The sequence below is a fragment of the Streptococcus mitis genome, from assembly GCA_001560895.1.
GTDB lineage: Bacteria > Bacillota > Bacilli > Lactobacillales > Streptococcaceae > Streptococcus > Streptococcus mitis_Q.
In genome coordinates, this window is record CP014326.1 from 115,343 (window position 1) to 173,013 (window position 57,671).

Annotated in this window: 53 protein-coding genes (1 of these 53 cut by a window edge); 34 read left to right on the forward strand and 19 right to left on the reverse strand. The window is 41.0% G+C overall.

Annotation, left to right across the window (positions count from 1 at the left end; all coding sequences use genetic code 11):
• Together AXK38_00630 and AXK38_00635 are read right to left on the reverse strand one after the other, a co-directional pair.
• Window positions 1-1,228: the 5' portion of a CoA-disulfide reductase gene (locus AXK38_00630; GenBank protein AMH87900.1), read on the reverse strand. It extends 428 nt beyond the left edge of the window; 1,228 of the gene's 1,656 nt are visible here — the first part of the coding sequence; its start codon is at window positions 1,226-1,228; the stop codon falls past the left edge of the window.
• 20 nt (window positions 1,229-1,248) lie between these two features.
• Window positions 1,249-1,554: a sulfurtransferase gene (locus AXK38_00635; GenBank protein AMH87901.1), complete on the reverse strand. Its 306-nt coding sequence runs from the start codon at window positions 1,552-1,554 to the stop codon at window positions 1,249-1,251.
• 164 nt (window positions 1,555-1,718) lie between these two features.
• Here AXK38_00635 and AXK38_00640 point away from each other — a divergent pair, with 164 nt between their 5' ends.
• Window positions 1,719-2,276 carry an acetyltransferase gene (locus AXK38_00640; GenBank protein AMH87902.1) on the forward strand — a complete coding sequence of 186 codons (558 nt, stop codon included), beginning with the start codon at window positions 1,719-1,721 and terminating at the stop codon, window positions 2,274-2,276.
• A gap of 45 nt (window positions 2,277-2,321) precedes the next feature.
• Here the strand turns inward: AXK38_00640 and AXK38_00645 are convergent, their stop codons facing one another.
• Window positions 2,322-2,507 (reverse strand): hypothetical protein, encoded by a 186-nt coding sequence (locus tag AXK38_00645; GenBank protein AMH87903.1) that lies wholly within the window; start codon window positions 2,505-2,507, stop codon window positions 2,322-2,324.
• Between AXK38_00645 and AXK38_00650 the strand changes: the two genes are divergently transcribed.
• The 3 genes from AXK38_00650 to AXK38_00660 are packed head-to-tail and all read left to right on the forward strand — an operon-like array spanning window position 2,493 to window position 5,349.
• Window positions 2,493-3,257: a phosphorylase gene (locus AXK38_00650; GenBank protein ID AMH87904.1), complete on the forward strand. Its 765-nt coding sequence runs from the start codon at window positions 2,493-2,495 to the stop codon at window positions 3,255-3,257. The two genes, AXK38_00645 and AXK38_00650, sit on opposite strands and share 15 nt — an antisense overlap.
• Before the next feature lie 33 nt (window positions 3,258-3,290).
• Window positions 3,291-4,670, forward strand: coding sequence for a potassium transporter Trk (locus AXK38_00655; protein AMH87905.1), 1,380 nt, complete (start codon window positions 3,291-3,293; stop codon window positions 4,668-4,670).
• 13 nt (window positions 4,671-4,683) lie between these two features.
• Window positions 4,684-5,349 (forward strand): potassium transporter Trk, encoded by a 666-nt coding sequence (locus AXK38_00660; protein ID AMH87906.1) that lies wholly within the window; start codon window positions 4,684-4,686, stop codon window positions 5,347-5,349.
• Between the two features lie 91 nt (window positions 5,350-5,440).
• Here AXK38_00660 and AXK38_00665 read toward each other — a convergent pair whose 3' ends face one another.
• Window positions 5,441-5,665: a hypothetical protein gene (locus tag AXK38_00665; protein AMH87907.1), complete on the reverse strand. Its 225-nt coding sequence runs from the start codon at window positions 5,663-5,665 to the stop codon at window positions 5,441-5,443.
• A gap of 39 nt (window positions 5,666-5,704) precedes the next feature.
• Between AXK38_00665 and AXK38_00670 the strand changes: the two genes are divergently transcribed.
• The 8 genes from AXK38_00670 to AXK38_00705 all read left to right on the forward strand — a co-directional run bounded on the left by AXK38_00670 (window position 5,705) and on the right by AXK38_00705 (window position 19,029).
• Window positions 5,705-6,721, forward strand: a complete 1,017-nt coding sequence (locus AXK38_00670) for a glycosyl transferase (protein ID AMH87908.1) — start codon at window positions 5,705-5,707, stop codon at window positions 6,719-6,721.
• A gap of 115 nt (window positions 6,722-6,836) precedes the next feature.
• The gene (locus AXK38_00675; GenBank protein AMH87909.1) at window positions 6,837-9,995 is read left to right on the forward strand and encodes a YSIRK signal domain/LPXTG anchor domain surface protein; all 3,159 of its coding nucleotides are present in this window, start codon (window positions 6,837-6,839) and stop codon (window positions 9,993-9,995) included.
• Between the two features lie 123 nt (window positions 9,996-10,118).
• A complete protein-coding gene (locus AXK38_00680) occupies window positions 10,119-10,817 on the forward strand; it encodes a two-component system response regulator (GenBank protein AMH87910.1) in 699 nt (232 codons plus the stop codon).
• Window positions 10,814-11,866 carry a histidine kinase gene (locus AXK38_00685; protein AMH87911.1) on the forward strand — a complete coding sequence of 351 codons (1,053 nt, stop codon included), beginning with the start codon at window positions 10,814-10,816 and terminating at the stop codon, window positions 11,864-11,866. The genes AXK38_00680 and AXK38_00685 overlap by 4 nt, the downstream gene beginning before the upstream one ends.
• Before the next feature lie 194 nt (window positions 11,867-12,060).
• Window positions 12,061-12,672: a 30S ribosomal protein S4 gene (locus AXK38_00690; protein AMH87912.1), complete on the forward strand. Its 612-nt coding sequence runs from the start codon at window positions 12,061-12,063 to the stop codon at window positions 12,670-12,672.
• Window positions 12,673-13,274: 602 nt separating this feature from the next.
• Window positions 13,275-14,081: a hypothetical protein gene (locus AXK38_00695; protein AMH87913.1), complete on the forward strand. Its 807-nt coding sequence runs from the start codon at window positions 13,275-13,277 to the stop codon at window positions 14,079-14,081.
• Window positions 14,082-14,102: 21 nt separating this feature from the next.
• Window positions 14,103-15,350: a toxic anion resistance protein gene (locus tag AXK38_00700; protein AMH87914.1), complete on the forward strand. Its 1,248-nt coding sequence runs from the start codon at window positions 14,103-14,105 to the stop codon at window positions 15,348-15,350.
• Window positions 15,351-16,038: 688 nt separating this feature from the next.
• Complete coding sequence (locus AXK38_00705) at window positions 16,039-19,029, forward strand: DEAD/DEAH box helicase (protein AMH89587.1); 2,991 nt, start codon at window positions 16,039-16,041, stop codon at window positions 19,027-19,029.
• 153 nt (window positions 19,030-19,182) lie between these two features.
• Here AXK38_00705 and AXK38_00710 read toward each other — a convergent pair whose 3' ends face one another.
• The gene (locus tag AXK38_00710) at window positions 19,183-20,424 is read right to left on the reverse strand and encodes a cell filamentation protein Fic (protein AMH87915.1); all 1,242 of its coding nucleotides are present in this window, start codon (window positions 20,422-20,424) and stop codon (window positions 19,183-19,185) included.
• A gap of 260 nt (window positions 20,425-20,684) precedes the next feature.
• Here AXK38_00710 and AXK38_00715 point away from each other — a divergent pair, with 260 nt between their 5' ends.
• The 3 genes from AXK38_00715 to AXK38_00725 all read left to right on the forward strand — a co-directional run bounded on the left by AXK38_00715 (window position 20,685) and on the right by AXK38_00725 (window position 24,570).
• Window positions 20,685-21,740, forward strand: coding sequence for a hypothetical protein (locus AXK38_00715; protein AMH87916.1), 1,056 nt, complete (start codon window positions 20,685-20,687; stop codon window positions 21,738-21,740).
• 533 nt (window positions 21,741-22,273) lie between these two features.
• A complete protein-coding gene (locus AXK38_00720) occupies window positions 22,274-22,873 on the forward strand; it encodes a restriction endonuclease subunit S (GenBank protein AMH89588.1) in 600 nt (199 codons plus the stop codon).
• A 95-nt stretch (window positions 22,874-22,968) separates the two neighbouring features.
• Window positions 22,969-24,570 (forward strand): restriction endonuclease subunit M, encoded by a 1,602-nt coding sequence (locus tag AXK38_00725; protein ID AMH87917.1) that lies wholly within the window; start codon window positions 22,969-22,971, stop codon window positions 24,568-24,570.
• Window positions 24,571-25,080: 510 nt separating this feature from the next.
• Here the strand turns inward: AXK38_00725 and AXK38_00730 are convergent.
• From AXK38_00730 to AXK38_00750, 5 genes are all read right to left on the reverse strand, one after another.
• On the reverse strand, window positions 25,081-25,893 hold the full coding sequence (locus AXK38_00730) for a hypothetical protein (GenBank protein ID AMH87918.1): 813 nt from the start codon (window positions 25,891-25,893) through the stop codon (window positions 25,081-25,083).
• Window positions 25,894-26,705: 812 nt separating this feature from the next.
• Window positions 26,706-27,545 carry an integrase gene (locus AXK38_00735; protein ID AMH87919.1) on the reverse strand — a complete coding sequence of 280 codons (840 nt, stop codon included), beginning with the start codon at window positions 27,543-27,545 and terminating at the stop codon, window positions 26,706-26,708.
• Window positions 27,521-28,057: a transposase gene (locus tag AXK38_00740; GenBank protein AMH87920.1), complete on the reverse strand. Its 537-nt coding sequence runs from the start codon at window positions 28,055-28,057 to the stop codon at window positions 27,521-27,523. The genes AXK38_00735 and AXK38_00740 overlap by 25 nt, the downstream gene beginning before the upstream one ends.
• 96 nt (window positions 28,058-28,153) lie before the next feature.
• The gene (locus AXK38_00745) at window positions 28,154-28,303 is read right to left on the reverse strand and encodes a 50S ribosomal protein L33 (protein ID AMH87921.1); all 150 of its coding nucleotides are present in this window, start codon (window positions 28,301-28,303) and stop codon (window positions 28,154-28,156) included.
• Between the two features lie 15 nt (window positions 28,304-28,318).
• A complete protein-coding gene (locus AXK38_00750) occupies window positions 28,319-28,501 on the reverse strand; it encodes a 50S ribosomal protein L32 (GenBank protein ID AMH87922.1) in 183 nt (60 codons plus the stop codon).
• 230 nt (window positions 28,502-28,731) lie between these two features.
• On the opposite strand from AXK38_00750, the gene AXK38_00755 reads away from it, so the two are divergent.
• The gene (locus AXK38_00755) at window positions 28,732-30,435 is read left to right on the forward strand and encodes a dihydroxy-acid dehydratase (protein ID AMH87923.1); all 1,704 of its coding nucleotides are present in this window, start codon (window positions 28,732-28,734) and stop codon (window positions 30,433-30,435) included.
• Between the two features lie 60 nt (window positions 30,436-30,495).
• On the opposite strand, the gene AXK38_00760 is transcribed toward AXK38_00755, so the two are convergent.
• Window positions 30,496-30,837 carry an aromatic ring hydroxylase gene (locus tag AXK38_00760; protein ID AMH87924.1) on the reverse strand — a complete coding sequence of 114 codons (342 nt, stop codon included), beginning with the start codon at window positions 30,835-30,837 and terminating at the stop codon, window positions 30,496-30,498.
• A gap of 123 nt (window positions 30,838-30,960) precedes the next feature.
• Here AXK38_00760 and AXK38_00765 point away from each other — a divergent pair, with 123 nt between their 5' ends.
• Both AXK38_00765 and AXK38_00770 read left to right on the forward strand, forming a co-directional pair.
• Window positions 30,961-31,812: a MutR family transcriptional regulator gene (locus AXK38_00765; protein AMH87925.1), complete on the forward strand. Its 852-nt coding sequence runs from the start codon at window positions 30,961-30,963 to the stop codon at window positions 31,810-31,812.
• A 199-nt stretch (window positions 31,813-32,011) separates the two neighbouring features.
• Window positions 32,012-33,259, forward strand: coding sequence for a transporter (locus AXK38_00770; GenBank protein AMH87926.1), 1,248 nt, complete (start codon window positions 32,012-32,014; stop codon window positions 33,257-33,259).
• Here AXK38_00770 and AXK38_00775 read toward each other — a convergent pair.
• Window positions 33,256-33,402: a hypothetical protein gene (locus tag AXK38_00775; protein ID AMH87927.1), complete on the reverse strand. Its 147-nt coding sequence runs from the start codon at window positions 33,400-33,402 to the stop codon at window positions 33,256-33,258. The two genes, AXK38_00770 and AXK38_00775, sit on opposite strands and share 4 nt — an antisense overlap.
• An 86-nt stretch (window positions 33,403-33,488) precedes the next feature.
• Here AXK38_00775 and AXK38_00780 point away from each other — a divergent pair, with 86 nt between their 5' ends.
• The 12 genes from AXK38_00780 to AXK38_00835 all read left to right on the forward strand — a co-directional run bounded on the left by AXK38_00780 (window position 33,489) and on the right by AXK38_00835 (window position 42,050).
• Window positions 33,489-34,805 carry a histidine--tRNA ligase gene (locus AXK38_00780; protein ID AMH87928.1) on the forward strand — a complete coding sequence of 439 codons (1,317 nt, stop codon included), beginning with the start codon at window positions 33,489-33,491 and terminating at the stop codon, window positions 34,803-34,805.
• Window positions 34,806-34,954: 149 nt separating this feature from the next.
• Entirely contained in the window at window positions 34,955-35,269 is a 315-nt protein-coding gene (locus AXK38_00785) for a hypothetical protein (GenBank protein AMH89589.1), read from the forward strand.
• Window positions 35,270-35,278: 9 nt separating this feature from the next.
• Window positions 35,279-35,485, forward strand: coding sequence for an XRE family transcriptional regulator (locus AXK38_00790; protein ID AMH87929.1), 207 nt, complete (start codon window positions 35,279-35,281; stop codon window positions 35,483-35,485).
• On the forward strand, window positions 35,485-35,682 hold the full coding sequence (locus AXK38_00795; GenBank protein ID AMH87930.1) for a hypothetical protein: 198 nt from the start codon (window positions 35,485-35,487) through the stop codon (window positions 35,680-35,682). The genes AXK38_00790 and AXK38_00795 overlap by 1 nt, the downstream gene beginning before the upstream one ends.
• A 2-nt stretch (window positions 35,683-35,684) precedes the next feature.
• The gene (locus tag AXK38_00800) at window positions 35,685-36,035 is read left to right on the forward strand and encodes a PspC family transcriptional regulator (GenBank protein AMH87931.1); all 351 of its coding nucleotides are present in this window, start codon (window positions 35,685-35,687) and stop codon (window positions 36,033-36,035) included.
• A gap of 18 nt (window positions 36,036-36,053) precedes the next feature.
• Window positions 36,054-36,788, forward strand: coding sequence for a hypothetical protein (locus AXK38_00805; GenBank protein AMH87932.1), 735 nt, complete (start codon window positions 36,054-36,056; stop codon window positions 36,786-36,788).
• A gap of 10 nt (window positions 36,789-36,798) precedes the next feature.
• The gene (locus AXK38_00810; GenBank protein ID AMH87933.1) at window positions 36,799-37,623 is read left to right on the forward strand and encodes an ABC transporter ATP-binding protein; all 825 of its coding nucleotides are present in this window, start codon (window positions 36,799-36,801) and stop codon (window positions 37,621-37,623) included.
• Entirely contained in the window at window positions 37,616-38,314 is a 699-nt protein-coding gene (locus AXK38_00815; GenBank protein ID AMH87934.1) for an ABC transporter ATP-binding protein, read from the forward strand. Before AXK38_00810 ends, AXK38_00815 begins: the two co-directional genes overlap by 8 nt.
• 9 nt (window positions 38,315-38,323) lie before the next feature.
• Entirely contained in the window at window positions 38,324-38,965 is a 642-nt protein-coding gene (locus tag AXK38_00820; protein ID AMH87935.1) for a CAAX protease, read from the forward strand.
• 17 nt (window positions 38,966-38,982) lie between these two features.
• On the forward strand, window positions 38,983-39,213 hold the full coding sequence (locus tag AXK38_00825) for a hypothetical protein (protein AMH87936.1): 231 nt from the start codon (window positions 38,983-38,985) through the stop codon (window positions 39,211-39,213).
• A gap of 154 nt (window positions 39,214-39,367) precedes the next feature.
• Window positions 39,368-41,131, forward strand: coding sequence for an aspartate--tRNA ligase (aspS, locus tag AXK38_00830; GenBank protein ID AMH87937.1), 1,764 nt, complete (start codon window positions 39,368-39,370; stop codon window positions 41,129-41,131).
• Entirely contained in the window at window positions 41,109-42,050 is a 942-nt protein-coding gene (locus AXK38_00835) for a hypothetical protein (GenBank protein AMH87938.1), read from the forward strand. The genes aspS and AXK38_00835 overlap by 23 nt, the downstream gene beginning before the upstream one ends.
• A 29-nt stretch (window positions 42,051-42,079) precedes the next feature.
• Here the strand turns inward: AXK38_00835 and AXK38_00840 are convergent, their stop codons facing one another.
• The 5 genes from AXK38_00840 to AXK38_00860 form a co-directional block, all read right to left on the reverse strand.
• Window positions 42,080-43,066 carry a LacI family transcriptional regulator gene (locus AXK38_00840; GenBank protein AMH87939.1) on the reverse strand — a complete coding sequence of 329 codons (987 nt, stop codon included), beginning with the start codon at window positions 43,064-43,066 and terminating at the stop codon, window positions 42,080-42,082.
• Between the two features lie 9 nt (window positions 43,067-43,075).
• The gene (locus AXK38_00845; GenBank protein ID AMH87940.1) at window positions 43,076-43,876 is read right to left on the reverse strand and encodes a maltodextrose utilization protein MalA; all 801 of its coding nucleotides are present in this window, start codon (window positions 43,874-43,876) and stop codon (window positions 43,076-43,078) included.
• 146 nt (window positions 43,877-44,022) lie between these two features.
• A complete protein-coding gene (locus AXK38_00850) occupies window positions 44,023-44,865 on the reverse strand; it encodes a sugar ABC transporter permease (GenBank protein AMH87941.1) in 843 nt (280 codons plus the stop codon).
• 1 nt (window position 44,866) lies between these two features.
• Window positions 44,867-46,159, reverse strand: a complete 1,293-nt coding sequence (locus tag AXK38_00855; protein AMH87942.1) for a sugar ABC transporter permease — start codon at window positions 46,157-46,159, stop codon at window positions 44,867-44,869.
• 110 nt (window positions 46,160-46,269) lie between these two features.
• Window positions 46,270-47,541 (reverse strand): sugar ABC transporter substrate-binding protein, encoded by a 1,272-nt coding sequence (locus tag AXK38_00860; protein AMH87943.1) that lies wholly within the window; start codon window positions 47,539-47,541, stop codon window positions 46,270-46,272.
• 476 nt (window positions 47,542-48,017) lie between these two features.
• Here AXK38_00860 and AXK38_00865 point away from each other — a divergent pair, with 476 nt between their 5' ends.
• Window positions 48,018-49,535 carry a 4-alpha-glucanotransferase gene (locus AXK38_00865; GenBank protein AMH87944.1) on the forward strand — a complete coding sequence of 506 codons (1,518 nt, stop codon included), beginning with the start codon at window positions 48,018-48,020 and terminating at the stop codon, window positions 49,533-49,535.
• Window positions 49,536-49,560: 25 nt separating this feature from the next.
• Window positions 49,561-51,819 (forward strand): maltose phosphorylase, encoded by a 2,259-nt coding sequence (locus tag AXK38_00870; GenBank protein ID AMH87945.1) that lies wholly within the window; start codon window positions 49,561-49,563, stop codon window positions 51,817-51,819.
• A 62-nt stretch (window positions 51,820-51,881) separates the two neighbouring features.
• Here AXK38_00870 and AXK38_00875 read toward each other — a convergent pair whose 3' ends face one another.
• On the reverse strand, window positions 51,882-52,730 hold the full coding sequence (locus AXK38_00875; protein ID AMH87946.1) for an rRNA (guanine-N1)-methyltransferase: 849 nt from the start codon (window positions 52,728-52,730) through the stop codon (window positions 51,882-51,884).
• Between the two features lie 53 nt (window positions 52,731-52,783).
• The gene (locus tag AXK38_00880; protein AMH87947.1) at window positions 52,784-54,040 is read right to left on the reverse strand and encodes a tyrosine--tRNA ligase; all 1,257 of its coding nucleotides are present in this window, start codon (window positions 54,038-54,040) and stop codon (window positions 52,784-52,786) included.
• A 140-nt stretch (window positions 54,041-54,180) separates the two neighbouring features.
• Here AXK38_00880 and AXK38_00885 point away from each other — a divergent pair, with 140 nt between their 5' ends.
• Together AXK38_00885 and AXK38_00890 are read left to right on the forward strand one after the other, a co-directional pair.
• Entirely contained in the window at window positions 54,181-56,637 is a 2,457-nt protein-coding gene (locus AXK38_00885; protein ID AMH87948.1) for a transglycosylase, read from the forward strand.
• Between the two features lie 82 nt (window positions 56,638-56,719).
• Entirely contained in the window at window positions 56,720-57,631 is a 912-nt protein-coding gene (locus AXK38_00890) for a hypothetical protein (GenBank protein ID AMH89590.1), read from the forward strand.
• Window positions 57,632-57,671: the final 40 nt, after the last annotated feature.

Sequence of the window (57,671 nt, forward strand, 5' to 3'; positions counted from 1 at the left end):
GATTTCCCTTAATAGCAGTTGCTAGGATATCGATTCGCTTGTCAACACCTTTCTTCCCAACTCCTTGGGCACCGTAGATTTTTCCAGTGGTCGGGTCAAAGAGGAGCTTTAAGGTCATATCAGTAGCGCCTGGATAATAACCAGCGTGGTCTTTCCCACTGACATGAAGTGCCTTGTAAGGAAGTTGATTCATGCTAAGGATACGCTCGCTGAGACCAGTCGAAGCAGCTGTCATATCAAAGGCACGAACGATAGCAGTGCCGATACTTCCCTTGTTTGTACGTTCTAGTCCTGCGATGACGTCTGCCACTTGGCGTCCCTGACGATTGGCAGGAGAAGCGAGAGAGATGAGAGCATCTTGGCCTGTAATCTCTTGCTTGACGACGATGGCATCCCCAACTGCAAAAATATCTTTTTGACTGGTTTCATAATGTTCATCGACCAGGATTCCACCACGAAGTCCCAGTTCAATCCCCGCAACTTTGGCCAGTCCGTTTTCAGGTTCAACACCGACAGAAAGAATGGTGAGGTCAGAAGCAATCTTTTGACCATTTTCTAGAACGATGATATTTCCTTGGTCTTCAAATCGAACCGCAGACTGAGAAGTGATGACGCGAACGCTATTTTTGACCAATTCTGCTTGGACAAAGGCTGCCATTTCCTGATCTAATGGCGGCAAGACATGGGGTGCTTTCTCCACGATAGTAACTTGCAATCCACGTTTCGCTAGGTTTTCAGCCATTTCAAGTCCGATAAAGCCTGCACCGATAACGACAGCTTCTTTTGGATGATTGTCCAAGGCTGCCATAATTTCATCGAGATCGGGAACGTTGCGGAGCGTGTAGGCATTCTTAGCTTCTGCCAAGCCTTCAATGGTAGGAACAAATGGTTTAGCTCCTGGGGAGAGGATCAGCTTGTCGTAGCTTTCTATGAATTCCTGTCCATCGTGTCGCACCGTCACAGTGTGTTCTGCTGGGGAAATACTGATGACCTCTTGAAATGGTCGCACATCTAGATTAAAACGTGCTTTGAGACTTTCAGGAGTTTGGACCAATAAACTATCACGGTTTGCAATTTCTCCTGAAACATAGTAAGGAAGTCCGCAGTTTGCAAAGGAAACAAAGGGACCTTTCTCAAAAATAGTGATTTCAGCGTCTTCCATGAGACGTCTGAGACGGGTTGCTGCTGACATTCCGCCTGCAACTCCTCCGACAATGATAATTTTCATTGATTTTCTCCTTTATGCTTCTAGATGATTTTTCCTGTCCAAGCGCTCATACCACCTCGGACATTGATGACATCGTAGCCTTTTTTCTTTAGCTTTTTAGCAGCCATCTTACTACGCACACCAGAATGACAAATGACATAGAGTGTTTCTTTTGTTGTTGGTGTGTAGGAACCAATTTCGGTCAGAGGAACATTTTTGGCATTTTTGATATGACCTCTACGAAATTCCATCGGCGTTCGAACATCCAGTAGCTGAATTGGTTCCTTGAGTTTAGCTTCTAACTCGCTGGTAGAAATACTGTCAATTTTTGTAAATAAGTGAAACATAGGCACCTCCAAATATACCCTTATGGGGTATATTAAACCATGAAGTCAAGCTTTTGTCAAGCAAGTTGTTTTGAGAGACTGGAAAGAAGTCCTAGACCAGCTTATTCTTGACCTTTCAAAGCCTTTTTGATATGATGGCGTCAAAGTAAGTGTGAGGTGATAAGATGACCAGTGAATACCAGAAAATGATTGCAGGAGATTTTTACCGTCCATCGGACCCAGAACTGAGAGCCTTGGCTCAGGCTTCTCGCCAAAAACAGGCTGCCTTTAACAAGGAAGAAGACCCCTTGAAGGGAGCGGAGATTATCAAGACTTGGTTTGGGTCAACTGGGCAAAATCTCTATGTCAATCCACGACTGGTAGTCGATTATGGAGTCAATATCCATCTAGGGGAAAATTTCTACTCCAATTGGAACTTGGCCATGCTGGATGTTTGTCCGATTCGTATCGGTGACAATGCCATGATTGGTCCTAATTGTCAGTTTTTAACTCCACTCCATCCATTGGATCCGCATGAACGTAATTCAGGTGTGGAATATGGCAAGCCCATCACCATTGGAGACAATTTCTGGGCTGGAGGAGGTGTCATTGTCCTTCCTGGAGTGATACTGGGAGATAACGTTGTTGCAGGAGCTGGGGCTGTGATCACTAAATCTTTCGGAGACAATGTTGTCCTAGCTGGCAATCCTGCGCGTGTGATTAAGGAGATACCTGTGAAATAGAAGTAGAAAGAAACAGCAGATGTTGTTTCTTTTTTGTAAGTTTCATCATTTTTTACCCAACCCACATTTATTTGCTCTATATTTTGGCAAGTCTGTTTCACTAAGCAAGTTCAAAGCATCTCGTAAGTGGGATGTTTTTCTCCTCGGTTCCTCAGCTTCCTCCTTGACATTCGGTCCGCTTTTGATACAATAGTACAAAATTAGAGGAGGTGGGTTATGATTCAGAAACATGCGATTCCCATTTTAGAGTTTGACGACAATCCTCAGGCGGTTATCATGCCTAATCACGAGGGGTTGAATTTGCACTTGCCCAAGAAGTGTGTCTATGCTTTTTTGGGTGAGGAGATTGACCGCTATGCGAGGGAAGTAGGGGCGGATTGTGTCGGCGAATTCGTTTCTGCTACCAAGACCTATCCAGTCTATGTCGTGAACTACAAAGGTGAGGAAATTTGTCTGGCTCAGGCTCCTGTGGGTTCCGCTCCAGCGGCCCAGTTTATGGATTGGTTGATTGGATATGGTGTGGAGCAGATTATTTCAACCGGTACCTGTGGTGTGCTGGCTGATATAGAAGAAAATGCCTTTCTAGTCCCTGTTCGGGCTTTACGAGATGAGGGTGCCAGTTACCACTATGTGGCCCCTTCTCGTTATATGGAAATTCAGCCTGAGGCTATTGCTGCCATTGAGCGAGTTTTGGAAGCCAGAGAGATTCCCTATGAAGAAGTCATGACCTGGACGACAGACGGTTTTTACCGAGAAACGGCTGAAAAGGTGGCTTATCGCAAGGAAGAAGGTTGTGCTGTTGTGGAGATGGAGTGTTCTGCACTTGCGGCAGTAGCTCAATTGCGTGGGGTCCTCTGGGGAGAGTTGTTGTTTACAGCTGATTCCTTAGCAGACTTGGACCAGTACGACAGTCGTGAATGGGGTTCAGAAGCTTTCGAAAAGGCCTTGGAACTCTGCCTTGAGATTGCCTTTCAGTTCTAGCTCCTCTTCTACTTTTTATGGTACAATGGATGTATGTTATTCAAATTATTTGTGAAAAAACTTGAAAGAGTCTTTGGCGGACTTTCGCCAGCTCGTCGGATTTTTTTAAGCTTCGCTGGAGTTATTTTTATAGGCTCTCTCCTTTTGAGTTTGCCTTTTGTTCAGGTAAGTGGTTCTCAAGCCACTTATTTTGACCATCTCTTTACGACGGTGTCCATGGTCTGTGTGACCGGCCTCTTTACGCAACCGGTGGCTACGACCTATAATGTCTGGGGCCAGCTGATTTGTATGCTCTTGATACAGATTGGTGGCTTGGGGCTCATGACCTTTATCGGGGTCTTTTATATTCAGGGGAAGCAGAAGCTTAGTCTTCGCAGTCGTGAAACCATTCAGGAGAGCTTCGGTTACGGGGAGACTCGGTCGTTGAGGGCTTTTATACGGTCCATCTTTTTGACGACTTTTCTGGTGGAGGGCTTGGGTGCCTTTCTGTTAAGTTTCCGTTTTATTCCTGAGTTCGGCTGGGGACGAGGCATTTTTACCTCTATCTTCTTAGCTATTTCAGCCTTTTGTAATGCTGGCTTTGATAATTTCGGCAGTAGCAGTTTAGTGAATTATCAGACGGATCCTTTAATCAATCTGGTCATTGCTGGTTTGATTATCACGGGTGGTCTCGGTTTTATGGTCTGGTTTGACTTGGCCACCCAGCTAGGCAAGAAGAAAAAACGTCGACTACGTTTCCACACCAAGTTGGTCCTCTTCTTGACTGCAGGGATTTTGCTGTTTGGGACAGTATCCACACTCTTTACAGAGTGGCATAACCCAGGAACGATTGGCAATCTCAGTGTCCCAGAGAAAGTTTTGGTTAGCTTTTTCCAAACCGTCAGCATGAGAACGGCTGGCTTTGCCTCTATTGACTACACCCAAGCTCGGCCTGTGACCTTGTTTATATACATCCTACAGATGTTTCTCGGAGGGGCTCCTGGAGGGACGGCTGGAGGGCTCAAGATTACGACTTTCTTTGTCTTGTTGGTTTTTGCGCGTAGTGAATTGCTGGGCTTGCCTCATGCCAATGTTGCGCAGAGAACCATTGAGGCTCGAACAGTCCAAAAATCCTTTAGTGTCTTCATTATCTTTTTGATGACCTTCTTGTTGGGTCTGATGTTGCTGGGAATTACGGCAGAAGGAACACCGAGATTTATCTATCTCATGTTTGAGACCATTTCAGCCCTTGCGACAGTTGGGGTAACGGCAAATCTGACACCAGAATTGGGCAAGCTAGCCCTCAGCATTGTCATGGTGCTCATGTTTATCGGCCGTATCGGTCCCTTGACCTTGCTGGTTAGTCTAGCGGATTACCAGCCTGATAAGAAAGATTTGATTCAGTATATGAAAGCAGATATTAGTATTGGATAAGAAAGGAAGAACGATGTCAGATCGTACGATTGGAATTTTAGGCTTGGGGATTTTCGGGAGTAGTGTCCTGACGGCCCTCGCCAAGCAAGATATGAATATCATTGCCATTGATGACCATGCTGAGCACATCAATCAATTTGAGCCAGTTTTGGCGCGTGGAGTTGTTGGCGATATCACAGATGAGGAACTCCTCAGAACTGCGGGAATTGATACCTGTGATACGGTTGTGGTGGCGACAGGGGAAAATCTGGAATCGAGTGTGCTTGCAGTGATGCATTGTAAGAGTTTGGGTGTACCAAGGGTTATTGCCAAGGTCAAAAGCCAGACAGCTAAGAAGGTGCTAGAAAAAATCGGTGCTGACTCGGTGATTTCACCAGAGTATGAAATGGGGCAGTCTCTAGCGCAGACCATTCTCTTTCATAACAATGTTGATGTCTTTCAGCTGGATAAAAATGTGTCTATCGTGGAGATGAAGATTCCGAGTGTTTGGGCAGGTCAAAGCCTGAGCCAGCTGGATCTACGTGGTAAATACAACCTCAATGTCCTAGGATTTCGTGAACAGGAAAATTCACCACTGGACGTCCAGTTTGGTCCCAATGACCTCTTGAAAGAAGATTCCTATATCTTGGCAGTCATTAACAACCAGTATCTAGATGACTTAGCAGAGTTAAATTCGTAAGGAGGGGAATCCCTTCTTTTTTGATGTCCAAGATAGGAAATAGAGACCGGAAACCCTTGTATTCCAGTAAAAATCCTTCAGAAGCTGGACTTTATGGTAGAATAGAAAGAAATGACAAGAGAGAGTAATACTCTTCGAAAATCTCTTCAAACCACGTCAACGTCGCCTTGCCGTGCGTATAGTTACTGACTTCGTCAGTTCTATCCACAACCTCAAAACAGTGTTTTGAGCTGACTTCGTCAGTTCTATCTGCAACCTCAAAGCAGTGCTTTGAGCAACCTGCGGTTAGTTTCCTAGTTTGCTCTTTGATTTTCATTGAGTATAAGAAAAAATCAGTCCCCTAAAGGAGTAGATTATGAAGTTATTGTCTATCGCCATTCCTAGCTATAATGCCGCAGCCTATCTTCATTACTGTGTGGAGTCGCTAGTGATTGGTGGTGAGCAAGTTGAGATTTTGATTATCAATGATGGGTCTCAGGACCAGACTCAGGAAATCGCTGAGCGTTTAGCCAGCAAGTATCCTAGCATCGTTAGAGCCATTTATCAGGGAAATAAGGGCCATGGTGGTGCTGTCAATCGTGGCTTGGCAGAGGCCTCTGGGCGCTATTTTAAAGTGGTTGATAGTGATGACTGGGTTGATCCTCGTGCCTATCTGAAAATTTTGGAAACCTTGCAGGAACTAGAGAGTGAAGGTCAAGAGGTGGATGCCTTTGTGACTAATTTTGTTTATGAAAAGGAAGGTCAGTCTCGCAAGAAGAGTATGAGTTATGAGTCAGTCTTGCCTGTCCAGCAGATTTTTGGCTGGGATCAGGTCGGAAATTTTTCAAAAGGCCAGTATATCATGATGCACTCGCTGATTTACCGGACAGATTTGTTGCGAGCGAGCCAGTTCCAACTGCCTGAGCATACTTTTTATGTCGATAATCTCTTTGTCTTTACACCTCTTCAGCAGGTCAAGACCATGTACTATCTGCCAGTCGATTTCTATCGTTATTTGATTGGGCGTGAGGACCAGTCTGTCAATGAGCAGGTGATGATTAAACGTATCGATCAGCAACTCAAGGTTAATCGTCTTTTAATAGACCAGCTTGATTTATCTAAAGTAAGTCATCCCAAAATGAGAGAATATTTGCTGAATCATATTGAAATCACGACGGTTATTTCTAGTGCCCTGCTCAATCGAGCTGGAACAGCGGAGCATCTGGCCAAAAAACGAGAGCTGTGGACCTATATTCAGCAGGAAAATCCAGAGGTCTTTCAAGCCATTCGCAAGACCATGCTCAGCCGTTTGACCAAACATTCCGTCTTGCCAGCTCGCAAACTGTCCAATGTCGTCTATCAAATCACCAAATCTGTTTATGGATTTAATTAATATAAGTATTTTATAAGAGGGATTTAAGAAAAATTTTAACTTTTTCTTAATCCTTTTTAATTTTAGGAGATTATACTAGAGTCATCAAATAAAGAAAAACTCTAAGGAGAATCCTATGAAATTCAATCCAAATCAAAGATATACTCGTTGGTCTATTCGCCGTCTTAGTGTCGGTGTTGCCTCAGTTGTTGTGGCTAGTGGCTTCTTTGTCCTAGTTGGTCAACCAAGTTCTGTACGTGCCGATGCGATCAATCCAACCCCTGCTCAAGTTGGGCCAGATGCTGCTTCGGTGAGTAAAAAGAGCGACTTACCAGTAGGAGTTCTCAAAGAAGCAGTCGATACAGCTCTTCCTTCAGAACAGGTAGACTCAGCCCCTAAAGCAAGCTTGGATGCTACAAGCTCTCCAGAAAAAGTGAATGTAGCTGATAAAGACCAAGTGGTAGCGCCAAAAGAAGAAGTGCAAGCAAAACCAGAATCTAAGAAAGAAACAGAAGATGCGGTTAAACCTGCGACAAATCCTGCTCCTGCAGTCTCTGGACAAGACCGTGAAGCAAGTGAGGCTCAACCAGCAACTACCCCAGCTGAAGTACAAAAAGGTGTAGCTGACAACACTAAAGATACAGTGGATGTTCCAGCTACATACTTGGACAAAGCCAACTTCCCTGGTCCATTCACAGCTGGTGTCAATCAAGTTATTCCATACGAACTCTTCGCAGGTGACGGTATGTTGACTCGCCTTATCTTGAAAGCTTCTGATAAAGCTCCATGGTCAGACAACGGTTCAGCCAAAAATCCAGCCCTTCCACCAGTAGAGAAATTGGGCAAAGGCCTTTACTTCTATGAAGTAGACTTGGCAGGTACTCAAGGTAAGTCAGATAAAGATTTATTAGACCTCTTGAAACAAAATGGTACGCAAAGCTATAAAGCTACTATCAAGGTGTACGGTGCTAAAGACGGCAAGGCAGATTTGAGCAATCTCGTAGCGACTAAGGATCTGGATGTCAACTTGAACGGCTTGACCACTCCAGCTGAAGTTCAAAAAGGTGTGGCTGACAACACCAAAGATACAGTGGATGTTCCAGCTACTTACTTGGACAAGGCCAACTTCCCTGGTCCATTCACAGCTGGTGTCAACCAAGTTATTCCATACGAATTCTTCGCCGGAGATGGTATGTTGACTCGCCTTATCTTGAAAGCTTCTGATAAAGCTCCATGGTCAGACAACGGTTCAGCCAAAAATCCAGCCCTTCCACCAGTAGAGAAATTGGGCAAAGGCCTTTACTTCTATGAAGTAGACTTGGCAGGTACTCAAGGTAAGTCAGATAAAGATTTATTAGACCTCTTGAAACAAAATGGTACGCAAAGCTATAAAGCTACTATCAAGGTGTACGGTGCTAAAGACGGCAAGGCAGATTTGAGCAATCTCGTAGCGACTAAGGATCTGGATGTCAACTTGAACGGCTTGACCACTCCAGCTGAAGTTCAAAAAGGTGTGGCTGACAACACCAAAGATACAGTGGATGTTCCAGCTATTTACTTGGACAAGGCCAACTTCCCTGGTCCATTCACAGCTGGTGTCAACCAAGTTATTCCATACGAATTCTTCGCCGGAGATGGTATGTTGACTCGCCTTATCTTGAAAGCTTCTGATAAAGCTCCATGGTCAGACAACGGCTCAGCTAAAAATCCAGCCCTTCCACCAGTAGAAAAATTGGGCAAAGGCCTTTACTTCTATGAAGTGGACTTGGCAGGTACTCAAGGAAAATCTGACAAAGAGCTACTTGATTTGTTAAAACAAAACGGTACGCAAAGCTATAAAGCTACTATCAAGGTGTACGGTGCTAAAGATGGTAAGGCAGACTTGAGCAACCTCGTAGCGACTAAGGATTTGACAGTAAACTTGAATGGCTTGACTACTCCAGCTGAAGTTCAAAAAGGTGTGGCTGACAATACTAAAGACACAGTAGATGTTCCAGCTACTTACCTAGATAAAGCTAACTTCCCTGGCCCATTCACAGCCGGTGTCAACCAAGTTATTCCATACGAATTCTTCGCCGGAGATGGTATGTTGACTCGCCTTATCTTGAAAGCTTCTGATAAAGCTCCATGGTCAGACAACGGCTCAGCTAAAAATCCTGCCCTTCCACCAGTAGAAAAATTGGGCAAAGGCCTTTACTTCTATGAAGTGGACTTGGCAGGTACTCAAGGCAAATTTGACAAAGATTTGTTAGACTTGTTGAAACAAAACGGCACTCAAAGCTATAAAGCAACTATCAAAGTGTACGGTGCGAAAGACGGCAAGGCAGACTTGAGCAATCTTGTAGCGACTAAGGATTTGACAGTGAACTTGAACGGCTTAACTACCCCAGCTGAAGTTCAAAAAGGTGTAGCTGACAACACTAAAGATACAGTGGATGTTCCAGCCTCTTATCTGGATAAGGCCAACTTCCCTGGTCCATTCACAGCTGGTGTCAACCAAGTCATCCCATACGAACTCTTCGCTGGTGACGGTATGTTGACTCGCCTTATCTTGAAAGCTTCAGACAAGGCTCCATGGTCAGACAACGGCTCAGCTAAAAATCCAGCTCTTCCACCAGTAGAAAAATTAGGCAAAGGTCTTTACTTCTATGAAGTGGACTTGGCTGGCACTCAAGGCAAATCTGATAAAGACTTGTTAGACTTGTTGAAACAAAACGGCACTCAAAGCTATAAAGCTACTATCAAAGTGTACGGTGCGAAAGATGGCAAGGCAGACTTGAGCAACCTTGTAGCGACTAAGGACTTGACAGTGAACTTGAATGGACATCAGTCTCTTACTCCGATGCAATCAGGCTTCGTCCCATCTTCTAATGGTTCAGCTATGCCGGCTCCAATGATGAATAGTCATCAAGATGCGTCTAAGATGAACGCTCAAATGCCAAGTGCCAATCAAGATGAGATGAAATCTAAAATGCCAGCTGCTAGCCAGGATAAGATGGTGCATAGCAAAGAGCAGGACAAAACTATGAATGCTAGTCAGCCAATGGCAACACCAAGCATGAAACAAGATCAAGCTCCAGCAACATCAAGCAAAATGTCTGATGAAGGCAAGATGGCATCTAATAACAAGGTATCAAGTCCAATGATGGCTGATCAAAAGAAAGAGCAAAAAGACATGCTTCCATATACTGGTGAAGCCCAAACATCAATGGCTACTCTTGGATTCTTTGGACTCGCCTTGGCAGGACTATTAGGTGGCCTCGGTTTGAAAGCTAAAAAAGAGGAAAATGACTAGTCTAGCTACAGATTTTCTATCTAGGATTTGAAAAATCCAGATAGCGATTAGAATGTTCGTAAAGAGATTAAAATAGTGTTATACTATTGTGGTATAGCACTGTTTTTTTCAAAGGAGAGACAGATGGGAAAGACAATTTTACTCGTTGACGACGAGGTAGAAATCACAGATATTCATCAACGTTATCTGGTTCAGGCAGGATATCAGGTTTTGGTGGCCCATGATGGGGTAGAGGCCTTAGAAATCTTCAAGCGAAAACCGATTGATTTGATTATTACAGATATCATGATGCCTCGGATGGATGGTTATGATTTGATTAGCGAAGTCCAGTATCAATCTCCAGATCAGCCTTTTCTCTTTATCACGGCTAAGACTAGCGAGCAGGACAAGATTTATGGCCTGAGCTTAGGGGCAGATGACTTTATTGCCAAGCCTTTTAGCCCTCGTGAGCTGGTTTTGCGTGTCCACAATATCTTGCGTCGCCTTCATCGTGGAGGTGAGACAGAAGTCGTCAGTCTCGGAGATTTACGGATGAATCACAGTAGTCATGAGGTCCAAGTCGGAGATGTGGCGCTCGATTTGACAGTAAAATCCTTCGAACTTCTATGGCTTTTAGCCAGCAATCCAGAGCGAGTTTTCTCTAAGACAGACCTCTATGAGAAGGTATGGCAGGAAGACTATGTGGATGACACCAATACCTTGAATGTTCATATCCATGCTCTGCGACAGGAGTTGGCTAAACATGCTAGTGCAGAAACACCTACCATCAAAACCGTCTGGGGCTTGGGCTACAAAATTGAGAAAGCACGAGGTAGTCAATGAAATTAAAAAGTTATATTTTAGTGGGGTATATCATTTCAACACTCCTAACGATTATCGCGGTTTTTTGGGCTGTTCAAAAAATGCTGATTGAGAAAAGCGAGATTTACTTTTTGCTTGGAATGACCATCGTTGCCAGCCTTGTCGGTGCTGGGATTAGTCTCTTTCTCCTGTCGCCGGTATTTACGTCATTGAGCAAACTTAAGGAACATGCTAAGCGGGTAGCGGACAAGGACTTTCCATCAAATCTGGAGGTTCAAGGACCTGTAGAATTTCAACAATTAGGCCAAGCTTTTAATGAAATGTCCCATGATTTGCAGGCCACCTTCGATTCCTTGGAAGAAAGCGAACGAGAAAAGGGCTTGATGATTGCTCAACTTTCGCATGATATCAAGACCCCCATCACTTCGATCCAAGCGACGGTAGAAGGGATTTTGGATGGGGTTATCAAGGAAGGAGAACAGGACCATTATCTAGCAACCATTGGGCGCCAGACTGAAAGACTCAATAAACTGGTTGAGGAGTTGAATTTTTTGACTCTAAACACAGCTAGAAATCAGGCAGAGACAACTAGTAAAGACAGCATTTTTCTGGATCAGCTCTTGATTGAGTGTATGAGTGAGTTTCAGTTCTTGATTGAGCAGGAGGAGCGAGATGTCCATTTGCAGGTAATCCCAGAGTCTGCCCGGATTGAGGGAGATTATGCTAAACTTTCTCGTATCTTGGTGAATCTGGTCAATAACGCTTTTAAATACTCGTCTCCAGGAACCAAGCTGGAAGTGGTGGCTAAGCTGGAGAAGAACCAGCTTTCAATCAGTGTGACGGATGAGGGACAGGGGATTGCCCCAGAGGACTTGGAGAATATTTTCAAACGCCTTTATCGTGTAGAAGCTTCGCGTAATATGAAAACAGGTGGTCATGGCTTAGGGCTTGCGATTGCGCGTGAATTGGCCCATCAATTGGGTGGGGAAATCACAGTCAGCAGCCAGTACGGCCTCGGAAGCACCTTTACCCTCCTTCTCAATCTCTCTGGCAATGAAAATAAAGCTTAAAACCCCTTTACAAATCTAGCCATTCATGGTAGAATGGATTTTGTGTGAAATATCAGCAGGAAAGCATGAAGCTCGTCAACAGGTGTCTTATGATAAGTAACCTTGGCTGTTTAGGCGAAGGGCATCTGCACGAATCAGGGCTTTCTAAGTGACTATTTCCACCGAAATATTATTTATATCAGGAGGACATTCACATGTCACGTTATACAGGACCATCTTGGAAACAAGCTCGTCGCCTTGGCCTTTCACTTACAGGTACAGGTAAAGAATTGGCACGTCGTAACTACGTACCAGGACAACACGGACCAAACAACCGTTCTAAATTGTCAGAATACGGTTTGCAATTGGCTGAAAAACAAAAACTTCGTTTCACTTACGGTGTAGGTGAAAAACAATTCCGTAACTTGTTCGTACAAGCTACAAAAATCAAAGGCGGAATCCTAGGTTTCAACTTCATGCTTCTTTTGGAACGTCGTTTGGATAACGTTGTTTACCGTCTTGGTCTTGCGACTACTCGTCGTCAAGCTCGTCAATTCGTAAACCACGGTCACATCCTTGTTGACGGAAAACGCGTTGATATCCCATCATACCGCGTAACTCCAGGTCAAGTGATCTCAGTTCGTGAAAAATCATTGAAAGTTCCAGCTATCCTTGAAGCAGTAGAAGCTACTCTTGGACGTCCAGCATTCGTATCATTCGACGCTGAAAAATTGGAAGGTTCATTGACTCGCTTGCCAGAACGCGACGAAATCAACCCAGAAATCAACGAAGCACTTGTCGTTGAATTCTACAACAAGATGCTTTAATTTTAAGATATATCTTACAGAAAGCCTACAACAGTGGGCTTTTTGCTTTGTCTTAAAATGTTGATTTCTGGGTTTGTTTAGAGATTTGCTAGTAAGGTTATTGGTGTATCTGAGTCTATCTATGCTAAGAATTACGCGATGTTGATGATATAAATCTGGTATGATATAATATTTTGGCCCCCTCACTTTAATGAAGGGAGGTGTTATATATGCTAGAGTTATTTTCCCTTTTTACTTGTTAACTTACTATCTGAGCTTTTCAAGCTATGGATAAAGAGACGTAGTAAGTAGCATTTAACCCTTTTAGAGGGTAGCAAAAAACCCCATCGGTGGCACGGTGGGGCTTTTTTAGTTATATATGCTAGAAGCATTATTTTCCCTTTATGCTCTCATTCTAACACACCTCCTCCGATTTTTCAAGCTTTTGTTTTGATATTTCCTCAGAGTGTGTTTGTGGTTTGAGTCCGCTCAACTGAAATTAGAACACGCGCTTCTAGCCTCCATTCTACAGCAAAGAAATCAACTCTTTTCTAGGGGATTTCCGCCCTCATTTTTATCTTTTGTGCTAAAATAGACTTATAAATTGAAAATAAGGAATGTTTATGAAATCGGGTAATGGTTTTTGGAAAGGCTGTCTCTATTTTTGGGGCTTTTTGTTCTTATTGGGCCTTTTGGTTCAATATGCTCTACCGCTTGCGGCTTGTGTCCTGCTAGGCTATGGTGGTTATCGTCTCTATAAACGTTGGCGCTATCCACTTTTGCAGGATGCCTCTCTAGACGATCGGATTGAGCTTTTAAAAGCTCGGATTCGCCAGGCGGACAAAGATATTCAGCAGTTAGAGGGAGTCTTGGTAGAGAAAGGCTTAGATTCCTATAAGAGTTTGGCTAATCAAGTATTGATCGAACTGCGAGAAATCCATCAGGAGGCAGATCGTCTCAAGTCCTATATCGATGATGATGTCTATAATCGTATTGATAAAAAGGTTCGTACAGTAAGGGCAAACATCGATGTTCAGCTAGAACGTTTGGATAGGGAAAGTCAGGTAGACCTTGAAAATGCGGAGCCAGAGGAACTAGCTCCAGAATTATCCCAGACCTTGGCCAATATTGCTATTGACCATCAGGCTATTTTAGACAAGATTGCTACCTCTGCCGAGGGGGATAAGGAAGAATTGACGGCCATTCATAGTTTGAAGATGGAGAAATTCCAAACGATTTTAGAAGGCTATTTAAAGATTAAGGCCAATCCGAAGAACTATAATCGAGCAGAAGAACGTTTGCAACAAGCTAAAGCAGCTATCGAACAATTTGACCTTGAGCTGGACCAAGTCTTGAGAGAATTCAATGAAACAGATATGCGTGATTTTGATATCAGTCTGCGTATCCTAGAAAAAGATCGTAAAGAATAGGTTAGAAATAAAGGAGTAACCATGACAGAATTTAATTTCGATATTGACCAGATTGCCAATAATACGGTAGCTAAGGTGGATAAAACAACCCAAATCATCGAGACCAATACTGGCTCAGACAAAACCTTGACCTTCCTTGAGAAGCTGAGCCCTGAGCAGCAAGAAGGAATCAAGGCGCACGTGCCTCAGTTGGTAGACCAGTTTGTTACCAATCAAAATGCTCTCTTAGATTTTGGACAATCTGCTGTCGAAGGTGTGAACAATACGGTCAATCGTATCTTGTCAGAACAAAAGAAACTACAAATTCCCCAAGTGGATGATCTTCTCAAGAATACAAACCGTGAGTTGCAAGGCTTTGTCGTCAAATACAAGAACGCTGAAATTGCTGAGTTAGAAGAAAAGCCAAACTTTTTGCAACGCTTGTTTAACAAGAGCAAGAATACCCTACAAGAATTTTACTTTGACTCAAAAACAGTGGAGCAAAAGCTCGATAGCATGGCTGCCGCAGTGGTCAAGCAAGAAGATGTGCTAGCTCGAAATATCGTTTCAGCTGAGATGTTGATTGAGGACAATACTAAATCCATTGAAAATCTAGTGGGAGTGATTTCCTTTATCGAAGCTAGCCAGACAGAAGCTGGCAAGCGCGCTGCCGAACTGAAAGCTCAAGCTGACCAACTCGATACCAGTACGGTAGAATACCAAACCAAATCACAAGAATTGGCTCGTATGGCAGAAGTGGTCAATACCCTCGAACAACAGCACACTGAGTATGTCAGCCGTCTCTATGTTGCTTGGGCAACAACACCTCAGATGCGCAATCTTGTGAAGGTGTCATCTGATATGCGTCAAAAATTGGGCATGCTTCGTCGCAATACGATTCCGACAATGAAGCTTTCTATTGCCCAATTGGGTATTTTGCAACAATCAATGAAATCAGGTGTCGTGGCGGATGCCATTGTCAATGCCAATAATGCTGCCCTTCAGATGCTAGCTGAAACCAGCAAAGAAGTGATTCCGCAGATGGAACGAATTGCCCAAAGCCCGACAGTCGCTGTCGAATCGGTTACAAAACTGGCTGAAAGTCTGGTCGCTCAAAACCAAGGTATCGTCGCAGCTATTGAATTGGGACGCCAGAAACGTGCCCAACTAGAAACAACCATCGTCAAGTCCGCAGAAATGATCAACGATTCTGTCAAGCTACGCGATGAGAAAATCGTCCAAGCTCTTCTAGATCAAGGAAAGGCCGCTCAGAAAGAAGTACAAGAATAACACATAAGTCCCCTGTAATGTAGATTTGCAGGGGATTTTGCTTGTTTTAGTAGAAGTTTGAAGGTCAGGGAATTATTGCTAGATTTAGAGAGAATACCCTAGAAAACCTTTTCACTATTAGGCTTTTATGATACAATGGAAGGAAGTAAAGGCGCTGTTTTTTCGATGTCGCAACGCCTTGGATGAATGAAAAGGAAGAGTCCCTATGGTTAAGCAAACAAGTCCCATGCAGAGAGTTGCATTCGAGTCTTCGTACCCATTTTTAAAACCTGCCAATTTCTTTGGTGGGCTTTTTGCGTTGTAGAAATGGGGTATGAACATGATGTATACTTTATCAAAAGAATTAGAACAAGAGCTCATCGTTTCAGCACCTGAGTTGCAGGCTAGTTATACTGCCATCGTAGAATACCTAGAAGCTATCAGCCAGAAAGAAGCATCTGGAAATTCTCAGGAACTTCAGAACCAGCTTGCTATTCAGCTGAGACGTTTAGAAGATTTGGTGCAAGGTTATATCCAAATAAAGAAGAACCCGCATCACTACCTAGATGCAGATAAAGATCTGACGGCAGCCTATCAAGCCATTAAAGGGACGGAGCAAGATCTTCTCAAAAAATTGCAACATCTCAATCAAGCAGCCTTGCAGGATTTCCATATCAGCCAGAGACTCTCTCCTAAAGACGAGACTGCTATCCCTGTAGCAGGTAAAGCCAAAACCAAACAGGAATTGGCTATCGAGCGGGATTTAATCAACCAGCTGACAAAGGGAGAAAGTCAATGGGTGTATCGACCTGAGTTAAATACAGAAGACCTCCTATGGGGAAACTTTTTTGCCAAGCTGGAAGCTAATAATGTCCGCATTTTGCAAGACCATCCCCTTACAAATTCAGAGAAAAATCAAATCAAAAACCAGCTCAATTTCGTTAACTTCTATGAAGCAGCCAAGTGGATAGCAGGAGAAAATGGCATTGCCAAGGTGCAGGTTCAACGTGAAGATGCCAGTCTAGGCACTATTCGCTTGGAAGTCTTGTGGAGAAACAATGTCGCTGGTGGCAAATCTAGCTATGAGGTTGTCAACCAAGTCATCACAGGCGGAGAAGGGATTCGCCAGCGCCGTGGGGATGTGACTTTGTTAATCAATGGTCTGCCCATGATTCAAATCGAACTAAAAAGCCGTTCTCATCCTTACATGGATGCCTTCCGTCAGATTAAGAAATACGACCAAGAAGGACAGTTCAGAGGCATTTTTTCAAGTCTTCAGATGTTTGTCGTCTCTAATGTCACAGACACCCGCTACATCGCAGCTGCCAAAGCCAATAAGCTAAATGAACGCTTCTTGACCAAGTGGGTGGATAGTGAAAATAGACCTCAACCTCAACTATTTGACTTTGCAGAGTCTGTCTTGTCCATACCGAGAGCCCACGAGATGGTCATGCAGTATTCTGTCATCGATGATGACAAGAAGGCCTTGATTTTATTGCGCCCCTATCAGGTTCATGCTATTGAGGCTATCCGTGAAGCCAGTCGCAAGCGCCAGTCAGGCTATATTTGGCATACGACTGGTTCAGGAAAAACCCTGACCTCTTATAAGGTTTCGCGCAATCTGCTCCAGATTCCATCTATCGAAAAGACAATCTTTGTGATTGATAGGACAGACCTTGACCAGCAGACGACCAGTTCTTTTCAATCTTACGCAGAGAACGACATGATCGATATCGACGAGACCGATGATACACAGGAATTGGTTAAAAATCTAGCTTCTGATGACCGCCGTGTCGTTGTGACGACCATCCAGAAAATCAATGCCATGATTCGTCAGTTTGATGAAGGTCGTCACCAAAAGGTCTACAATCGTATCAAGCAACTCAAACTAGCCTTTGTCGTTGATGAATGCCATCGTGCAGTGACTCCTGAACGCCAACGCCACCTAGAGCACTTCTTTACAAATTCTCTCTGGTATGGGTTTACAGGAACTCCTATCTTTACAGAAAATAAACGTGAACAAAAAGGAGACCTTGCTCAGACGACCGAAGAGCAGTACGGTGACTGCCTCCACCAATATACCGTCAAAGAAGCCATCCATGACAAGGCAGTTCTTGGCTTTAATGTGGAGTATCAGACGACCATGCCTGGTTGGGCAGAAGATGAGATTGATGAGGAGCGTTATGATGACGAAGGCCATATGCTTGCTGTTTTAGATGCCATTCTCAATCGCTCAAGACGCAAACTCGGTTTCCAAAATGGAGTAGGAAAAACCTATGAAGCCATTTTGACCGTCAAAAGCATTGCCCGTGCGCAGGCCTATTATAACCTGATTAAGCAAGTCAAAAATGGAGAGAAGTCTCTAAGCATCTCGGAAAATGTTAAAAAGGTTTTACCAGACTTTCCTAAGGTTGCCATTACCTACTCTGTGACAGAAAATGAAGCAGACTCCTATGTCAACCAAGCCTATATGGAGGAGAGTTTAAAAGACTACAATGCCATGTTTGGCACCCACTTTAGCCTAGCAACCATTGCTTCCTACAATAGTGACCTCAATGACCGTCTGGCCCGTAAGAAAGAACGCTTTGCCTTCCGTGAGGAACAGTTGGACCTGGTTATCGTTGTGGACCGCTTGTTGACAGGCTTTGATGCCCCTTGCCTATCGACCCTATTCATGGACCGTCAGCCCATGAAGCCCCAGCATATCATTCAGGCCTTTTCACGAACCAATCGCCTCTTTGATGAAGGCAAGAAATTCGGCCAAATCGTCACCTTCCAAACGCCCGACCACTTTAAAGAAAAAGTGGATGAAGCTCTGAGTCTCTACTCAAATGGTGGTGAAACCAGTGTCTTAGCCCCAGAATGGCAGGAGGAGAAGGCCAAGTTTCTTGAGAAGGTTCATCAACTATTAGCCATCGCTCCAAGTCCAGAGCAGGTGCCAGATTTGGATACAGCGACAGATGCAGAATTAAAACGCTTTGCCAAGGCTTTCCAAGAATTTGACAAGCTCCTATCTTCTATACAGGTCTATTCGGACTATGATGAGAAAGTCATCCTCAGAGAGATTTGCCTTAGCCTAGAAGACATTGAGAACTTTGCCGGCCAATATCAAAATGTCATCGAAGAACTCCGCAGACGCAGAAAAGAAGACCAAGAAGAGGAAGGGGTTCTCCTAGATATCGAGTATGAGCTCGAATCCATCCGCACCGACGAGATAAACTATCACTATATCCTCTCTCTCATCCAAGCCCTGATTGAAAATCGGGAAAACCTCATTGGTAAAAAGGAAAAGAGCCTGGTAGATAACTATATAGAAGATTTGAACAAATCCAATCCCAAGTTATCCAGCCTCATCTCCAAACTCTGGCAGAATGTCCAAGCAGATGCCAAGAGCTATCAGGATCAGTCTATCATCCATAAGTTGGATGAGATGATTGAGTTAACAACCCAGAAAAAGATTCGTGAAACGGCAGATTATTGGCAGATAGGAGAGGATGAACTCCAGTTCGTAGTGGACAACTACCGCATCGGACGCGACAAGCAAAATGGCGAAAAAGCCATCACCGAGTCTCAGGACTATCTGGCCTATAAGGAAGCCCATGGAGACAAGGCACTGCCAAAACTCAAATACAAAAAAGCCCTCAAAGAGGACTATATGCGCATGATCTCAGAGGATATCCTACCGCTAAGGGGGAGATAGGTTTATACTCTTCGAAAATCTCTTCAAACCACGTCAACGTCGCCTTGCCGTATATATGTGACTGACTTCGTCAGTCTTATCTGCAACCTCAAAACAGTGTTTTGAGCAGCCTGCAGCTAGTTTCCTAGTTTGCTCTTTGATTTTCATTGAGTATTAAAAATAGTCAGAAAGATAATGTTGGGAAGGTTTTCGACCAATTAGGGTCAAAATTCCCCTCTCTTCAAGATGCAAGAAAGCATCCTTGATCTTTTTCTTAGAGTAATGATGGTTGGACTGATTGGCCAGTTGGATGATGCTTCTATCTTCTATGCCATCTCTCTTATCATCGACAAAGAGCTTGGACTGAGCGAGGAGAAACAAGATGTATTTCTCGACTTCCTCCAGCCCTTCTGTTTGCTCTATCTTAACTTTATAGCGATGCAGTTGCTCTTGTTTTTCAAGGAGGGTTTGGATAATATTTTCCTGTCCTTCCTTGATAAAAGTCAACAAGGTTTCAACGAAGAAGGTAGCATCGGCACGGTTGAGATGATCGCCAGTATTCCTAAAAGCCTTATAATAGTCTTGTTTATGGTGATTGATTTGTTGGGACAAAACTAACCCTGAAAATTTATCGAGTTTTCTAGACAAGTACTTGGCAAGGATATAGCGTCCTGTCCGACCGTTACCGTCATAGAAGGGATGTATATTTTCAAAAAAATAGTGTCCAGCACAAGCCTTGACAAGGTTTGGGATAGAATGGTCGTTGATAAAACGAATCCACTCTGTCAGCATGACCTGAATCTGTTCCTCCTTTTGAGGTGGGATATAGATGACTTTGCCAGTCTTGTCGTCTTGGATAAAGACCGATTTCTGTCTAAAAAACTCTCCATCGAGTTCATCCTCTGGCGAGATTTCTCCTTGTGTTAATTGGTCATAAATCCCTCTGATATCTTCAAGAGATTGGATTTGGAGAAATTCATCCTTAAGGATTTGTTGGTACATTCGCAAGGTGGAAAGATGTTTGATTTGTTCGGTCTTATAGGGGTCTTCCTCTAGGAGTTTCTCCACATCGACCAACTCTTTACGAGTTGTATGGATACCTTCGATTTCATTTGTGGAAATAATCGATTGGTAGAGCTGTTCTTTATAAAACTGATCGTGGGCAATCTTAGGGAGGGTATCAGCTATTTCACTAATTCGTTGAGACTGCTGTGAGATAGTTTCCATCAGTTGGGAAATCCCTAGATGTAGGGTTACAAATAAAGGGTATTGACTTGTTTTGACAGTATCGCGTTGCATTAAATGAGGATAAAGAGATGTTCTAATGGAACTGTATCCTTGTAAGCGTAGTTGATACTCTTCCTCATACTGGTCACGATGACTGTAGTAGATTTTTCTAAGTTCTCTATAGTTCATATGTAGTCATCCTCGCATTTCAACGTTTTTTAACATTATATCACAAAATAAGCCTATCTATTGTTTCAAAATAGGCAAAATTGAAGAATAGAATAGCATAGTTTCCTATCTAAAGTGCAAAAATGGCCAAAATTGAACAATAGAAATGATAGATGGCAATCCTAAAGTGTAAAAATAGGTAAAATTGAAGAATAGAAATCAAAAAGAGAAAACCTAAAGTGTAGAAATAAGAAAATTGAGTAATAGAAAGGGGGGATATAGTGGAGAAATTATTTATTATCGGAAATGGTTTTGATATAGCACATGATTTAAAGACGGATTATTTATATTTCAAGAAGTTTGTTTATCAGCAGGCTTATGGGAAAGATGATTTGTTAGAGTCGTTGCAAAATTTTGATTCTATCAAAGATTTTCTAAAAGACAGTGATAACAGAATATATAAGAGTGAAATATATGCTGAAGAAGTGATGGAAATATTGAATGGTACTGATAGTCAGGAAAAGTTGAAATTACTTTATCAAATTTTTTTACATATTACAGCTACAGAAAGGCTTTGGGGAGATTTTGAAGAAAAACTAGTCTGCTTCCCTTTTATGAATACTAGCACTTCTTACTATGTGACAAACGATAGTAAAGAGGATACTGAGTCTAGAAAAGGATTTGCCGAAAAGGTAGCGGATAAACTCAGTCAATATGTCCATCATCGATTGAACAAGTTATTTAAACAATGGATTAAAGAAACCTATGAACAATGGGAAAGTCAATTGAGCATGAGAAAATTTACCTCTCATTTCCCGATTGCAAAAGAAATGATTTTAACTAATAGAGATGCAAGATTTTTAAATTTCAATTATACTCGTACTCTAGAGGATTTTTATGGCATTCCATCTTCTAACATCATTCACATTCATGGTGATTTAAATGATGGAGTTCTCATATTTGGTCATGGAGAAGATTCGATAGTCATACCAGAAGGAGCGGACGTTTTATCTCAGGCTATGTACAGATTGTCTGCTGCTAATAGAAAACCAGTCCGTCAGCAACTTAGAAAACACGAATACTTTTTCAAAAGTTTAAGCTCTATCAAAGAAATCTATTTCATTGGTTTTGGTATTCGGGATGAGAATGGAGTAGACGCTCCGTATTTCAAAGAAATTTTTAAACAGGCACCGGATGTGAGCGTTTATGTAGACCAGTTTGATAAGGATAACGAATATACTATTAAGAAAATACTTAAGGCATGGGGTGCTCATAAAGCTTATCAATTGCAATTTATAGATACAAATAAAGATGAAATAGTTGGAGGAGATATATGACAAAACAACCAAGTTATCGCTTTGCGGGCTATACTGAACCTTGGGAGCAGAAAAAGTTGGGAGAAGTTGCAGAAGTCAACCCTAAATCAGTAGTTCCTGATGAGTTTAAATATGTTGATTTGGGAGCAGTGGTAGGGACAGAGATGGTTTCGTATAGAAATGAAACTATTTCTACATCGCCATCTAGAGCACAACGATTGGCCGTTAAAGGAGATGTGTTTTACCAAACGGTGAGACCCTATCAGAAAAATAACTATTTATTTAAAAAAGATGATAATGATTATGTGTTTTCTACGGGTTATGCACAATTAAGACCCAATGGTGATGGATGTTTCTTATTGTCTTATTTGCAGACTAATAAATTTGTAAATGTTGTCTTAGATAATTGTACAGGAACAAGTTATCCAGCAATAAACTCAAAAGATTTATCTGATATTTTCATTTCAATCCCCTCCCTCCCCGAGCAAACTGCCATTGGTTCTTTCTTCCAAGATATTGACCAGCTTATTAGCCTTCAACAGGGTAAGTTAGAGGTGCTCAAAGAGCAGAAGAGAACCTACCTCAAGCTCCTCTTCCCAGCCAAAGGACAAACCAAGCCAGCCCTTCGCTTCGCAGGATTTGAAGATGAGTGGACTAGTGTTTTGCTAGGAGATATATCGGAATTATATCAACCGAAAACAATATCTAGTGAAGATTTACTGACAGAAGGATTTCCAGTATTTGGTGCGAATGGTTATATTGGATATTATAGGGATTACAATCATAAAGAAAATCAAGTTACTATCTCTGCAAGGGGAGAGGGAACAGGTACACCAAGCTTTGTTGAAGGACCTGTTTGGATTACAGGTAATTCTATGGTTGTTAATGTTGAGAAGCAAGATAATATTACTAAGCCATTTTTGTATGCTTTTTGCCTATCGTTTGATTTTAAACCTTTTGTTACAGGTGGGGCACAGCCTCAATTAACAAGGGAAGTTTTAAAAAAAGTAAAGATTATGTTACCTTCTCTCCCTGAACAAGAATCCATCGGTTCTTTCTTCCAAGACCTAGACAAGGCCATTGCCAAGCAAGAGGAAAGAGTCAACCAGCTCAAAGAAAGCAAACAAACCCTACTCAGAAAAATGTTTATCTAAGATACCCAGCTTTTAGGTCGTGTTCAATTCATAAGATACCAAGACCATAAAAAGCTACACTAAACGAATGAAAGTAGAAATTGATAGGAGACCCTATGTCACAAACAGATTTATCAAGACAACTCTACCAATCCCTCTGGAATGCGGCAGATATCCTGCGTGGCCAGATGGAAGCCAATGAATACAAGTCCTACCTCTTGGGCTTGATTTTCTACAAGTACCTATCCGACAACATCCTCCAAGCCGTCTGTGATAACTTGGACGAGACCTTTGAGTCCTTCCAGCAAGCGCAGCTTCTCTATGAGGAAAACTTTGCGGATGCAGATGTCCGTGAAGACCTTATCGAGGTCTTAAATGACGAGCTAGGCTATGTGATTGAGCCTTCTCTAACCTTTACCAAGTTGGTTCAGTCTATCCATGAAGGAACCTTCCAGCTAGAATCCCTAGCCCAAAGTTTCCGTGATATCGAGCAGGCCAATGAAAAATTTGAAAATCTCTTCGAAGATATCGACCTCTATGCGAAAAAGCTAGGCAACACCCCACAAAAGCAAAACAAGACCATCTCTGAGGTTATGAAACAGCTCAACGACCTCAATGTATCTGGTCATGCTGGTGATATCTTGGGTGATGCTTATGAGTACCTGATTGGCCAGTTTGCCAGTGATTCTGGAAAAAAGGCTGGAGAGTTCTATACACCTCAAGCAGTCTCTCACCTCATGACTCAGATTGTCTTTGCAGGGCGTGAGCATCAAAAGGGGATGTCAGTTTACGACCCGACCATGGGTTCTGGTTCCCTCTTGCTCAATGCCAAGCGCTATAGTAAGGAAGCTTCGACGATTTCTTACTACGGTCAAGAGTTGATTACTTCGACTTTCAACCTTGCTCGCATGAATATGATGCTTCACGGAGTTGCGATTGAGAACTATCACCTCAGCAACCACGACACACTAGACGAAGATTGGCCGACTACGGAGCCAACGGATTTCGATGGGGTTTTGATGAACCCACCCTATTCACTGAAGTGGTCAGCAGATAGTGGCTTCCTGCAAGATCCTCGCTTTTCAAGCTATGGAGTTCTTGCACCTAAGTCCAAAGCAGATTTTGCCTTCCTCCTTCACGGTTTTTACCACCTCAAGCATAATGGTGTCATGGCTATCGTTCTTCCTCACGGAGTCCTTTTCCGAGGAGCAGCCGAGCAGAAGATTCGCCAGCACCTGCTAGAAGAAGGCGCTATTGATACAGTTATCGGCTTGCCAGCAAATATCTTCTACAACACCTCTATCCCGACAACTATTATCATCCTTAAAAAGAATCGTACCAACAAGGATGTCTTCTTTATCGATGCCTCAAAAGAGTTTGAAAAAGGGAAAAATCAAAACAATATGACCGAAGACCATATTGCCAAGATTTTGGAGACCTATCAAAAACGCGAGAATGTCGAGAAGTTTGCCCATCTAGCCAGCTTTGAAGAGATTGTCGAAAATGACTACAACCTCAACATTCCACGCTATGTCGATACCTTTGAGGAAGAACCCGTTGTTCCCCTAGCCGACCTCGCAGACCAGCTCGCAGAGATTGATAAAGAGATTGGAGAGGTAGAAGCCAGACTCGCCCACATGCGCAGCCAACTAGTAGGCACAACACCAGAAGCCCAAGCAGAATTAACCGCCTATCTCGAAAAATTGAAAGAGATTTAGGGAGTTGCGAGAATACTCTGCTAAAAAGTTAGAAAAATAAAAATGACAGTAGAAAATCTATTGTCATTTTGGTTATTTATTGCTTAAGTAGAAATCGAATTAAAACTATGCTAAAAGAATTGAGTCCTGCACAACACAGAATTTAATCCTTAACATAAAGATAATAACTAACTTTTTGAGAAGTGATGTTATTTTACTAAAACAAAATAAGTAAAGTGTGTATTATTTTCGTGAAGTAAAATGAGGATGAACTTCAATATAAAATTATTGATGAAAAATTACTATTATTACTAGATAGAATTGATAGTGAACACCCGAAGTAAAAGAGTGTTGTACTATAATTGGAATTTAAAAGTTTTATAAATATTAAATACAGATTGGACATAAATTTTAATATTTACCCATATAATTCAATGTAGCTATAAATAGTAATTTTGCTTATAATAATTTTAATTTCTTTTAAACTATATCTTTTACTCATATTTCTAGTTGAGAAGTTATTTTCTTATATTATTTTATTTTTTTATAATCGTTAATTATTTGATCAATGAATTTTGAATAGTAAGTGTTTATTATATCTTTATCATTCCAAAATCTATCATAATCTTCTCTATTGTAGTATTTAGCATAATCATATTCATATTTATCCTCAAATTGTTTAAAATATATATTAGTTGGTATTAATTTTGTTCGTGATTTACCTGTATTATAATCTGAAGAATAATCTGTTGCATAAACTTGAATATTAGAGAGATTATTTTGTGTTTTACTTGTATTATTGATGAAAATTGTGAAAATAACAAGATTCATTTTATCGTATCCAGAGTCAATATCATTAGTATTGATTTGTAAATTATTTTCATTTATTCTATTAGAAATATCAATATTTAAATTTGGTCCAAATTCAACATGATTATTTGAAAAGTAATTACTAAAAGGATTTTGATCTGTGTTAAATTTAATATGTCCAATTTTTCCTTTTGATTTTCCTGTTAGTTGAAATCTCATATCTAATCCTTCCATAGGTATAGATAGACTATGTGTAGATATATAATCATCGAAATAGTCCGAATGAGAATTTGAAGAGAGAATCATATATGACCGTATATATACAGTTGTATCTTTCATATCATCGCTACCATAATTATATATGGAGAAGATGTCGTCATCTTTAGTCCATCCAACTGGATTATTTAGTACAAAGGAGTATGACGGTCTTCTTGTTACATATTGATAAAACGGAACAATAGCAGTAGTGAGAAGACTGACTATAATCGGCACAATTACAGTACTTTGTTTATAAAATTTTAATATTCTGCTCATTTTTATACCTCATATAATAATTTGGAGACTAGTAGATTTCTTATTTTGTGAAATATTCTAATACAGATTAGTATAAATTATAATATATAGTATCTTCCATAAAATATATTACTTGATATTGTTTTGTGATTAAAAATCTAATCTGTATGTTTACTAAAAGTAAATATAATTACTTTATCTTTTATGATTTTTTTCAAAAGTTTGAATGATAGTTTGTTTGTATTAAAAATATCGAGCTATTTATTCGAAATATAGTTCCTGATAACTTTATGTTTCAGTAAGTTCATCAATCTGATACATTAACTTATAAATATTTTTTATTGCTTCAATTACCTATCAAATATAAAATAGTGCATGGGAAAAGTTTGTATAAAAAATTCTTTATCATCATTATACCACGATTCGACACTATTTTATTTTTATTAAAAACGGAGATTAGGTATAATGGTTTTAAAATTATAAAAACGTATCAGTTATTTTATCAACAAACTTGATATACTGCGTTTTATAAAATATTTGGTCATCTTTTTTAAAATTCCAAAATTGAGAAATTTTTAGATTCTTTATGTTAAACAATCTTCAAAATATAGAATAGTCTTACTTTACAATTAACTTTAAACTGTTTATCAATAGTTGAGTGAAAATTATCAGTTTTAATTTTAAATCCTCTAAATGGATAGCTATGTAAAACGAAAATCTAATTTATCTAACAAAAAATGTAGTCATTCGAATGATTTTTATTGCAATGTACTGAAATTAACAAAAAGAAAAAACGCTTGAATGTACTGACCCCCAAAAGTTAGACAATTAATTTAAGCAAAGGATTTAGTTCTGTATTGGACAGGACTAAGTCCTTTTAGTTTTACCTTAATTCGTTTGTTGTTGTAGTAATCGATATAGTCTATAATGGCTTGTTCCAATTGATTAAGTGATTTAAAGTTTTTCTCATGGCCATAAAACATTTCGGATTTTAAAATGCCAAAGAAAGATTCCATCATACCGTTGTCTGGGCTGTTGCCCTTACGTGACATGGATGCTTGAATTCCCTTACTCTCTAGGAACCGATGATAAGAATCGTGTTGGTATTGCCAACCTTGATCACTATGGAGAATCGTATTCTCGTAGTATTTCTCTGTGAAGGCCTGTTCCAACATCGTTTTTACTTGTTCTAAATTAGGAGAACAAGAAAGATTAAAAGCAATAATTTCGCTGTTAAAGCCATCTAAAACAGGCGATAAATACAATTTCTGCGTGCTATTTGGAATGGCAAACTCTGTCACATCCGTATAACACTTTTCCATTGGTCTCGATGCTTCAAACTGGCGTTGAATGAGATTCTCTGCTTTCTTGCCAATCTCTCCTTGGTAGGAAGAATACTTTCGTTTACGGCGAATTCGAGCACTTAAACCAAGGATTTTCATCAGACGTTGGACCTTCTTATGGTTTACTATATGACCACGATTCCTCAATTCAAGAGTTATTCGGCGATAGCCATAATTTCCTTTGTGCTCAGTAAAAATAGCTTGAATTTCAGCTTTAAGATCTTTATCTTTGTCAAGCCCATCTAGTTCCTTCAACTGATAATAGTAAGTTGAGCGAGGTAAACGAGCCACTTCAAGAAGTAAATCTAGTCGAAATCCTCCTGAAGCCATTTCTCTAATTGTCTCTGCCTTTCTCGCTGTATGGTTTCGTCCCTGTCTTCCAGCTCTTTTAACTTTTTTAAGTAAGCCACCTCAGTACGTAAGCGTTCATTCTCCTCTTGGAGTCGCTCTAGTTCTGTCATTTCATCCCAAGTTTTCTTCCGTTTACGTCCCATTTTAGTTGATCTCCCTCTTGTTTTCTCAACAATAGTATACCCGTTTTTCTTGTATTGTGCTAGCCAATTAAGAAGTATCGTACGACTTGGGAGGCCGTATTCAAGAGAAACTCTATCTTTAGTCCAGCCTTCATGTAAGACTTTATGAATCATTTCTTGCTTTAAATCAGGAGAATAGTAACGATTTTTTCCTTTTTTGACGAACTCTATTCCGTAACGATCAATCAATTTAATCATGTACCTAATATTAGAATTGTTTATCCCAAATTTATTTGAAAGCTTCTCTATGCTATATCCTTGTTTTCTAAGTTCATAGATCTGAACTTTATCATCATAAGTTAATTTCATAATAAAAACACCCCAAAAGTTAGATTTTTTCTGTCTAACTTTTGGGGTGCAGTTCAGAATTAGCGTTTTTCTTCTGTATTGATTCGTATTGAATGCTTACTTAACTTCTGTAAACACAACGTGTTTGCGAAGTTTTGGTGAGTATTTCTTCAATTGAAGACGGTCTGGAGTGTTACGTTTGTTTTTAGAAGTAAGGTACAAGCGTTCACCAGATTCTTTGTGTTCAAGTGTAATATTTACGCGCATGGTATCTCCCTTCTATTATTCAGCTGATGCAGCTTTAGCGATTTTACGTCCTTTGTAGTATCCTTTAAGTGATACACGGTGAGAACGTGAGTAATCTCCAGTAGTTTCGTCAAAGTTTACAGATGGAGCTGTTACTTTGTAGTGTGTACGACGTTTGTTTTTCTTCGCTTTTGAAGTGCGACGTGCAGGTACTGCCATTTTGATTTCTCCTTTAGGTATTTATATTCGATTCAATCTACTGATTTTCATCAACCATACTAGGATAACACATTTTTTTTGTAAAGTAAAGTTACTTGACAAAAAAAGATGAAAAAATTAAAAGGTCATCAACCGGATTAATCTAAATTTTCTGAAAATTCAAGAATTTTCTTCTGTTCATTGCTTTTAAAATGTGCTATAATAGTAAAAACTGAAATGGGAGGGAACAAATGACTGAATTAGCTAAACGTCATCGCAGTAGCATTTATGATAGTATGGTTAAATCACCAAACCGTGCTATGCTTCGTGCGACTGGTATGACAGATAAGGACTTTGAAACACCGATTGTGGGAGTGATTTCGACTTGGGCGGAAAATACACCATGTAACATCCACTTGCATGATTTTGGGAAATTGGCTAAAGAGGGTGTCAAATCTGCAGGCGCTTGGCCTGTGCAGTTTGGGACTATCACTGTAGCGGACGGGATTGCCATGGGAACGCCTGGTATGCGTTTCTCTTTGACATCTCGTGATATCATCGCGGACTCCATCGAAGCGGCTATGGGTGGTCACAACGTGGATGCCTTCGTCGCTATCGGTGGCTGTGACAAGAACATGCCTGGATCTATGATTGCTATTGCAAATATGGATATTCCAGCTATTTTCGCTTATGGTGGAACCATTGCACCGGGAAATCTTGATGGCAAAGACATCGACTTGGTTTCTGTTTTTGAGGGTATCGGAAAATGGAACCACGGTGACATGACAGCTGAGGACGTGAAACGTCTTGAGTGTAATGCTTGCCCTGGCCCTGGTGGCTGTGGTGGTATGTACACTGCTAATACCATGGCGACTGCTATCGAAGTTCTCGGTATGAGTTTGCCAGGCTCTTCATCTCACCCAGCTGAATCAGCTGACAAGAAAGAAGACATCGAAGCAGCAGGACGTGCTGTTGTTAAGATGTTGGAGCTCGGTCTCAAACCATCAGATATCTTGACTCGTGAAGCCTTTGAAGATGCTATCACTGTAACTATGGCTCTCGGTGGTTCTACAAATGCCACTCTTCACTTGCTTGCCATTGCCCATGCTGCCAATGTTGACTTGTCACTTGAGGACTTTAATACAATCCAAGAACGTGTGCCTCACTTGGCTGACTTGAAACCATCTGGTCAGTATGTCTTCCAAGACCTCTACGAAGTCGGTGGTGTGCCTGCGGTTATGAGATATCTCTTGGCAAATGGTTTCCTTCATGGAGACCGCATTACATGTACTGGTAAGACTGTTGCTGAGAACTTAGCTGACTTTGCAGATCTTACACCAGGTCAAAAAGTCATCATGCCACTTGAAAATCCAAAACGTGCAGATGGTCCGCTTATCATCTTGAACGGGAACCTTGCTCCTGACGGTGCGGTTGCCAAGGTATCAGGTGTTAAGGTCCGTCGTCACGTTGGTCCAGCTAAGGTCTTTGACTCAGAAGAAGATGCTATTCAGGCTGTTCTGACAGATGAAATCGTTGATGGCGATGTAGTCGTTGTTCGTTTCGTTGGACCTAAGGGTGGTCCTGGTATGCCTGAGATGCTCTCACTTTCATCAATGATTGTTGGTAAAGGTCAAGGAGACAAGGTTGCCCTCTTGACGGATGGGCGTTTCTCTGGTGGTACTTATGGTCTGGTTGTTGGACATATCGCCCCTGAAGCTCAGGATGGTGGACCAATTGCCTACCTTCGTACAGGTGATATCGTTACGGTTGACCAAGATACCAAAGAAATTTCCATGGCCGTATCCGAAGAAGAACTTGAAAAACGCAAGGCAGAAACAACCTTGCCACCACTTTACAGCCGTGGTGTCCTCGGTAAATATGCCCACATCGTATCATCCGCTTCACGCGGAGCCGTGACAGACTTCTGGAATATGGACAAGTCAGGTAAAAAATAAACTTAAAAAGCAAGCCAATCTCGGCTTGCTTCTTTTCATCTTCAAAAGTAATTTGCCTGTTTAACGAGGTGGCAGTCCAAGGGCAATACGACCGTAGCGACTGATTCGTGTGATCTTCCAGGCAGGCGACCAGGTAACTTCAACCTTGACATCTTCGATACCCTCGATTTGTTTCAGACCTGCCACGATTTCGATAGGTAGGCTTTCGGCGCAATCACAGGCGGTGTCGGTGAAGGTCATGACAATCTTGCAGAGACCCGTTTCATCCAGATTGATTTCATAAATCAGCCCTAGATTGTACACATCCAATTCCACATCTGTATCAAAAACCTTCTCTAGTTTTTCGATAATTTGGTCTTGCAAGGCCAAAGCACGGTCATTGATTTTGATATCATCTCTCATTACAGTCCCTCCACGTGATAAATATCCTCTATTTTCTCATAATTCTGACAATTTGGCAAGTTTTTGATGAATTTTCTGAAAAATATGATAAAATGAAGAAAATACTGAATCAAGGGGAAGCCTATGGAGCAGATTGGAAAAGTCTTTAGACAATTACGAGAGTCAAGAAATATCTCGCTGAGACAGGCGACTGGGGGACAATTTTCGCCGTCCATGTTATCCCGATTTGAAACTGGTCAGAGTGAGCTTTCGGTAGAAAAGTTTCTATTTGCCCTAGAAAATATATCTGCCAGTGTGGAGGAAATCCTCTTTCTGGCGAGAGGTTTTCAGTATGATACAGATTCTGAGTTGAGAAAAGAAATCACAGATGTCTTGGATTTAAAGAATATAGCACCTCTCGAAGACTTGTATCGCAAGGAGTATCAAAAGCATGCCCATTCTCAAAACAAACAGAAACATATTCTAAATGCCATTATTATCAAGTCTTATATGAAGGGCATGGATGAAACGGTAGAGTTAACGGCAGAGGAAGGGAAAGTCCTTCATGACTACTTGTTTTCTACCGAGATTTGGGGAATCTATGAACTCAATTTATTTTCAGTCAGTTCTGCTTTTTTATCTGTTTCTCTTTTTACTAGATATGTACGAGAAATGGTACGTAAATCTGATTTTCTAATGGAAATGTCTGGCAATCGAAACCTTTTTCACACTATACTATTGAATGGTTTTTTAGCCAGCATTGAGTGTGAAGAATTTACCAATGCCTCTTATTTTAAACGTGTTATCGAAGAGCATTTCTACAATGAAAATGAGACCTATTTCCGAATTGTCTATTTGTGGGCTGAAGGCCTCCTTGATAGCAAGCAAGGTAGAGTCAAGGAAGGCCAGAAAAAGATGGAGGATGCTGTCCGTATTTTTGAGATGCTTGGCTGTAATAAATCTGCCGAATACTATAGAAATACGACCGATTGTTGAATATCTGCAAACTAAGAAAATCATTTGAAATTTTAAGCGATAGAATTGTTGACCTCTCTCGTGTCACTGGAGAAATTCTATCGTCTCTTTTCACTTATTTTTTTGTTGCATATATTCAAAAGTTTTTCCTCTAAAATTTCTAAGTGCTATACTATAGTCATACTTCACATAAAACTTCGAACAAGAAGGGAGATTACCTATGAAACTATTGTTCAGAAATCAAGCTTATCGACTCTTGACTTTGTCACGTTTCTTCAATGCTTTTGGTGCTTCGATTTTCAACCTGGTATTTATCGTCTATGCATCGACTTTGCCACAAGCTTCTTTTGCGGTTGCTATGGCGAATATTGTCATGATTATTCCGACTCTCTTTACAGTTTTTGTAGGGATTCGGGCAGATTACACGAGGAACAAGGTCAAATGGATGACCTATAGCGGTTTGTTTCAGGCGGTTTTATTTTTTCTGGCAGCCCTAGTTGTTCAGCAAGCTAGTCTCTTTGCCTTTTCTAGCCTGTGTTTAATCAATGTCATTAGTGATGTCATCAGTGATTTTGCAGGTGGCCTGCGTATGCCTCTTATTAAGGAAAAAGTAGTTGAAGATGATCTGATGGAGGCTTATTCTTTTTCCCAGTTCATCACCTATATTTCAGCTATTGGTGGTCAAGCTTTTGGAGTCTGGCTCTTAGGTCTATCGGTCAACAATTTTTCCCTCGTTGCGGGAATCAATGCCTGCTTTTTCCTAGTATCAGCCTCTATTCTCTTTTTAGGAAAAAGCAAATTAAGCCTGTCAATGTCATCTGCTGATGGTGAAATTCTAAAAAATGAGAAGCTTTCTATCAAAGACCAATTCCTAACGATTTATCGAAATTTACGTCTCGTTTTTCTTAAAGGTGGGCAGAAAAACTTTGGATTCATGATCTTTGCTGTCTTGCTTATCAATGCCTTGGGTGGTTCCTTAGGAGGCATCTACAATATCTTCTTTTTGAGCCATTCTCTTTTGGACTTTTCTTACACAGAGGCATTATTTATCAGTCAAGTCTGTGCTTTAGTAGCAGTCATCATCAGTAGCCTTACGGGTAATGATTATTTTGGGAAGCAGTCCCTGCCTAGATTGATGATGTGGGCGACCGTAGGACTCAGTCTAGTTGGTCTAGCTAACGTATTCAATCAAGTCGTGCTTGGTTTACTATTTCTCTGTTCAACTCTGTATGTGTCTGGTAAAGTTCAACCAAAGATTAGTACCATGCTCCTGAAAAATCTAACTCCAGAGGTTCTAGCTCGTACCAGTAATTTTTTAGGTCTCTTGTTTACCTTATCCATACCTGTGGGAACAGCTTGTTTTTCACTTATAGCTGTATGGAATATACAGTTGACTTGGATGCTATTTGTTGGTCTTTCCTTGCTAGCTATTCTTTTGACAGGTCTTAATCTCAAAAATGATATCTAATACTCTTCGAAAATCTCTTCAAACCACGTCAACGTCGCCTTACCGTAGATATGGTTACTGACTTCGTCAGTTCTATCCACAACCTCAAAACACTGTTTTGAGCAACCTGCGGCTAGTTTCCTAGTTTGCTCTTTGATTTTCATTGAGTATAAATCCTAATTTTATTCATACTGTTTTAATCCCTCTATTTATGGTAAAATAAGACTATTAAGTTTAAAGAGGATTCCCTATGAAATTACAAAAACCAAAAGGAACGCAGGATATTTTACCTGCTGAATCTGCCAAGTGGCAGTACGTTGAGGGCTTTGCCCGTGAAATTTTCAAGCGCTATAACTACGCAGAAGTGCGCACGCCTATTTTTGAGCATTACGAGGTTATCAGTCGCTCTGTCGGAGATACAACGGATATCGTAACCAAGGAAATGTACGACTTCTATGATAAGGGTGACCGTCATATCACCCTCCGTCCAGAAGGAACTGCGCCCGTTGTCCGTTCTTATGTGGAAAATAAACTCTTTGCCCCAGAAGTGCAAAAGCCAAGTAAGTTCTACTACATGGGCCCTATGTTCCGTTATGAGCGTCCACAGGCAGGGCGTTTGCGCCAGTTCCACCAGATTGGTGTTGAATGTTTTGGCTCTAGCAATCCAGCTACCGATGTGGAAACAATCGCTATGGCAGCCCATTTCTTGAAAGAAATCGGTATCCAAGGTGTCAAATTACACCTCAACACTCTTGGAAATCCTGAGAGCCGTGCGGCCTACCGTCAAGCCTTGATTGACTATTTGACACCGCTCAAGGAGACCTTGTCTAAGGATAGCCAACGTCGTTTGGAGGAAAATCCTCTCCGTGTCTTGGACTCTAAGGAAAAAGAAGACAAGGTGGCAGTGGAGAATGCGCCGTCTATCTTGGACTTCCTTGATGAAGAAAGCCAAGCTCATTTTGATGCTGTGCGTCAGATGTTGGAAAATCTTGGAGTAGACTATATCATCGATACCAATATGGTGCGTGGTCTGGACTACTACAACCACACCATTTTTGAGTTTATCACTGAGATTGAGGGCAATGACCTGACAGTCTGTGCGGGTGGTCGTTACGATGGTTTGGTTGCTTACTTTGGAGGCCCTGAAACTGCTGGCTTTGGTTTTGGACTTGGTGTAGAGCGCCTGCTTCTCATTCTTGAAAAGCAAGGTGTGGCCCTCCCTATCGAAAACTCTCTAGATGTCTATATCGCAGTCTTGGGTCAAGGAGCAAATGTCAAGGCTTTGGAATTGGTACAGGCTCTTCGCCAACAAGGTTTCAAAGCAGAGCGTGATTACCTCAACCGTAAACTCAAAGCTCAGTTCAAGTCAGCCGATGTCTTTGCGGCTAAGACCCTCATCACTCTAGGAGAGAGTGAAGTCGAAAGCGGACAAGTGACAGTCAAGAACAACCAAATTAGAGAAGATTCAAACAGCTCCATTTACAGCAATTTACGAAAAGAAGTACAAATCTCAATTAAAGAAATTAGCAAAAATTTCTCAGAAATCTTTGAAAAACTAGGATTTTAATAGTAGAAAAACTGGTCAGGAACCTACTCCTGACCTTTTTCTTTTGCAAAATGACAAAAATCATAAACTTTTTGACAAATATACTTGTCAAAAAGAAAAAGATGTGTTACAATGTAAGCAAGTTAAGAGAAAAGAAGAAAGGAGCTATGATGTGGGTACTAGTATTTATACTATTTATGATTTTCTTTTATTCTAATAATTCTAAAAAAATCAAGAAACTAGAGAATAAAATCAAAAAGCTTGAGCGAAAAGAGAAAGGAAATATAGAAATGTCAAGATTATTGCAAGAAATGATTGGAAAGAAACCAATTATAACGGGAGTGTATATTGGGCCAGATAACTGGGAAGTTGTGGATGTTGACGAGGAATGGGTCAAACTACGTAGCGTTGATAAAAAGGGGAAAGAAAAATTCAAGTTGCAACGTATTGAGAATATCCAAACCGTTGAATTTGACGGAGAGTAGGTGTGTAACATGCAACTCAAAAATCGTCTAAAAGAGCTTCGGGCTCGCGATGGTCTCAATCAAACCAACCTAGCCAAACTGGCAGGGGTTTCCAGACAGACCATTAGTCTACTAGAACGGGATGAGTACACCCCATCCATTATCATTGCCCTCAAAATATCTCAAATTTTCAACGAAACAGTCGAATCGGTATTTCGTTTGGAGGAGGACGAGTGATGAACAAGTATAAAGTGATCTATTATGTAGTGGGCATAGCTTTATTAGTCAGCGTATTTCTACTGATTGGGATGGACCTAGGCTGGTTTAATCCGTATCAGAGTGACCAATTTATTTGGGCCTACTTTGCTCTTATCCCAGTCGTTGACTGGATTGAAAAGAAAGTAAACAATTTAGCAAGTGAAAAAGGAGAATGAATATGAAAGAGTTTTTAGCAGGATTTCAAGTAGATACAGAACAAAAAGAACTTGCAGGTGTCTGTGCAGGTTTAGGAAATTATTTTAATATCAAGACTAACGTCGTCCGTTTGGTAGCCATTTTGCTGTTTCTTTGGTCAACAGAGTTTGGGATTTTAACAGTCATCCTATATGCTTATCTAGCAGGCTGGCTTGGGAGAGACCCTTTAGGAGAAGGGACGAAAAAAGCAAGAAATCAAGCTATTCTCTTGTTTGCTGTTTGTTTGATTTTAGTATCACTTGGAACAGAGGGCTTGACAGCAATTTATGAATCAGGTAAAGTCTTTGGTCAGTGGTTAGTTGGATTGGTTTAGTTTAGAAAGAGGTTGTATATGAAAAATAAACGTGTCTTGTTATTTTTAATTCCTGTTGTCTTGGGAGCTTTCTTGTACATGTTTGTAGATATGTTGAAGGCTGGTGCCGAATTCCACGGAATTATGTTAGATGTAAAAATCTTGATACCATGGCTATCAGCCATTTGTTTACTATTAGGTTTCGTTGGCATTGTTTTGACGTTCAATTTCTCAAAGAAAAGCAGAAAATTTCACTCCTTGTATCAAGAGGAAATGGATGATGATCTGAATGAAACCTATTATGTGCAGATGTATCGGAATCTCGAGTTTGGGACCATTACTTTTAATATTACAGGCGTAGCGATTGTATTGGCTCTCTTCATTTCAGGAAGCGAAGTAATTGTACTCGATGTAAGTCGTATAACATTTTCCCTTTCCTTTTTGGAATTAGTGCTGTATTCACACAGCCAAAAATATCTTTTTAAAACCATTTCGATTGTTCGTCAGCTTGATTTGGCATTTTTCTATACACCAAAGGATATCTTAGAACATTTCGATTCTTACGATGAAGGGGAGCGCAAGGCTAATTTGGAACAGAGTTTTCGGATTTTATTCCAATTAAATCAGTATGTCTTACCAGCCTTATATATTTTTCTTTTTATCATTTCTTTCTTGATAGGAGAGATTCAGTTACTAGCCTTCTTGCTTGTCGGAGCCATCCATGTTTATATCAATGTGATGCAGTTACCTATGGTGAAACGTTATTTCAAATAAAGGAGTTTCTATGATTCGTGTTGAAAATGTAAGTAAAAGTTTTGGGAGCAAGAAAGCTCTTCATCAGATTTCTTTTGAGATTAAGGAAGGTGAAATCTTTGGTTTTCTTGGCCCTTCTGGCTCAGGTAAAACAACCATGATCAATGTCTTGACAGGTCAGTTGGCTGCAGATCAAGGTAAAACAGTTTTGTTAGGCAAGAATTCTCAAGATTTAACCTCAAATGATTTGGAACAAATTGGTATTGTTAGTGATAGCAGCGGTTTTTATGAAAAGATGAGTCTTTACAAAAATCTGCTCATTTACGCTAAGTTATATGGTCTCAAGTCAGATAGAGTAAATCAGGTACTCCAACAGGTTGGATTGGCAGATGCTAAAGATATTATCGCAGAAAAACTATCTACAGGAATGAAACAACGAATGTTCTTGGCTCGTGCCCTTCTGAATGCTCCTAAGATTCTCTTTCTAGATGAGCCAACCAGTGGCTTAGACCCTACAACATCCAAGATGATTCATACCCTACTTCAAGAATTAAAGCAGGCGGGGACAACGATCTTTCTGACCACGCACGATATGAATGAAGCAACTCTGCTTTGTGATCGCCTATCTCTTTTGAATAAGGGAAACTTAATAGAGTATGGAAGTCCACAAGATATTATCCAGAAGTACCATGTGGATAAGAAAGTACGTGTAGCTTATAAAGATGGACGAGAACAGATAGTTCCATTTGAAGAATTGCCACATTTAGACACGACAGATTTGATGGTGGTTCACTCTTGTGAGCCGACTTTAGAAGAGATCTTTATCAGATTAACAGGAGAAAAGTTAGATGTTTAGAAAATTAAATGCCCTACTATGGTTAAGAGTGCAAGTTATTATTAGCAATTCAACTTTGTTAGCAACTTTATTGATGCCTTTTGGTATTGCTGTTTTATATAATGAATTTTTAAATAAGAATGGACAATTGAGCCTATTTTTACTATCTGCTAGCTTGACGATGGTCTTGAGTATGGGAAGTGGTTATATGGTATCGATTATGATGGCAGAAGATAAGGAAAAACGAAATCTCAAATCACTCATTCTAAGTGGTGTGACAGCAATAGAATATACTTTTAGTATGCTCGTTCTCCCTATTCTGATAATGTTACTTGCTATGATTGTGCTTCCCATCTATCTTAAAGTAGATCTATCAGGTTATTTATTTGCCTATGCTATCTATTTGCTCCTGGCAACTATTTGTATTATTTTTCTCAACCTTCTAATCGGTGCGGTATCAGATACTCAGTCTAAAGCGCAAGTCTATAGTATCTTTCCTATGCTAATCGTATCTTTTTTACCTATGATTGCTCTTCAAAATGATACGGCTCAGAAAGTGTTAGATTACTCGTTCGTCGGTCCTATTGTAAATCTTTTAAATCAAAAAGGTGGAGAAATATCTTTTTCTAACATCGGTATGTTACTTGCCTGGGTACTTGTGTTAGGAATAGCAAACCTCTTTGTATTGAAAAACAGCTATAAAGCAAGATAGGAGAACTTTATGAAATTACTTAAAAACCTTGGCTGGTTTCTTCTAGCCATTTTATCCTTTTTATTCATCTATGGCTTCATTCAGGGGCTCGCGACTACGTCGCTTGCCTTAGGCGCTTCACCCTATGCTGTTACCCTACTCTATGTGGCCTTGGCTGGAGTTTATGTGTACGGTATTTACAAATGGTATCAGAAAGCTCCTGTTCATATTGAGAAGAGTGCCTTTAACCGATTTATTTGGCTTCCTGCCTTGGTTTGGTTCTTATCTCTTGTTGTCCAGTTTTTCTTGCCAAATGATCCTTCAGTAAATCAGCAAATAGCGACAGACTTGACCTTGTCTCAACCACTCTTCTCCTTCTTTGCGGTCGTTATTTTTGCTCCTTTGACGGAAGAACTTATCTTTAGAGGGATGTTAGCACGCTACCTCTTTCCTAAGCAGGACAATAGTAAACAAACTCTGATTTTTCTTCTGGTATCCAGTGTTCTGTTTACCTTGATTCATTTCCCAGGCGATGTGCAACAATTTTTTGTCTATTTTAGCCTTGGTTTTAGTTTGGGCTTGGCTTATATTAGCAGAAAAGGTCTGGTCTACAGTATTTCTCTCCACGCTTTGAATAATTTAGTCGGCTTTTTGATGATTCTCATGCTATAATAGAGTCAGGAGGTCACATGAAACGAGTAATTTTATTAGCAGTGATTCAAGCAGTCGTTCTATTTTTCATCATTGGGGGACTAGCTTATGCCTTTAAGGGAGATTTCTTCTATAGCCATTTAGCAGTGGTCTTTGCCCCTATTGCCGGTATCTGGCGTTTTGGGACAGCTTATACGACGGAAATCGTCTTGCCTCGAAAGGCAGCTGAAATTGCTGAAAAGCGTAAAGCAGGCAAAAATTCAAAATAAAAGAGTCCGGTGAAGTTCATCGGATTTTTGTATTAGCGCTAATTTTTAGGGCTTTCACCTGATTTTTAAAGACTGGCAAACTTTTCTGATGATTTTCATGAAGAGCCTGCGCTTTTATGGTAAAATAGTAACAGAATAAAAGAGGAGAGAAACAATGAAACGTAGTATGTATGCTGGTCGTGTTCGTGAGGAACACATCGGACAAGAAATTACCTTGAAAGGATGGGTTGGCCGTCGTCGTGACCTTGGTGGTTTGATCTTTATCGACCTTCGTGACCGTGAAGGGATCATGCAGTTGGTTATCAACCCTGAAAAAGTATCTGCAGAGGTCATGGCAACAGCTGAAAGCCTTCGTAGCGAATTTGTTATCGAAGTAACTGGTCAAGTCGTTGCGCGTGAGCAAGCCAATGATAAGTTGCCAACAGGTGCAGTTGAGTTAAACGTGACAGCTCTGACAGTGCTGAATACAGCTAAGACAACACCATTTGAGATTAAGGATGGCATTGAGGCCAATGACGATACGCGTTTGCGTTACCGCTACCTTGACCTTCGTCGTCCAGAAATGTTGGAAAATCTTAAACTTCGTGCTAAAGTGACCCACTCTATCCGCAACTACTTGGATGAGTTGGAGTTTATCGACGTGGAGACACCATTCCTTTCTAAGTCAACACCAGAAGGGGCGCGTGACTATTTGGTGCCATCTCGTGTCAATAAAGGGCATTTTTACGCTCTTCCTCAAAGTCCACAAATCACGAAACAGCTCTTGATGAATGCTGGTTTTGACCGTTACTACCAAATCGTTAAATGTTTCCGTGACGAGGACTTGCGTGGAGACCGCCAGCCTGAGTTCACTCAGGTCGACTTGGAAACTTCATTCCTTACTGAGCAAGAAATCCAAGACATCACAGAAGGCTTGATTGCGCGCGTGATGAAGGAAACAAAAGGTATCGAAGTAACGCTTCCATTCCCTCGTATGAAATACGATGATGCGATGGCTCTTTACGGTTCTGATAAGCCTGATACTCGTTTTGACATGTTGCTTCAGGACTTGACAGAAGTGGTCAAAGGTGTTGACTTCAAAGTCTTTTCAGAAGCACCTGCTGTAAAAGCCATTGTGGTCAAAGGAGCTGCGGACAACTATTCACGTAAAGACATCGACAAGATGACTGAAGTAGCCAAACAGTACGGTGCCAAGGGTCTTGCTTGGGTCAAGGTAGTTGACGGAGAATTAAACGGACCAGTTGCCAAATTCTTGACTGCCATCCAAGCAGAATTGACAACAGCGCTTGTTCTTGAAGACAAGGACTTGGTTCTCTTTGTGGCGGATACGCTTGAAGTGGCCAATGCAACGCTTGGTGCCCTTCGTGGACGTATTGCCAAAGAGCTTGACTTGATTGATAATGATAAGTTCAACTTCCTTTGGGTAGTTGACTGGCCAATGTTTGAGTGGTCTGAAGAAGAAGGCCGCTACATGAGCGCCCACCATCCATTCACTCTTCCACAGGAAGAGACAGCTCACGAATTAGAAGGTGATTTGGCTAAGGTTCGTGCCATTGCTTACGATATCGTCTTGAACGGTTATGAGCTTGGTGGTGGTAGCCTTCGTATCAACCAAAAAGACCTTCAAGAACGCATGTTCAAGGCTCTAGATTTCTCATCTGAAGAAGCAAATGACCAGTTTGGTTTCCTTCTTGAAGCCATGGACTATGGTTTCCCACCACATGGTGGTTTGGCTATCGGGCTTGACCGTTTTGTCATGTTACTTGCTGGAGAAGAAAATATCCGTGAAGTTATTGCCTTTCCTAAGAACAACAAGGCAACTGACCCAATGACCCAAGCTCCATCAACAGTCGCTCTCAAACAACTAGAGGAACTCAGCTTACAAGTAGAAGAAGATGAAACAAGCAAAACGAATTAAGCGGTGGCGCTATTATCTGCGCCGCTTTGCTTATCAGATAAAAATTTTACGTGTCTTACAAAGCATCTCTCGTGAAAAATATGATGAGAAGATTTCGGCCTCTCTGGTCTATGGTTTTCTATCAGCAGTAGCGGTTAATTTCTTTTTCCAACCAGGGCATGTGTATTCGAGTGGTGCGACAGGTTTGGCACAGATTATCTCTGCCTTGAGTAATCACTGGTTTGGTTTTCATATTCCAATTTCGCTGACCTTCTACGCTATTAATTTTCCATTGATGGTCTTGGCCTGGTATCAGATTGGCCATAAGTTCACTATTTTTACCTTTATCACGGTATCTATGAGTTCCTTCTTTATCCAGTTTGTCCCTGTGGCGACCTTGACGGAGGATCCTATTATCAACGCCCTTTTTGGTGGCGTTGTCATGGGCTTGGGGATTGGTTTTGCTCTTCGAAACAATATCTCCAGTGGTGGGACGGATATTGTCAGTCTGACCATTCGCAAGAAAACAGGTAAGAATGTCGGCAGTATTTCATTCTTGGTAAATGGGACAATCATGCTGATAGCAGGTTTGACCTTTGGTTGGAAATACGCCCTCTACTCTATGATTACCATCTTTGTCTCTAGCCGTGTGACAGATGCGGTCTTTACCAAGCAAAAACGCATGCAGGCCATGATTGTGACCAATCATCCAGACAAGGTCATTGAAAAAATCCATAAAAAATTGCACCGCGGAGCAACTATGATCCACGATGCAGAAGGAACCTATAATCACGAGAGAAAGGCAGTGTTAATCACTGTCATTACACGTGCAGAGTTTAATGAATTTAAACAGATTATGAAACAGGTGGACCCAAGCGCCTTTGTCTCTGTATCGGAAAATGTTCATATTCTGGGACGATTCGTTGAAACAGAAAATTAGTGATCAAAAAAACCAGCGCGAGCTGGTTTTTATTTTTCAATAATTTTGTGGGCAATCAACTGACGGTAACAAATTTGTTTATTGTTTTTGTTATCATTAATAATCTGGAGAATAGTTTCAAGGGAAACACGACCAAGTTCCAAGCTATTGATATCAACATAGGCCGCCAAATTGAGCTTGGGATTGACCGAGTCAAAGCTGAGAACAGGGACATCCAGTTGGTGCTTAGCAATATAGTCACAGACTCCTTCGGCTAGGAGACTATCGGTTGTAATGATGGCATCAATCTGCGGGTCATGCTGAAAGAGGAGTTTACTAAATTGATATCCTTTTTCCTCTAGAAATTCATTTGCAAAGTAGGTCAGATTGTCATCAAGAGGCAGTTTGTATTGCTTGAGCGCGGATTCGTAACCAGTTAGACGGTCTTGTGTAACGAAGAGTTTCTTAGAACCTCCGATAAAGGCAATTCGTTTGCAGCCTTTTTTGATGAAATATTCTGTCGCATCAAAACCAGCTTGGACATTGTCGTTATCGACAAGAGGTATAAAAGGTGAAATGGATTTTCCTAGGATGAGGAAGGGGAACTGCTCGTCAGCGACCAGCTTGACCAAAGGATCTTCCTCTTCGGCGTAAAGGAAAATCAAACCATCCACGCGTTTACCGTAAACCATTTGTGAAATAGCTTTAAGGCGTTCTTTTTCATCTTTACCTGTCGCAATTTGAATGGCGTAGTGGTTCTCAGAGGCGACTTGGGCTATACCACGTAGGACAGATGGGAAGAAAGGATTTTGATAGAAGGCGTCTGAGTCGTCAGGAAGAACCAATCCGATAACCTGAGTATAGCTGCTTACCAAGCTACGAGCGTTGAGGTTGGGGTGGTAGTTGAGCTCCTTCATAGCCTTGCGAACACGTTTTTTAGTTTCGTCGCTAATGGTTGATTTATTTTGAATAACACGGGTTACGGTTGAAGGTGAAACACCAGCAGCCTTGGCCACATCTTTAATCGTAACGGGCATAAAAATCTCCTATTTATGGTAATCTGGGTCACGGAAATGTGTTTTATAAAAGATAGTGACCAGATAAAGGACAAAAAGAATGTTTTGTACAGTAATCAGAGTTGTCATATTTTGGCCAAATAATCCCAAAATAAGCGTAATCAGAGTTGGTAATCCTAAACAGTTCAAGATAAAATGGCAGCACTCTTTAAAGGTTCTAAATGAAAAGAGGCGCGATTTCTTAGTGATATAAAGGAGAAGACTTGCTCCTAGAGAGACAATGAAGAAATTCAAACCAAAGAGGAAGCTGGCACCGAGAACTAGGAAGAGACTGATATAGACACGATTTTGCTGGTACCAGTCTTCAGAAATTGCTTGGGTCAAGCTGTCTTTACTTTTGAAACTCTCAGTCTGTATCGCTCGGTAAGAGACACGGGTCAGTTCTTTACTTTCCTTGCTGATGACCAGTTCTTTTGTATCGAAATGTAGTTGCAAGTCCTTAGGTAATTCCTTGCTTTGGCTTGGACCGATTAAAAGAGAAGGCGCTGGACTAGCTGTTCCTGTATAAGTAAATTTACCATCAACAATTGCAGCATGTTCAGAGAGTTCCTGGACAACCTCATCTGTCAGAGGCTCATAGACATTATCGATAAAGGTTTCTAGCGGATAAGTATCCTGTGAGCTGTTTTGGATGGCAATGGGTACCATAGACAAACTGATAAGGAAGATACTGGTAAAGAGAAGTTGAAACCAGTTGAGCCCGAAACGTTTGGACAGGGGCTTACGAAATCCCCAAATACTTGAAAAATAGGAAAATGGATATGGAAGCATAGGTATCTTTCTAAAAGGTGTTTTCTATATGAGTATTATTATATAGAGAAATGTGCTTTATTTCAAGTCTAGGAGAGAAATTGCTTGCTACAAGGATATTATTTACAATCACAAGCTCCAAAATGAAAAAGGGTGGCGGGGATATATTATCCCTTGTCGCCACCACTTGTAAGTCCTGAAACAAAGTTCTTTTGTAGGAAGAAGAAGAGAATACAGATTGGAAGGGCGATGAGGATAGCACCTGCTGAGAAGTAGGCAATCTTCATGTTTTTCGCATTGTTAACGAAGGTTTGGAGACCAACGGCAACAGTAAAGTATTCTTTCTCACGAAGCAAGAAACTAGAGAGGATGTAGTCCCCGAAAGGTCCCATGAAGGCCCAGAGAGCTTGTACGGCAACCATTGGGCGAACCAGTGGAAGAACAATTTGCCAGAAGCGGCGGAAGTGTCCTGCACCATCTAGTTTTGCAGATTCGTCTAGAGACATTGGCACTGTATCGAAGTAGCCTTTCATCAACCAAGCATTCATCGGGATACCTCCACCAACATAAAGGAAGATGAGGAACCAGCTGTGGTTAAGGGCGTTCAACATAAGTGCCATAACGAAGAAGGCGGTCAAAGCGGCCATGGTTGGCACCATTTGGATAATCAAGAAGAAGACCAAACTTTGTTTACGAGCCAAGAAGTTGTAACGGCTGTAAGCATAACCAGCAAGTACGATGATACTTGTTTGGACAGCCATGGTAATCAAGGCGATAATCAAAGTGTTGAGGTACCAAGTACCGTACAAGGTTTCAGTGAAGAGGCCTTGGAAGTTAGCAAAGCTAAAGTTGACATTGCTATCTAGTTTAAAGGCTACTACATTACCTGCCTTGAAGGCTGACATAATAGTAATTAACAATGGATAGATAATCACGACTGAGAGGCCAATCAAGTAGAGGTAAGTGAGGGTTTGAGTCAGTCTACGTTTGAGTTTAATTGAGTTATTCATCTTAGACGTCCTCCATATCAAATGCGTGTAGTTTCTTGAATGCGATCATAGAGATTGAGATGACAATGATAGAGATAATCAAGGTAACAGCTGCCGCCATTGAGTATTGAGGAGATGTACCTGTTGTCAAACGGTAGATCCATGAAATCAAGATATCAGTTGAACCAGCTCCACCTCCGACACTACCAGGTCCTCCACCATTGAAGAGGTACATGATAGAAAAGTTGTTAAAGTTGAAGGTGTATTGACTGATCAAAGTAGGTGCCGCAACAGCCAAGATCATTGGGAAAGTGATGTTGCGGAATTTTTGCCAAGCATTGGCACCGTCAATATAAGCTGCTTCGTAAAGGTCGTTAGGAATAGATTGCAAGATACCCAAGGTTAAAACGTAGATGTATGGGAATCCAAGCCAACCTTGCATCATAATCAAGGCAATCTTAGTCCAAGTTGGGTCTGTTTTCCAAGGAATAAGAGCACCATCAAGGAAAGGAAGGAATTTAGCCAAGATTGGTAGTACTTGAGTGTTGATAGCACCAACACTATCGTTAAACATGTTTGAGAATGTCAAGATAGTGATGAAAGCTGGAACAGCCCAAGGAAGAAGGAAAATAACACCAAAGATACGTTTTCCTTTGATAAATGGTTGGTTAGCAATGATAGCTGTGAAGATACCGATTACGATTTGTAAAGTTGAGGCAGCTAAAGCCCAGATGATAGTCCAAGAAAGAACGGCACCAAAGGCAGAACGGAAGGTACTCAAACTCCAGATGTTCGTAAAGTTGGTCAAACCAACCCAGTCCAGCAATTTGTTTGGTGGCAAGTGCTGGAAGTCGTAGTTGGTAAAGGCAATCATCAAGGTTACGATAACTGGGAAGATAATCGCAAAAGTCATGGCAACATAAGATGGAATGATCAAGAGGTAAGGGAAGCCATTTTCATAAATCCCTTTGATCATGTCTTTGAGGGTACGTGGTACTGGAATTCCATTGTTAATACGTTTTGCGATTGTATGTGCATCTTTAATATTTGAGAAATAGAAGAGTACATAAACGACTACAAAGATTAAATGGAAGGCACCACGAATCAGCATGAAGAGGGAATTATCACGACCTGGCTTGTCACCAAGAGTGATGAGATTGCTTAATTCAGGGGATGCAAGTGCTAAGAAATAAAGAACAAATACAATGGTTACACCAAGGAAGATAAAACCTTTGGCTTTTTGTTTATTGTAAATCTGTCCTAACCCAGGAATGATAGACAGCAGGGCTGCTTTACTAGGTTGTTGCTTTTCCATAATAACTCCTTTCATAGGATACTGCTTTTTAATCAAAACCTAAACTATATATGTTTTTTATTGATAAATTCAAAGGGGGATTTGAATTCCACCCCCCTTGAACAAATTTTTTATTCACCAAATTTTTGTTTGATTGTTTCTTTGATCAATGTTACAGCATCGTTAGCAGCTGTTTTAGCATCTTTCTTACCACTTACAGCATCAAAGAGCATAGTTTTCGCTGGATCCCAAACTGCAGACATTTGAGAGATATTTGGCATTGGTTGAGCGTTCTTGAACTGTTTGATAACAGCTGTTGTCAACTCATCGTTTTTACCTTCTGCATAAGTACGAGCTTCAGTGTTAGCTGGAATTTCGTTAGTTTTATCGTAGAATGCTTTTTGTTGTTCAGTTGAAACTAGGAAGTCTACAAATTTTTGTGCGCCTTCAAGGTTCTTAGTGCTTGATGGGATGATCCAAGCTTTACCACCACCGAATGCAGCGTAATCTTTTCCGTTTGGAAGAGTTGGGATAGTAGCAACACCGTAGTTTACTTTAGCATCTTTGAATGCTTGAGCTTTCCAAGGTCCATCGATAATAGCAGCTGTTTTACCTTCTTGGAATTGAGTTTGGATCAAGTTTCCAGCACCTTCAGTATCTTGCATACCTTTAGGCCATTTTTCGTACCAAGATTTAGCGTAGTTGATACCTGCAATAGCACCGTCGGTTGCAAGACCGATGTCTTTAGGATCTTTACCGTTTTGTCCGAATACGTAACCACCGTTACCAGCAAGGAGTCCGTATGCGTAGTAGAAGTTTGTCCAGTCAGCTAGGAAGGCAGTAGTTTTGCCATCTTCACCAGCGAAAGCGTATTTGCTGTCTTTAGCAAGGTTTTCCAAGTCAGCAAAAGTTTTTGGAGCTTCTTTTACCAAGTCTTTGTTATAGTACAAAACGAGTGATTCGATAACAGCTGGAGCACCATAGACTTTACCGTCAGCAGCTGTTACAAGAGATTTAGTTTTATCATCTGTTTTAGCGCCGTCGCTCAATTTCACTTCTGAAAGTTGTCCGTCAGTACCAAGGCTACCTACACGGTCGTATGGAGCCATCATAACGTCAGGAGCTTGACCTGATTGGTTGTCAAGAGAAAGTTTGTCAAGACCACCCATTTGGTCACCAGATTTGATGTTAACTGTTGTTCCTGATTGTTCTTTATAAGCTTTAGCAACTGTTTCAGCATAAGCTTTGTATTGGTCTTCAACGTAAAGAGTGATTTCTTTTGCTTCAGATGAACCAGAATCAGCAGGCTTATCAGCAGTTTTGCTTCCGCAAGCTACCAAAAGCAAGCTAGCAAGTGTAGCAGTTCCAAGCACAGCAGCGCTCTTCATGAATTTAGATGACATAGTGTATTCCTCCTAAAGAATAACAAATTTTATAATGAGGAAACGCAAACGTTTTCCTTTATGGGACTAGTATAGCACAATCGGAAAGCGGTTGCAAGTATTTTTTGTAAAAATTTTTAAAAAAATTGTAAAAAAGTAACCGCTTTATCGTTTTATATATAGAAGAAAAATCAAATATCACTTTTGTTTTAAATTTTAAAAAAGTTGAGAAAACGATTGCCTAATTTACAAATGGAAATTAAAGAGATTTGTTACTTTCTTTCCAGTACATAAGATAAGTGAAACCCTTATTCCTATTTTATTTGCTTCCGGAAAGAATATATATACGAGTAAGAAGAAAAACTTTTTAAAAAATAATCAAAAAGTTTTTTAAAACCGCTTGCATTTATCAAGAAAATGAGATATACTAATCATAGCGCAAACGTTTGCGTTCGTAAAAATGTAATATCTAACTATAAACACATGAGGTGCTTATTATGAAAAAACGTCAAAGTGGTGTGTTGATGCACATTTCTTCTCTTCCAGGAGCATACGGAATCGGATCATTTGGTAAAAGTGCTTACGACTTCGTTGATTTCTTGGTTCGTACAAAACAACGTTACTGGCAAATCCTTCCGCTAGGAACAACTAGTTACGGAGATTCTCCTTACCAATCTTTCTCAGCCTTTGCAGGGAACACTCATTTTATCGATTTAGATATCTTGGTAGAACAAGGCTTGTTGCAAGCAAGTGACCTTGAAGGGGTTGACTTTGGTAGCGATGCGTCTGAAGTTGATTATGCGAAAATCTACTATGCACGTCGTCCTCTTTTAGAAAAAGCGGTAAAACGTTTCTTGGAAGTAGGAGATGTTAAAGATTTTGAGAAATTTGCTAAAGACAACCAATCATGGCTTGAACTCTTCGCAGAGTATATGGCTATCAAAGAGCATTTTGACAATCTTGCTTGGACAGAATGGCCAGATGCAGATGCTCGTGCTCGTAAAGCTTCAGCACTTGAAAGTTACCGTGAGCAATTGGCGGATAAGTTGGTTTATCACCGTGTGACTCAATACTTCTTCTTCCAACAATGGTTGAAATTGAAAGCCTACGCTAACGACAACCACATCGAAATCGTTGGGGACATGCCAATCTACGTAGCGGAAGATTCAAGCGATATGTGGGCAAATCCACACCTCTTCAAGACAGATGTCAACGGTAAGGCTACTTGTATCGCAGGATGCCCACCAGATGAGTTTTCTGCAACTGGTCAGCTTTGGGGTAACCCAATCTATGACTGGGAAGCAATGGACAAAGACGGATACAAATGGTGGATTGAACGCTTGCGTGAAAGCTTCAAAATCTACGATATCGTTCGTATCGACCACTTCCGTGGCTTCGAATCTTACTGGGAAATCCCTGCTGGTTCCGATACAGCAGCACCTGGTGAGTGGGTCAAAGGTCCTGGCTACAAGCTTTTTGCAGCTGTTAAGGAAGAACTTGGTGAGTTAAACATCATCGCAGAAGACCTTGGCTTCATGACTGATGAAGTTATCGAATTGCGTGAACGTACTGGCTTCCCAGGAATGAAGATTCTTCAATTTGCCTTCAACCCAGAAGACGAAAGTATCGATAGCCCACACTTGGCACCTGCTAACTCAGTTATGTACACAGGAACACACGATAACAATACGGTCCTTGGTTGGTATCGTAACGAGATCGATGATGCGACTCGTGAGTACATGGCTCGCTATACGAACCGTAAAGAATACGAAACAGTGCCACATGCTATGCTTCGTACAGTCTTTTCATCAGTTAGCTTCATGGCAATTGCAACTATGCAAGATTTGCTAGAATTGGATGAGGCAGCTCGCATGAACTTCCCATCTACCCTTGGTGGAAACTGGTCTTGGCGTATGACTGAAGATCAATTGACACCAGCTGTCGAGGAAGGTTTGCTTGACTTGACAACAATCTATCGCCGAATCAATGAAAATTTGGTAGAATTAAAGAAATAATACAATATCAGGAGACACCTTAAACATGTTATCACTACAAGAATTTGTACAAAATCGTTACAAAAAAACCATTGCAGAATGTAGCAATGAAGAGCTTTACCTTGCTCTTCTTAACTACAGCAAGCTTGCAAGCAGCAAAAAACCAGTTAACACTGGTAAGAAAAAAGTTTACTACATTTCAGCTGAGTTCTTGATTGGTAAACTCTTGTCAAACAACTTGATTAACCTTGGTCTTTACGATGATGTTAAAAAAGAACTTGCAGCTGCAGGTAAAGACTTGATCGAAGTTGAAGAAGTTGAATTGGAACCATCTCTTGGTAATGGTGGTTTGGGACGTTTGGCTGCCTGCTTTATCGACTCAATTGCGACTCTTGGTTTGAACGGTGACGGTGTTGGTCTTAACTACCACTACGGTCTTTTCCAACAAGTTCTTAAAAATAACCAACAAGAAACAATTCCAAATGCATGGTTGACAGAGCAAAACTGGTTGGTTCGCTCAAGCCGTAGCTACCAAGTACCATTTGCCCACTTCACATTGACATCAACTCTTTACGATCTTGATGTTCCTGGTTACAAGACAGAAACGAAGAACCGTTTGCGTTTGTTTGACTTGGATTCAGTTGATTCTTCAATCATTAAAGACGGTATCAACTTTGATAAGACAGACATCGCTCACAACTTGACTCTTTTCCTTTACCCAGATGATAGTGACCGCCAAGGTGAATTGCTCCGTATCTTCCAACAATACTTCATGGTTTCAAACGGTGCGCAATTGATCATCGACGAAGCAATCGAAAAAGGAAGCAACTTGCATGACCTTGCTGACTACGCAGTTGTACAAATCAACGATACTCACCCATCAATGGTTATCCCTGAATTGATCCGTCTTTTGACTGCACGTGGTATCGAGCTTGATGAAGCAATCTCAATCGTTCGTAGCATGACTGCCTACACTAACCACACAATCCTTGCTGAAGCCCTTGAAAAATGGCCTCTTGAATTCTTGCAAGAAGTGGTTCCTCACTTGGTACCAATTATCGAAGAATTGGACCGTCGCGTGAAAGCAGAATACAAAGATCCAGCTGTGCAAATTATCGATGAGAGCGGACGTGTTCACATGGCTCACATGGATATCCACTACGGATACAGTGTTAACGGGGTAGCAGCACTCCACACTGAAATCTTGAAGAACTCTGAGTTGAAAGCCTTCTATGACCTTTACCCAGAAAAATTCAACAACAAAACAAACGGTATCACTTTCCGTCGTTGGCTCATGCATGCTAACCCAAGCTTGTCTCACTACTTGGATGAGATTCTTGGAGATGGTTGGCACCATGAAGCTGATGAGCTTGAAAAACTCTTGTCTTACGAAGACAAAGCAGCTGTCAAAGAAAAATTGGAAAGCATCAAGGCTCACAATAAACGTAAATTGGCTCGTCACTTGAAAGAACACCAAGGTGTAGAAATCAATCCAAACTCTATCTTTGACATCCAAATCAAACGTCTTCACGAGTACAAACGCCAACAAATGAACGCTTTGTACGTAATCCACAAATACCTTGACATCAAAGCTGGTAACATCCCTGCTCGCCCAATCACAATCTTCTTTGGTGGTAAAGCAGCTCCAGCCTACACAATCGCTCAAGACATCATCCACTTGATCCTTTGCATGTCAGAAGTTATTGCTAACGATCCAGCAGTAGCTCCACACTTGCAAGTAGTTATGGTTGAAAACTACAACGTTACTGCAGCAAGCTTCCTTATCCCAGCATGTGATATCTCAGAACAAATCTCACTTGCTTCTAAAGAAGCCTCAGGTACTGGTAACATGAAATTCATGTTGAACGGAGCTTTGACTCTAGGTACTATGGACGGTGCTAACGTGGAAATCGCTGAGTTGGTTGGCGACGAAAACATCTACATCTTCGGTGAAGATTCAGAAACTGTTATCGATCTTTATGCAAAAGCAGCTTACAAATCAAGCGAATTCTACGCTCGTCAAGCTATCAAACCATTGGTTGACTTCATCGTTAGCGATGCAGTTCTTGCAGCTGGAAACAAAGAGCGCTTGGAACGTCTTTACAATGAATTGATCAACAAAGACTGGTTCATGACTCTTCTTGACTTGGAAGACTACATCAAAGTCAAAGAGCAAATGCTTGCTGACTACGAAGACCGTGACGCATGGTTGGATAAAGTCATTGTTAACATTTCTAAAGCAGGATTCTTCTCATCTGACCGTACAATCGCTCAGTATAACGAAGATATTTGGCACTTGAACTAATAATTACATAATTTAAACCCGTACCTTGAAGGTGCGGGTTTTGTATTATCTAAAAAATTTATTTACAGTGCTTTTCCGACCAGAATCTCTGCTTCGATGGTAATTTCACTCAACTGACTCCAGTCAATCTTGCTCTGGTCAACGTGAAAGAGTAAGGGAGTCATACTGAGTAGGGCTTGGAGCTGCTCTGCTGTGATAGTCTTAGTCAGAGAGGCCGTTTGGCTAGATAGGATGGCAAAGTGTTCTTGGAAATGATTTTTGATATCTTGGTTAGAATAATCTTTGTTTGTCAGCTGGTCCTGTACCCTTTGACGGATTTCCTTGAGGTGATTTTTAGTTGGAATAACCTTTATCAAAATACCGTCTTTGGATAAAACGCGACGAAATTCTCCATAGTTGGCAGGTGAGAAGATATCAAGCAGGATATCCATGCTAGCGTCTTTTATAGGAAGACGAGCCAGGTCGCCAACGAACCAATTGACTGCCCAGTTAGGTTCGCTCTTGGCAGCAATTTGGACGGAATCTTTGGAGATGTCAAAGGCATAGAAGGTTTTGTCAGGATGATTTTCCTGGAGTTTTCGAGAATAGAAGCCTTCGCCACATCCAATATCCAAAATTGTTTCGGTATTTTCTGAACTTGCAAGTAAATCAGAAATTGCATCTAAAATAGCCTGATAAAAGCCAGCTTCTAGGATTTGCTGACGGTTTTGAAAGTTTTCCTTGTCGTAGTTTGCAGATTGCTTGATTTGAGGAGCCAGATTGACATAGCCGAATTTTGCTAGGTCACAAGAATGGCGATTGTTACATTTGAGACTACCCTCTACCAGAGTTAGATTTTCTTGGCAGATAGGGCAGGCAAAGGCAGTCGCAGAAGCGAAGCGCTGAAGTTTGGGTTTGAGGTTTGTATTCATAGTTTAAGTCTAGCAAAAAAAGGACTGGATGGCAAATGCCTCCAGTCTTCTTTTTAATATGTAAGAACAAAGTATTTTTTCTTACCACGACGGATAACAGTCAGTTCGTTTTCTAACTTATCTGCATCACTCAAGACATAGTCAAGGTCTTGGATACGGTCGCCATTTACGTAGATAGCTCCATTTTGGACATCTTCACGGGCTTGGCGTTTTGAGTTAACCATACCAGATGAAACAAGGAGTTCCACGATATTGTGGTTTTCATCTGCTTGAACTTGGTAGTTTGGTACTCCACGAAGTCCTTGTTTGAGTTCTTTGACAGAAAGGTTTTTGATGTTTCCTGCAAAGAGTTGCTCAGTGATGTTGAGGGCTTCTTTGTAGGCTTCTTCGCCGTGAACAAGTGTGACAACTTCACGAGCCAAGACTTTTTGAGCCAAGCGTTCGTGTGGCGCAGCCTCAAACTGTTTGCGGATGTCTTCAATCTCATCAAGTGATAAGAAAGTAAAGATTTTCAAGAAGCGAACAGCGTCAGCGTCCATGACATTCATCCAGAATTGGTACATTTCGTATGGAGAAGTCTTTTCAGGGTTGAGCCAAACAGCATTTCCTTCAGATTTACCAAATTTCTTACCAGTCGCGTCTGTGATGAGTGGAACAGTGATAACGTGACCAGTTTTGTCAGCCTTACGACGAAGCAATTCGGTACCAGCTGTCATATTTCCCCACTGGTCAGAACCACCGATTTGTAGCGTTACATTGTGGTCTTGGTTAAGGACGAAGAAGTCGTAACCTTGCATGATTTGGTAAGCAAACTCAGTGTATGAAATTCCTGTTTCAATCCGTTTTTTAACAGACTCCTTGCTCATCATGTAGTTGACAGTAAAGTATTTTCCGATATCACGGAGGAAGTCAATGAAGCTGATGCTGCCAAACCAGTCGTAGTTGTTGACCATGACAGCCTTATTTTCACCATTTTCAAAGTCAAGAAAACGAGAAAGTTGTCCTTGGATAGACTTGACCCAGCCATCTACTGTGTCTTTTGTTTGGAGACTACGTTCAGCATCTTTGAAGGACGGATCTCCGATGAGACCTGTAGCACCGCCAACGAGCGCATAAGGTTTGTGACCTGCTAGCTGCAAGCGACGACTTGTCAAGATTGCGACAAGGTGGCCTAGGTGAAGGCTGTCAGCAGTTGGATCGTAGCCAGTATAATAAGAAACTTGACCTTCTTCTAGGGCTTTACGCAAAGCTTCTTCATCAGTCGTTTGAAAAATCAAACCACGCTCTTTTAGCTCATCAAAAATGTGCATATGTCTTTTCTCCTTTTTAAAATTATTGTTTCTAACTATTGTATCACAAACTTGGGCAATAGCCTAGTAGAATAGGAAGAAAGTGGCTATTTTATTGAAAGTGTCCCTTTTATGGTATAATGAATAGAGTGAGGAAATCCATGCAAAATCAATTAAAGAGAAAAGTGCTGGCATTTTTCCAGCAAGTAAAATCAAACATAAATCATAAAAAATCAGAGAAAGTCTTAGAAGCGAAGAAGTCGGATGGAACAGTTGGGAAGTTCCTGCCTATCTTAGGTAGCATTTTGGCTGCTATCAAGGGAGTTTTGAATACCCTCTTTATTCTAGGCTTTATCGGTGGGCTTTTTGGGGCAGGTGTGGCTCTTGGTTATGGAGTTGCTTTGTTTGATAAGGCTAAGGTTCCGCAAGCGGAGGAGCTGGTTAAGCAGGTTAAAGATGTTTCTTCTATATCAGAAATTGTCTATGAAGATGGAAGCGTTATTGCTTCTATCGAGAGTGATTTATTACGGACATCTATTTCATCTGAGGAGATATCGGACAATCTCAAAAAAGCCATCGTTGCAACTGAGGACGAACATTTTCTTGAACATAAAGGGGTTGTGCCTAAGGCTGTGATTCGGGCGACTTTGGGGACCTTTGCAGGTTTGGGTTCATCTAGTGGAGGCTCTACCTTAACCCAACAGTTAATCAAGCAGCAAGTCGTTGGAGATGCTCCGACTTTGGCTCGTAAGGCTACAGAAATTGTGGATGCACTTGCGCTAGAACGAACGATGAGTAAGGATGAAATTTTGGTTACTTATCTTAATATTGCTCCTTTTGGCCGAAATAATAAGGGACAGAATATTGCAGGTGCTCAGCAGGCAGCAGAGGGTATTTTTGGTGTAGATGCTAGTCAGTTGACTGTTCCTCAAGCAGCATTTTTAGCAGGACTACCGCAAAGTCCTATTATCTATTCTCCCTATGAAAATACGGGTGCTATTAAGAGCGATGAAGATTTAGAACTAGGCTTGAAGCGGGCCAAGGATGTTCTTTATAATATGTATCGTACGGGATCCTTAACAAAGGAAGAATACAATCAGTATAAGGATTACAATATCAAACAAGATTTTTTGCCATCAGGTTCTGTTAATGTTGTTTCAAGAGATTACCTTTACTATACTGCTATGGCTGAAGCGATAGACCGGATGTACGATTATTTGGTCCAACAAGATAATGTTCCCAGTCAAGAGCTGAAAAATGAAGCTATTCAGAAGGCGTATCGTAAACGAGCTGAGCAAGAATTAAGTACAGGTGGTTATAAGATTATGACTACTATTAATAAAAAAGTTCATACTGCCATGCAGAATGCAGTAGCCAGATATGGGTCTCTACTAGATGATGGAACAGGTCGTGTAGAAGTAGGGAATGTCTTGATGGACAACCAAACAGGTGCTATCCTAGGCTTTGTAGGTGGTCGCAATTATCAAGAAAATCAAAACAATCATGCCTTTGACACCAAGCGCTCACCAGCTTCCACTACCAAGCCCTTGCTGGCCTACGGGATCGCTATTGACCAGGGCTTGATGGGAAGTGAGACGATTCTGTCTAACTATCCAACAAACTTTGCCAATGGCAACCCGATTATGTATGCTAATAGCAAGGGGACAGGAATGATGACCTTGGGAGAAGCCTTGAACTATTCATGGAATATCCCGGCTTACTGGACCTATCGTATGCTCCGTGAAAAGGGTGTTGATGTCAAAGGTTATATGGAAAAGATGGGTTACGAGATTCCTGAGTACGGTATTGAGAGCCTGCCAATGGGTGGTGGTATTGAAGTCACAGTTGCCCAGCATACCAATGGCTATCAGACCTTGGCAAATAACGGAGTTTATCATCAGAAACATGTGATTTCTAAAATTGAAGCATCAGATGATAGAGTGGTATATGAGTATCAAGATAAACCGGTTCAAGTCTACTCAAAAGCTACTGCAACAATTATGCAGGGCTTGTTGCGAGAAGTTCTATCCTCTCGTGTGACAACAACCTTTAAACCGAATTTAACTTCTTTAAATTCGACATTAGCTAATGCAGATTGGATTGGGAAGACTGGTACAACCAACCAAGACGAAAATATGTGGCTTATGCTTTCTACTCCTAAATTAACTTTAGGTGGTTGGATTGGGCATGATGATAATCATTCATTATCTCGTAGAGCAGGCTATTCCAATAATTCTAATTATATGGCTCACTTGGTTAATGCTATCCAAGAGTCTGAACCTGGAATTTGGGGGAACGAGCGCTTCGCTTTAGATTCTAGTGTAGTAAAATCCGAAGTCTTGAAATCAACAGGTCAAAAACCAGGTAAGGTTTCTGTTGAAGGAAAAGAGGTAGATGTCACAGGTTCGACTGTTACCAGCTATTGGGCTAATAAGGCAGGAGCGCCAGTGACTAGTTATCGCTTTGCTATTGGTGGAAGTGATGCGGATTATAAGAATGCTTGGTCTAGTATCGTGGGGAGTCTACCAACTCCATCAAGCTCCAGCAGTTCAAGTAGTAGCTCTAGTGACAGTAGTAACTCAAGTGCTACACGATCTTCTTCAAGGACAAGACGATAAGTTCTATGAACTATGCTAAATGAAGTGGCCAATCAATGGATTGCCACTTTTTTCTTTTTCCCTTTCGTGTTACAATAAAGATATGAATCAGTATCAGAAAAAGATTGTTAAAGGAACCATTTACTCGCTCCTATCCGGCTTAATTTGGGGAATCTGTGGGATTTTAGGAGAGTATTTCTTTACTCATTATCAGGTATCTTCTGGTTGGATTACCTCTATGCGTTTGACGCTAGCAGGGAGTCTTGTGCTTATTTGGTCTGCAATGCAAGTAAAATCACAAGTGTTAGATATCTGGCGAGACAAGAAAAATTACCTGCCCTTTTTGGCCTATGCTATTTTGGGAATTTTTTCAGTTCAGTATTTTTTCTATCTCTGTGTAGAATATTCAAATGCTGCGACAGCAACTATTTTACAGTTTATCAGTCCTGTCTTTATACTCTTTTATAATCGTTTGGTTTATAAAAAACGAGCGTCAAAAAGCGCTATTTTCTATGTTCTGATTGCTATGCTGGGTGTGTGCTTGATGGCGACAAAGGGAGATCTCTCTCAGTTATCCATGACGCCACTAGCCCTTATAACAGGTCTGTTGAGTGCTATGGGGGTTATGTTTAATGTTATCTTGCCCCAACCTTTCGCGAAGCGCTATGGTTTTGTACCCACGGTTGGGTGGGGGATGATTTTGGCAGGTTTATTTAGCAATGTCCTTTCGCCGGTTTATCAGCTTTCCTTTACTCTTGATATTTGGAGTATCTTGATTTGCCTCATTATTGCTTTCTTTGGGACGGCTTTTGCCTTTTTCATTTCCATGAAGGCTGTGTCCTTGGTTTCTCCCTTGGTGGTTTCTGTTATTAGTGCCAGTGAACCTCTCTCTTCTGCCCTTTTGAGTGTTTTATTTTTAGGCTTGGTAGTGGATTGGTCCCTTCTTCTAGCTATGGCCCTGATTATTTTACCCATGATTTTCCTATCGGTAGAAGAAGCGAAAGAAAGTAAATAAAAAGTCTTTTCTTAATTCTAAAAGTGTGCTATACTAGAAT

Coding starts and splice junctions, on each gene's coding strand:
- AXK38_00635 (AMH87901.1), bottom strand. CDS start 1,554: ATGTTTCACTTATTTACAAAAATTGACAGTATTTCTACCAGCGAGTTA.
- AXK38_00640 (AMH87902.1), top strand. CDS start 1,719: ATGACCAGTGAATACCAGAAAATGATTGCAGGAGATTTTTACCGTCCA.
- AXK38_00650 (AMH87904.1), top strand. CDS start 2,493: ATGATTCAGAAACATGCGATTCCCATTTTAGAGTTTGACGACAATCCT.
- AXK38_00645 (AMH87903.1), bottom strand. CDS start 2,507: ATGTTTCTGAATCATAACCCACCTCCTCTAATTTTGTACTATTGTATC.
- AXK38_00655 (AMH87905.1), top strand. CDS start 3,291: ATGTTATTCAAATTATTTGTGAAAAAACTTGAAAGAGTCTTTGGCGGA.
- AXK38_00660 (AMH87906.1), top strand. CDS start 4,684: ATGTCAGATCGTACGATTGGAATTTTAGGCTTGGGGATTTTCGGGAGT.
- AXK38_00665 (AMH87907.1), bottom strand. CDS start 5,665: ATGAAAATCAAAGAGCAAACTAGGAAACTAACCGCAGGTTGCTCAAAG.
- AXK38_00670 (AMH87908.1), top strand. CDS start 5,705: ATGAAGTTATTGTCTATCGCCATTCCTAGCTATAATGCCGCAGCCTAT.
- AXK38_00675 (AMH87909.1), top strand. CDS start 6,837: ATGAAATTCAATCCAAATCAAAGATATACTCGTTGGTCTATTCGCCGT.
- AXK38_00680 (AMH87910.1), top strand. CDS start 10,119: ATGGGAAAGACAATTTTACTCGTTGACGACGAGGTAGAAATCACAGAT.
- AXK38_00685 (AMH87911.1), top strand. CDS start 10,814: ATGAAATTAAAAAGTTATATTTTAGTGGGGTATATCATTTCAACACTC.
- AXK38_00690 (AMH87912.1), top strand. CDS start 12,061: ATGTCACGTTATACAGGACCATCTTGGAAACAAGCTCGTCGCCTTGGC.
- AXK38_00695 (AMH87913.1), top strand. CDS start 13,275: ATGAAATCGGGTAATGGTTTTTGGAAAGGCTGTCTCTATTTTTGGGGC.
- AXK38_00700 (AMH87914.1), top strand. CDS start 14,103: ATGACAGAATTTAATTTCGATATTGACCAGATTGCCAATAATACGGTA.
- AXK38_00710 (AMH87915.1), bottom strand. CDS start 20,424: ATGAACTATAGAGAACTTAGAAAAATCTACTACAGTCATCGTGACCAG.
- AXK38_00725 (AMH87917.1), top strand. CDS start 22,969: ATGTCACAAACAGATTTATCAAGACAACTCTACCAATCCCTCTGGAAT.
- AXK38_00730 (AMH87918.1), bottom strand. CDS start 25,893: ATGAGCAGAATATTAAAATTTTATAAACAAAGTACTGTAATTGTGCCG.
- AXK38_00735 (AMH87919.1), bottom strand. CDS start 27,545: ATGGCTTCAGGAGGATTTCGACTAGATTTACTTCTTGAAGTGGCTCGT.
- AXK38_00740 (AMH87920.1), bottom strand. CDS start 28,057: ATGAAATTAACTTATGATGATAAAGTTCAGATCTATGAACTTAGAAAA.
- AXK38_00745 (AMH87921.1), bottom strand. CDS start 28,303: ATGCGCGTAAATATTACACTTGAACACAAAGAATCTGGTGAACGCTTG.
- AXK38_00750 (AMH87922.1), bottom strand. CDS start 28,501: ATGGCAGTACCTGCACGTCGCACTTCAAAAGCGAAGAAAAACAAACGT.
- AXK38_00755 (AMH87923.1), top strand. CDS start 28,732: ATGACTGAATTAGCTAAACGTCATCGCAGTAGCATTTATGATAGTATG.
- AXK38_00760 (AMH87924.1), bottom strand. CDS start 30,837: ATGAGAGATGATATCAAAATCAATGACCGTGCTTTGGCCTTGCAAGAC.
- AXK38_00765 (AMH87925.1), top strand. CDS start 30,961: ATGGAGCAGATTGGAAAAGTCTTTAGACAATTACGAGAGTCAAGAAAT.
- AXK38_00770 (AMH87926.1), top strand. CDS start 32,012: ATGAAACTATTGTTCAGAAATCAAGCTTATCGACTCTTGACTTTGTCA.
- AXK38_00775 (AMH87927.1), bottom strand. CDS start 33,402: ATGAAAATCAAAGAGCAAACTAGGAAACTAGCCGCAGGTTGCTCAAAA.
- AXK38_00780 (AMH87928.1), top strand. CDS start 33,489: ATGAAATTACAAAAACCAAAAGGAACGCAGGATATTTTACCTGCTGAA.
- AXK38_00785 (AMH89589.1), top strand. CDS start 34,955: ATGTGGGTACTAGTATTTATACTATTTATGATTTTCTTTTATTCTAAT.
- AXK38_00790 (AMH87929.1), top strand. CDS start 35,279: ATGCAACTCAAAAATCGTCTAAAAGAGCTTCGGGCTCGCGATGGTCTC.
- AXK38_00795 (AMH87930.1), top strand. CDS start 35,485: ATGAACAAGTATAAAGTGATCTATTATGTAGTGGGCATAGCTTTATTA.
- AXK38_00800 (AMH87931.1), top strand. CDS start 35,685: ATGAAAGAGTTTTTAGCAGGATTTCAAGTAGATACAGAACAAAAAGAA.
- AXK38_00805 (AMH87932.1), top strand. CDS start 36,054: ATGAAAAATAAACGTGTCTTGTTATTTTTAATTCCTGTTGTCTTGGGA.
- AXK38_00810 (AMH87933.1), top strand. CDS start 36,799: ATGATTCGTGTTGAAAATGTAAGTAAAAGTTTTGGGAGCAAGAAAGCT.
- AXK38_00815 (AMH87934.1), top strand. CDS start 37,616: ATGTTTAGAAAATTAAATGCCCTACTATGGTTAAGAGTGCAAGTTATT.
- AXK38_00820 (AMH87935.1), top strand. CDS start 38,324: ATGAAATTACTTAAAAACCTTGGCTGGTTTCTTCTAGCCATTTTATCC.
- AXK38_00825 (AMH87936.1), top strand. CDS start 38,983: ATGAAACGAGTAATTTTATTAGCAGTGATTCAAGCAGTCGTTCTATTT.
- aspS (AMH87937.1), top strand. CDS start 39,368: ATGAAACGTAGTATGTATGCTGGTCGTGTTCGTGAGGAACACATCGGA.
- AXK38_00835 (AMH87938.1), top strand. CDS start 41,109: ATGAAACAAGCAAAACGAATTAAGCGGTGGCGCTATTATCTGCGCCGC.
- AXK38_00840 (AMH87939.1), bottom strand. CDS start 43,066: ATGCCCGTTACGATTAAAGATGTGGCCAAGGCTGCTGGTGTTTCACCT.
- AXK38_00845 (AMH87940.1), bottom strand. CDS start 43,876: ATGCTTCCATATCCATTTTCCTATTTTTCAAGTATTTGGGGATTTCGT.
- AXK38_00850 (AMH87941.1), bottom strand. CDS start 44,865: ATGAATAACTCAATTAAACTCAAACGTAGACTGACTCAAACCCTCACT.
- AXK38_00855 (AMH87942.1), bottom strand. CDS start 46,159: ATGGAAAAGCAACAACCTAGTAAAGCAGCCCTGCTGTCTATCATTCCT.
- AXK38_00860 (AMH87943.1), bottom strand. CDS start 47,541: ATGTCATCTAAATTCATGAAGAGCGCTGCTGTGCTTGGAACTGCTACA.
- AXK38_00865 (AMH87944.1), top strand. CDS start 48,018: ATGAAAAAACGTCAAAGTGGTGTGTTGATGCACATTTCTTCTCTTCCA.
- AXK38_00870 (AMH87945.1), top strand. CDS start 49,561: ATGTTATCACTACAAGAATTTGTACAAAATCGTTACAAAAAAACCATT.
- AXK38_00875 (AMH87946.1), bottom strand. CDS start 52,730: ATGAATACAAACCTCAAACCCAAACTTCAGCGCTTCGCTTCTGCGACT.
- AXK38_00880 (AMH87947.1), bottom strand. CDS start 54,040: ATGCACATTTTTGATGAGCTAAAAGAGCGTGGTTTGATTTTTCAAACG.
- AXK38_00885 (AMH87948.1), top strand. CDS start 54,181: ATGCAAAATCAATTAAAGAGAAAAGTGCTGGCATTTTTCCAGCAAGTA.
- AXK38_00890 (AMH89590.1), top strand. CDS start 56,720: ATGAATCAGTATCAGAAAAAGATTGTTAAAGGAACCATTTACTCGCTC.